53 protein-coding genes and 1 pseudogene (2 of these 54 only partly in view) are annotated in these 57,377 nt (G+C 69.6%); 26 read left to right on the top strand and 28 right to left on the bottom strand.

Translation table 11 applies throughout. The annotated features are described in order from the left end of the window. The 3 genes in view from IPM43_03335 to IPM43_03325 are tightly spaced (at most 9 nt apart) and all read left to right on the top strand, a layout consistent with a single transcriptional unit that may run on beyond the window. Nucleotides 1–1,858 carry the 3' portion of a penicillin acylase family protein gene (locus tag IPM43_03335; GenBank protein ID QQS25425.1) on the top strand. Its footprint begins 707 nt before the window's first position, so the window shows 1,858 of its 2,565 coding nt (coding positions 708–2,565); its start codon lies beyond the left edge, outside the window; the stop codon is at nt 1,856–1,858. After that, nucleotides 1,855–2,826, top strand: coding sequence for an LLM class F420-dependent oxidoreductase (locus tag IPM43_03330; GenBank protein ID QQS25424.1), 972 nt, complete (start codon nt 1,855–1,857; stop codon nt 2,824–2,826). The genes IPM43_03335 and IPM43_03330 overlap by 4 nt, the downstream gene beginning before the upstream one ends. Before the next feature lie 9 nt (nt 2,827–2,835). Continuing rightward, nucleotides 2,836–3,981: an acyl-CoA dehydrogenase family protein gene (locus IPM43_03325; GenBank protein QQS25423.1), complete on the top strand. Its 1,146-nt coding sequence runs from the start codon at nt 2,836–2,838 to the stop codon at nt 3,979–3,981. 95 nt (nt 3,982–4,076) lie between these two features. On the opposite strand, the gene mraY is transcribed toward IPM43_03325, so the two are convergent. From mraY to IPM43_03310, 3 genes are read right to left on the bottom strand one after another with little or no spacing between them, the layout of a single operon-like run. Further along, nucleotides 4,077–5,135 carry a phospho-N-acetylmuramoyl-pentapeptide-transferase gene (gene mraY, locus IPM43_03320; GenBank protein QQS25422.1) on the bottom strand — a complete coding sequence of 353 codons (1,059 nt, stop codon included), beginning with the start codon at nt 5,133–5,135 and terminating at the stop codon, nt 4,077–4,079. Further along, nucleotides 5,132–5,992 (bottom strand): TauD/TfdA family dioxygenase, encoded by an 861-nt coding sequence (locus tag IPM43_03315; protein ID QQS25421.1) that lies wholly within the window; start codon nt 5,990–5,992, stop codon nt 5,132–5,134. Before IPM43_03315 ends, mraY begins: the two co-directional genes overlap by 4 nt. 2 nt (nt 5,993–5,994) lie before the next feature. After that, entirely contained in the window at nt 5,995–8,817 is a 2,823-nt protein-coding gene (locus tag IPM43_03310) for a cation-translocating P-type ATPase (protein QQS26314.1), read from the bottom strand. 54 nt (nt 8,818–8,871) lie between these two features. On the opposite strand from IPM43_03310, the gene IPM43_03305 reads away from it, so the two are divergent. Further along, the gene (locus tag IPM43_03305) at nt 8,872–9,999 is read left to right on the top strand and encodes a nitronate monooxygenase (protein ID QQS25420.1); all 1,128 of its coding nucleotides are present in this window, start codon (nt 8,872–8,874) and stop codon (nt 9,997–9,999) included. On the opposite strand, the gene IPM43_03300 is transcribed toward IPM43_03305, so the two are convergent. From IPM43_03300 to IPM43_03280, 5 genes are read right to left on the bottom strand one after another with little or no spacing between them, the layout of a single operon-like run. After that, nucleotides 9,956–11,671 (bottom strand): NAD(P)/FAD-dependent oxidoreductase, encoded by a 1,716-nt coding sequence (locus IPM43_03300; protein ID QQS25419.1) that lies wholly within the window; start codon nt 11,669–11,671, stop codon nt 9,956–9,958. The two genes, IPM43_03305 and IPM43_03300, sit on opposite strands and share 44 nt — an antisense overlap. 14 nt (nt 11,672–11,685) lie before the next feature. After that, nucleotides 11,686–12,894, bottom strand: a complete 1,209-nt coding sequence (locus IPM43_03295; GenBank protein ID QQS25418.1) for a tyrosine-protein phosphatase — start codon at nt 12,892–12,894, stop codon at nt 11,686–11,688. Between the two features lie 17 nt (nt 12,895–12,911). Then, nucleotides 12,912–14,783 carry an ABC transporter ATP-binding protein gene (locus IPM43_03290; protein ID QQS25417.1) on the bottom strand — a complete coding sequence of 624 codons (1,872 nt, stop codon included), beginning with the start codon at nt 14,781–14,783 and terminating at the stop codon, nt 12,912–12,914. Beyond that, nucleotides 14,780–16,516, bottom strand: a complete 1,737-nt coding sequence (locus tag IPM43_03285; protein QQS25416.1) for an ABC transporter ATP-binding protein — start codon at nt 16,514–16,516, stop codon at nt 14,780–14,782. Before IPM43_03285 ends, IPM43_03290 begins: the two co-directional genes overlap by 4 nt. After that, the gene (locus IPM43_03280; protein QQS25415.1) at nt 16,513–17,079 is read right to left on the bottom strand and encodes a helix-turn-helix transcriptional regulator; all 567 of its coding nucleotides are present in this window, start codon (nt 17,077–17,079) and stop codon (nt 16,513–16,515) included. Before IPM43_03280 ends, IPM43_03285 begins: the two co-directional genes overlap by 4 nt. Nucleotides 17,080–17,142: 63 nt before the next feature. Between IPM43_03280 and IPM43_03275 the strand changes: the two genes are divergently transcribed. Next, a complete protein-coding gene (locus IPM43_03275; GenBank protein ID QQS25414.1) occupies nt 17,143–17,727 on the top strand; it encodes a GNAT family N-acetyltransferase in 585 nt (194 codons plus the stop codon). On the opposite strand, the gene IPM43_03270 is transcribed toward IPM43_03275, so the two are convergent. From IPM43_03270 to IPM43_03240, 7 genes and pseudogenes are all read right to left on the bottom strand, one after another. After that, nucleotides 17,669–19,015: a saccharopine dehydrogenase family protein gene (locus tag IPM43_03270; protein QQS26313.1), complete on the bottom strand. Its 1,347-nt coding sequence runs from the start codon at nt 19,013–19,015 to the stop codon at nt 17,669–17,671. The two genes, IPM43_03275 and IPM43_03270, sit on opposite strands and share 59 nt — an antisense overlap. Nucleotides 19,016–19,076: 61 nt before the next feature. Beyond that, nucleotides 19,077–20,192 (bottom strand): annotated as a pseudogene (locus IPM43_03265) (carboxynorspermidine decarboxylase). 52 nt (nt 20,193–20,244) lie between these two features. Then, complete coding sequence (ygiD, locus tag IPM43_03260; GenBank protein ID QQS26312.1) at nt 20,245–21,027, bottom strand: 4,5-DOPA dioxygenase extradiol; 783 nt, start codon at nt 21,025–21,027, stop codon at nt 20,245–20,247. Between the two features lie 42 nt (nt 21,028–21,069). Further along, the gene (locus IPM43_03255; protein ID QQS25413.1) at nt 21,070–21,639 is read right to left on the bottom strand and encodes a YceI family protein; all 570 of its coding nucleotides are present in this window, start codon (nt 21,637–21,639) and stop codon (nt 21,070–21,072) included. A gap of 86 nt (nt 21,640–21,725) precedes the next feature. Then, nucleotides 21,726–23,534 (bottom strand): ABC transporter ATP-binding protein, encoded by a 1,809-nt coding sequence (locus IPM43_03250; GenBank protein ID QQS25412.1) that lies wholly within the window; start codon nt 23,532–23,534, stop codon nt 21,726–21,728. Continuing rightward, nucleotides 23,521–25,341 (bottom strand): ABC transporter ATP-binding protein, encoded by a 1,821-nt coding sequence (locus IPM43_03245; protein QQS25411.1) that lies wholly within the window; start codon nt 25,339–25,341, stop codon nt 23,521–23,523. The genes IPM43_03250 and IPM43_03245 overlap by 14 nt, the downstream gene beginning before the upstream one ends. Nucleotides 25,342–25,393: 52 nt before the next feature. Continuing rightward, complete coding sequence (locus tag IPM43_03240; protein ID QQS25410.1) at nt 25,394–26,389, bottom strand: hypothetical protein; 996 nt, start codon at nt 26,387–26,389, stop codon at nt 25,394–25,396. 142 nt (nt 26,390–26,531) lie between these two features. Between IPM43_03240 and modA the strand changes: the two genes are divergently transcribed. From modA to IPM43_03220, 4 genes are read left to right on the top strand one after another with little or no spacing between them, the layout of a single operon-like run. After that, entirely contained in the window at nt 26,532–27,320 is a 789-nt protein-coding gene (modA, locus tag IPM43_03235) for a molybdate ABC transporter substrate-binding protein (GenBank protein ID QQS25409.1), read from the top strand. Continuing rightward, complete coding sequence (gene modB / locus IPM43_03230) at nt 27,317–28,147, top strand: molybdate ABC transporter permease subunit (GenBank protein QQS25408.1); 831 nt, start codon at nt 27,317–27,319, stop codon at nt 28,145–28,147. Before modA ends, modB begins: the two co-directional genes overlap by 4 nt. After that, the gene (locus IPM43_03225; protein QQS25407.1) at nt 28,105–29,199 is read left to right on the top strand and encodes an ABC transporter ATP-binding protein; all 1,095 of its coding nucleotides are present in this window, start codon (nt 28,105–28,107) and stop codon (nt 29,197–29,199) included. The genes modB and IPM43_03225 overlap by 43 nt, the downstream gene beginning before the upstream one ends. 28 nt (nt 29,200–29,227) lie before the next feature. After that, the gene (locus IPM43_03220; protein QQS25406.1) at nt 29,228–29,776 is read left to right on the top strand and encodes a PadR family transcriptional regulator; all 549 of its coding nucleotides are present in this window, start codon (nt 29,228–29,230) and stop codon (nt 29,774–29,776) included. A gap of 33 nt (nt 29,777–29,809) precedes the next feature. Here the strand turns inward: IPM43_03220 and IPM43_03215 are convergent, their stop codons facing one another. Next, nucleotides 29,810–30,226 carry a VOC family protein gene (locus IPM43_03215; GenBank protein ID QQS25405.1) on the bottom strand — a complete coding sequence of 139 codons (417 nt, stop codon included), beginning with the start codon at nt 30,224–30,226 and terminating at the stop codon, nt 29,810–29,812. Nucleotides 30,227–30,283: 57 nt separating this feature from the next. Here IPM43_03215 and IPM43_03210 point away from each other — a divergent pair, with 57 nt between their 5' ends. Both IPM43_03210 and IPM43_03205 read left to right on the top strand, forming a co-directional pair. Next, complete coding sequence (locus IPM43_03210; protein ID QQS25404.1) at nt 30,284–30,781, top strand: SRPBCC family protein; 498 nt, start codon at nt 30,284–30,286, stop codon at nt 30,779–30,781. After that, the gene (locus IPM43_03205; GenBank protein ID QQS25403.1) at nt 30,782–31,852 is read left to right on the top strand and encodes an LLM class flavin-dependent oxidoreductase; all 1,071 of its coding nucleotides are present in this window, start codon (nt 30,782–30,784) and stop codon (nt 31,850–31,852) included. On the opposite strand, the gene IPM43_03200 is transcribed toward IPM43_03205, so the two are convergent. Further along, a complete protein-coding gene (locus IPM43_03200; protein ID QQS25402.1) occupies nt 31,833–33,260 on the bottom strand; it encodes an aldehyde dehydrogenase family protein in 1,428 nt (475 codons plus the stop codon). The genes IPM43_03205 and IPM43_03200 overlap by 20 nt on opposite strands. Nucleotides 33,261–33,323: 63 nt before the next feature. Then, a complete protein-coding gene (locus IPM43_03195; GenBank protein ID QQS25401.1) occupies nt 33,324–33,917 on the bottom strand; it encodes a DUF2231 domain-containing protein in 594 nt (197 codons plus the stop codon). An 81-nt stretch (nt 33,918–33,998) separates the two neighbouring features. Between IPM43_03195 and IPM43_03190 the strand changes: the two genes are divergently transcribed. The 5 genes from IPM43_03190 to IPM43_03170 all read left to right on the top strand — a co-directional run bounded on the left by IPM43_03190 (nt 33,999) and on the right by IPM43_03170 (nt 38,511). Then, entirely contained in the window at nt 33,999–34,484 is a 486-nt protein-coding gene (locus tag IPM43_03190; protein ID QQS25400.1) for a hypothetical protein, read from the top strand. Between the two features lie 74 nt (nt 34,485–34,558). After that, nucleotides 34,559–35,812, top strand: a complete 1,254-nt coding sequence (locus IPM43_03185) for a 3-methyl-2-oxobutanoate dehydrogenase (2-methylpropanoyl-transferring) subunit alpha (protein ID QQS25399.1) — start codon at nt 34,559–34,561, stop codon at nt 35,810–35,812. Continuing rightward, nucleotides 35,809–36,822 carry an alpha-ketoacid dehydrogenase subunit beta gene (locus tag IPM43_03180; protein ID QQS25398.1) on the top strand — a complete coding sequence of 338 codons (1,014 nt, stop codon included), beginning with the start codon at nt 35,809–35,811 and terminating at the stop codon, nt 36,820–36,822. Before IPM43_03185 ends, IPM43_03180 begins: the two co-directional genes overlap by 4 nt. After that, complete coding sequence (locus IPM43_03175) at nt 36,819–38,060, top strand: 2-oxo acid dehydrogenase subunit E2 (protein QQS25397.1); 1,242 nt, start codon at nt 36,819–36,821, stop codon at nt 38,058–38,060. Before IPM43_03180 ends, IPM43_03175 begins: the two co-directional genes overlap by 4 nt. A 10-nt stretch (nt 38,061–38,070) precedes the next feature. Continuing rightward, nucleotides 38,071–38,511 (top strand): SRPBCC domain-containing protein, encoded by a 441-nt coding sequence (locus IPM43_03170; GenBank protein QQS25396.1) that lies wholly within the window; start codon nt 38,071–38,073, stop codon nt 38,509–38,511. Between the two features lie 32 nt (nt 38,512–38,543). Here IPM43_03170 and IPM43_03165 read toward each other — a convergent pair whose 3' ends face one another. Together IPM43_03165 and IPM43_03160 are read right to left on the bottom strand one after the other, a co-directional pair. Next, the gene (locus tag IPM43_03165; protein ID QQS25395.1) at nt 38,544–38,954 is read right to left on the bottom strand and encodes an ACT domain-containing protein; all 411 of its coding nucleotides are present in this window, start codon (nt 38,952–38,954) and stop codon (nt 38,544–38,546) included. Nucleotides 38,955–39,004: 50 nt separating this feature from the next. Beyond that, nucleotides 39,005–39,343, bottom strand: a complete 339-nt coding sequence (locus tag IPM43_03160; GenBank protein QQS25394.1) for a winged helix-turn-helix transcriptional regulator — start codon at nt 39,341–39,343, stop codon at nt 39,005–39,007. A gap of 116 nt (nt 39,344–39,459) precedes the next feature. Between IPM43_03160 and IPM43_03155 the strand changes: the two genes are divergently transcribed. Beyond that, entirely contained in the window at nt 39,460–41,097 is a 1,638-nt protein-coding gene (locus IPM43_03155) for a YfcC family protein (protein QQS25393.1), read from the top strand. Between the two features lie 39 nt (nt 41,098–41,136). Here IPM43_03155 and IPM43_03150 read toward each other — a convergent pair whose 3' ends face one another. After that, nucleotides 41,137–41,730: a hypothetical protein gene (locus IPM43_03150; protein QQS25392.1), complete on the bottom strand. Its 594-nt coding sequence runs from the start codon at nt 41,728–41,730 to the stop codon at nt 41,137–41,139. A 123-nt stretch (nt 41,731–41,853) separates the two neighbouring features. Between IPM43_03150 and IPM43_03145 the strand changes: the two genes are divergently transcribed. Next, nucleotides 41,854–43,161, top strand: coding sequence for a DUF222 domain-containing protein (locus tag IPM43_03145; protein ID QQS25391.1), 1,308 nt, complete (start codon nt 41,854–41,856; stop codon nt 43,159–43,161). On the opposite strand, the gene IPM43_03140 is transcribed toward IPM43_03145, so the two are convergent. From IPM43_03140 to IPM43_03115, 6 genes are all read right to left on the bottom strand, one after another. After that, complete coding sequence (locus tag IPM43_03140; GenBank protein QQS25390.1) at nt 43,162–43,764, bottom strand: TetR/AcrR family transcriptional regulator; 603 nt, start codon at nt 43,762–43,764, stop codon at nt 43,162–43,164. Continuing rightward, nucleotides 43,761–44,828: a hypothetical protein gene (locus IPM43_03135; protein QQS25389.1), complete on the bottom strand. Its 1,068-nt coding sequence runs from the start codon at nt 44,826–44,828 to the stop codon at nt 43,761–43,763. The genes IPM43_03140 and IPM43_03135 overlap by 4 nt, the downstream gene beginning before the upstream one ends. 83 nt (nt 44,829–44,911) lie before the next feature. After that, complete coding sequence (locus tag IPM43_03130; GenBank protein ID QQS25388.1) at nt 44,912–45,511, bottom strand: TetR family transcriptional regulator; 600 nt, start codon at nt 45,509–45,511, stop codon at nt 44,912–44,914. Beyond that, on the bottom strand, nt 45,508–46,278 hold the full coding sequence (locus IPM43_03125; protein ID QQS25387.1) for an SDR family oxidoreductase: 771 nt from the start codon (nt 46,276–46,278) through the stop codon (nt 45,508–45,510). The genes IPM43_03130 and IPM43_03125 overlap by 4 nt, the downstream gene beginning before the upstream one ends. Then, nucleotides 46,278–46,712, bottom strand: a complete 435-nt coding sequence (locus IPM43_03120) for a nuclear transport factor 2 family protein (protein ID QQS25386.1) — start codon at nt 46,710–46,712, stop codon at nt 46,278–46,280. Before IPM43_03120 ends, IPM43_03125 begins: the two co-directional genes overlap by 1 nt. Nucleotides 46,713–46,824: 112 nt before the next feature. Next, nucleotides 46,825–47,265, bottom strand: coding sequence for a nitroreductase family deazaflavin-dependent oxidoreductase (locus IPM43_03115; protein ID QQS25385.1), 441 nt, complete (start codon nt 47,263–47,265; stop codon nt 46,825–46,827). Between the two features lie 116 nt (nt 47,266–47,381). On the opposite strand from IPM43_03115, the gene IPM43_03110 reads away from it, so the two are divergent. From IPM43_03110 to IPM43_03095, 4 genes are read left to right on the top strand one after another with little or no spacing between them, the layout of a single operon-like run. Further along, the gene (locus IPM43_03110; protein ID QQS25384.1) at nt 47,382–48,413 is read left to right on the top strand and encodes a beta-lactamase family protein; all 1,032 of its coding nucleotides are present in this window, start codon (nt 47,382–47,384) and stop codon (nt 48,411–48,413) included. Between the two features lie 32 nt (nt 48,414–48,445). Beyond that, entirely contained in the window at nt 48,446–51,013 is a 2,568-nt protein-coding gene (locus IPM43_03105; GenBank protein QQS25383.1) for a cation-transporting P-type ATPase, read from the top strand. A 54-nt stretch (nt 51,014–51,067) separates the two neighbouring features. Then, a complete protein-coding gene (locus tag IPM43_03100) occupies nt 51,068–51,466 on the top strand; it encodes a DUF302 domain-containing protein (GenBank protein QQS25382.1) in 399 nt (132 codons plus the stop codon). Nucleotides 51,467–51,478: 12 nt separating this feature from the next. Next, the gene (locus IPM43_03095; protein ID QQS25381.1) at nt 51,479–52,249 is read left to right on the top strand and encodes an SDR family oxidoreductase; all 771 of its coding nucleotides are present in this window, start codon (nt 51,479–51,481) and stop codon (nt 52,247–52,249) included. On the opposite strand, the gene IPM43_03090 is transcribed toward IPM43_03095, so the two are convergent. After that, complete coding sequence (locus IPM43_03090) at nt 52,236–53,219, bottom strand: phosphotransferase (protein QQS25380.1); 984 nt, start codon at nt 53,217–53,219, stop codon at nt 52,236–52,238. The two genes, IPM43_03095 and IPM43_03090, sit on opposite strands and share 14 nt — an antisense overlap. Before the next feature lie 212 nt (nt 53,220–53,431). Here IPM43_03090 and IPM43_03085 point away from each other — a divergent pair, with 212 nt between their 5' ends. The 4 genes from IPM43_03085 to IPM43_03070 all read left to right on the top strand — a co-directional run. Beyond that, on the top strand, nt 53,432–55,111 hold the full coding sequence (locus IPM43_03085) for an N-6 DNA methylase (GenBank protein ID QQS25379.1): 1,680 nt from the start codon (nt 53,432–53,434) through the stop codon (nt 55,109–55,111). Between the two features lie 179 nt (nt 55,112–55,290). After that, nucleotides 55,291–56,001, top strand: a complete 711-nt coding sequence (locus IPM43_03080; protein QQS25378.1) for a hypothetical protein — start codon at nt 55,291–55,293, stop codon at nt 55,999–56,001. A 4-nt stretch (nt 56,002–56,005) separates the two neighbouring features. Further along, complete coding sequence (locus tag IPM43_03075; protein QQS25377.1) at nt 56,006–56,431, top strand: DUF1801 domain-containing protein; 426 nt, start codon at nt 56,006–56,008, stop codon at nt 56,429–56,431. Between the two features lie 137 nt (nt 56,432–56,568). Beyond that, nucleotides 56,569–57,377 carry the 5' portion of a DUF542 domain-containing protein gene (locus IPM43_03070; protein QQS25376.1) on the top strand. It continues 154 nt past the right edge of the window, so the window shows 809 of its 963 coding nt (coding positions 1–809); it begins with the start codon at nt 56,569–56,571; the stop codon falls past the right edge of the window.

Raw genomic sequence — 57,377 nt, 5'->3', positions numbered from 1 at the left:
CGACGGTGCAGCCGGCCCGGTGCTCGACGAGGCTGCGCCGCTCGCCAGCAACGCGTGGGCGATCGGCTCCGAGCGCAGCGCGGGCGGTGGCGGCATGTTGGTGGCCAACCCCCACTTCCCGTGGGAGGGCGAGCTGCGCTTCTGGGAGAACCACCTCACCGTGCCCGGCGAGATCGATGCCTACGGCGTGAACCTCACCGGGCTGCCGGGCCTCGGCATCGGCTTCACCGAGGGCGTGGCGTGGACGCACACGGTGAGTGCCGGCAAGCGCCTCACCGCCTACACGCTCACGTTGGCCCCCGGCGATCCGACCAGCTACGTCGTCGACGGCGAGGTGGTGCCGATGACCTCGGAGGAGTTCACCATCGACGTGCTCGGTGACGACGGGACGCTCGCCGAGGAGACCCGCACGATGTGGCGCAGCGAGTACGGCCCGATCGTCAACTTCCCCGGACTCGGCTGGACGGACTCGATCGTGCTGACGTTCCGTGACGCGAACCTCGACAACGACGAGTTCATGGAGCAGTACTCGCAGATGTTCCAGGCGAAGTCGCTCGACGACCTGATCGCCCTCCACGAGGAGTACCAGGCGGTCCCGCTGTTCAACACCATCGCGGTCGGCGCCGACGGCCGGGCGTGGTACGCCGACGTGTCGGCGACGCCGAACCTCACCGCCGAGGCCGAGGCCGCGTACGTGGCGGCCCTCGAGACCGATGCTCTCGCGCAGGTGGCGCGCGACAACGGCTTCGTCCTGCTCGACGGCTCGTTGGGGATCAACCGGTGGGAGGAGCAAGAGGGCGCCCGCGACCCCGGCCTGGTGCCGTGGTCCGAGCTGCCGATGTTGACCCGTGACGACTTCGTGTTCAACGCGAACGACAGCTTCTGGCTGGCCAACCCCGACGAGCTCGTCGAGGGCTCGTATTCGCTGCTGCACGGAGCCCAGCGCACCGAGCGCAGCTGGCGAACCAGGGAGAACGCGACGATCCTGTCCGACACCTCGGCCGAGGGGCCCTCCGGCGCGGACGGCAAGTTCACCCTCGACGAGCTCGCCGCGGCGGCGGTGCAGAACACCGGCTTCACCTCGCGGGTGCTGCTCGACGAGGTGCTCGCCAGGTGCGAGGGCAACACCGCCGCGGTCGCCGTCCCCGCGTCGGAGGACACCGAGACCGGCATCACCACGCCGGCCGCCACGGTCGACGTCTCGGAAGCATGCACGGTGCTCGGCGCGTGGGACCGCCGCTACGACGTCGACAGCAGGGGCGCGGCGCTGTGGCGCGAGGTGATGTACGCGTTCCAAGACGACGAGGGCCTGCTGTGGGTGAACCCGTTCGATCCCTCCGACCCCGTCGGCACCCCGAGCGGGATCGCACCCTTGCCCGCGGACGCTCCTGATCCCGTGCTCGTCAACCTCGGCGTCGCCGTCCAGCGTTTCACGAGCCAGGGCGTGGCCCTCGACACGCCGCTCGGCGACATGCAGTTCACCGTTCGCAGCGGTGAGCGCATCCCGATTCACGGTGGTGGCGGCATCGACGGCGTCACCAACATCGTCACCGAGAACGAGTTCTCCAGCAGCACCGAACCGCTGCCGGACATGACCGGCGAAGACGAGTCCGACTGGTTCCCGATCACCTACGGCACGAGCTTCCTGATGGTCGTCGACTTCTCCGGCGGCGAGCCGAACACGCAGGTCTTCTTGACCTACGGCAACACCGAGGACCGCGACTCGCCGCTGCTCGACGAGGCGACGACCGCCTTCTCGGAGAAGGAGTGGCGGACGGTGGCGTTCACCGAGGAGGAGATCGAGTCCGACCCCGACGTCGTGGTGACCGAGGTGTCCGGCAACGCGGGCGGTTCGTGAGCGGGAGCGACGACGGCGTAGCTCCGGCTGGTGTCTCGCTCGGCTTCTGGCAGGACTGCGACCCGCTCGAAGCGCTCGTCACCGCTCGGCTCGCCGACGAGCTCGGCTACGGCCAGATCTGGATCGGCGAGATGGCCACGTTCGACGCGTTCGCGTTGGCGGTGGCGGTGGGTTCCGGTGCGGGCCGAGCCGAGCTCGTCGTCGGGCCGCTCGCGCCGGCAGTGCGTGACCCCGCCGGGATCGCGATGGGCGTGGCCAGCGTCGCGGCGACGACCGGGCGCGCCGTGCACGTGGCGCTCGGGGCGTCGAGCCCGGTGGTGGTCGAGCACTGGCACGGCCGCGCTTACGGACGCCCGGCGGACACGCTGCGCCAGGCGGCGCGGGCGCTGCGTCCGCTGCTCGCCGGCGAACGCACTGACGGCGGCGGCTACCGACTGCGCCTGCCCTCGGTTCCGGCGGAGATCACGATCGCCGCGTTCGGACCCGCGAGCGTGCGCGTCGCCGCCGAGGAGGCTGACCGGATGGTGATCAACCTCTGCTCGGCGACCCAGGCCGCCGGATTGCGGGAGCGCCTCGAAACGTGTGCCCGGCGCGCCGGGCGGCAGCGGCCGCGCCTCGCCGCGTGGGTGCCGGCCGCCGTCGACCCGACCGCCGAGGCCATCGCCCAGCTCCGCCGGGGTGTCGTCGGCTACCTCGCCGCGCCCGGTTACGCCGACATGTTCGCCCGGGAGGGCTTCGCCGCGCTCGTCGACCGAGCCCGCCGCGGTGCGCACCCGCGTGACCTTCTCGCCGAGGTGCCCGTCGAGCTGCTCGACACGGTGTGCCTCGTCGGCGACCGGGCGGCCTGCTTGCGGCGGATGGCCGCCTACGCCGAGGCCGGTGTCGACGAGGTGGTGGTGGTGCCGGCGACGGCGGGTGACGACGGCGGCGCGCGCACGCTGGGGAACCTGCGACCCGGTCAGGGTTAGGTTGCCGGAGTGCTGATCGACGCAGTTGCCGGGGTCGGCCGCGAGGCATCGCGCCGGGCGGGAGAGATCGAGGCGCTGCGCCGCCTGCCCGACGATCTCGCCGAGGCGCTGATCGACACAGACGTGTTCAAGGCGTGCGTGCCGGCCTGCTACGGCGGCGGCGAGGTCGCGATGACCGAGCTGCTCACCGCGCTGGAGGAGCTGGCCTACCACGACGGCTCGACGGCGTGGTGCGCGATGATCGGCGCGACGACCGGGCTGACGGCGGCCTTCTTGCCCGCTGACCACGCGGCTCGCATCTACGGCGATCCCCGGGCGGCCACCGCCGGCTACGCGTTGCCTGCGGCGAAGGGGCGAGTCGTCGACGGGGGCCTCGTCGTATCCGGCCGCTGGTCGTGGGGGTCGGCCACCCAGCACTGCACGTGGATCGGCGGCGGGTGCTTCGTCGTCGACGACGCCGGCGAGCGCGTCGCGCTGGCCGACGGCACGAGGGCGCCGTTCGTCTTCTTCGAGCGTGATCAGGTCGAGCTGCTCGACACCTGGCGCGTGGCCGGGCTGCGCGGGACGGGCAGCACCGACTACGCGGTCACCGAGCAGTTCGTTCCCGAGGGGAGATGGGTGCAGCCCGGGCAGACGGCCGCGGTGGTCGACGTGCCCGCAGCGCGCTTCCCCTTTCTCGGGGCGCTCGCGCTCGGGGTGTGCTCGGTCGGGGTGGGCCTCGCCAGGCGGGCTCTCGACGAGCTGGTCGGGCTCGCGGCGAGCAAGCGTCCGGTGCAGAGCGAGAGGACGCTCGCGGAGCGTCCGGTGGTGCAGATGCAGGTCGCGCAAGCCGAAGCTGCCTGGCGCTCCGCGCGGGCCTTCGTGCGCGAGGTCGTCGACGAGGCATGGCACGAGGCCGCGGCCGGCAGGTCGCTCTCGACCGAGCACAAGCGTGCCCTGCGCCTGGCCGCCACGAACGCCGCGTGGAGATCGGCCGACGCCGTCGATCTCGCCTACCACGCGGCGGGTGGCTCCTCGATCCACGAGTCGAGCCCCCTCCAGCGCATCTTCCGCGACGTCCACGTGCTCACCCAGCACGGCATGATCGCCGAGCGCACGTTCGAGCCGCTCGGGCGCCTCGCTCTCGGCCTGCCCACCGACGCATCACAGCTCTGACCCAGCGCGGCTTGCGCGCCAATCTGTCACTGAACCTGCGGCTGGAGTCGATTCGTTGACAGATTGGCGCGCAAGCTGCGGTTTTTTTCCTGAAGTCAGGGGGTGGAGACCTGGTGGGTGAAGTCGGCGATGTAGATGCCTAAGGCACCCGAGACGAACAGGCCTGCGATCAACCAGAAGCGGATGATGACCGTCGTCTCCGGCCAGCCGATCTGTTCGAAGTGGTGGTGCAGGGGCGACAGGCGGAACAGGCGCCGAGTGCGCCCCGAAACCCGGAACACGCTCATCTGCAGCGCCACCGACCCGGCTTCGATCACGTTCAGCCCACAGATCAGCAACAGCAGCAGGTGGGTGTTGGTGGTGAGGGCGAGCAGCGCCAGCGCGGCGCCGATGCCGAGCGCGCCCACGTCCCCCATGAAGATCCGGGCGGGGGCAGCGTTCCACCACAGGAACCCCGCGCACCCGCCGGCGAACGCGATGGCGAGGACGGCGAGGTCGTACGGGTTCACGATCGCGCCGTAGATCCCCGGGTTGCGGAAGCCCCAGTAGGCGATGCCGGCGAAGGCGACGAAGCCGAACAGCGCGGTCCCGCTGGCCAGGCCGTCGAGGCCGTCGGTGACGTTCACCGCGTTCGTGGTGGCGAAGATGATCACGCCGGCCCAGATCGTCCAGCCGATCGGACCGAGCTCCCACCCCGGCAGGTCGGCCCGGGTGAGCGACACACGGGTGTCGATGTCGGTCAGGGCCACGAGCAGCCCCGCGATCGCGAACGAGAGCGCGAGTGTGACCAGCCCCTTTGCCTTCCAGAACACGCCCCGGTTGCGCCGGGCACGGACCTTGATCGAGTCGTCGAGGAAGCCGATCCCGGCCATGACGGCGATCCCGAACAGCACGACGAGCGTCTGGTCGGAGAAGACGACGCCCTGGCGGACATGGCTGACGATGTAGCCCGTTGCCGCGGCGACCAGGATCGCGAGGCCGCCCATCGTCGGCGTGCCTGCCTTGTGGTGGTGCTCGGGCACGGCGATGTTCGCCGCGTCGAGCTCGAGGATCGGCTGGCTCTGGCCCCGGGTGCGCAGCACCCGCGCCAGCCAGCCGGTGCCGAAGAGGGAGATGACGAGCGCGAGCCCGCCGCTCAGGAGGAGTGCGATCACGACGGTGCCGCGAAGGCGGCGGGGACGCTGCCCAACACGCTCGTGCGGAACATCTCCCGGCGCTGACCTCCGTAGTCGTTGATCGCGAAGTGCTGCGTGCAGCGGTTGTCCCAGATCGCGAGCATTCCCGGCTGCCAGCGGATGCGGCAGGTGAAGTTGGGGTGCACGGCGTGCTGGTAGAGGCGAGCGAGCAGGCTCGCCGACTCGGCCGCCTCCAGCCCGACGATGTGGGTGGTGTACACGGGGTTGACGAACAGCGAGGGACGCCCGGTGCGCGGGTGGCGGGTGACGACGGGGTGGGCCTGCTCGGCGAACGCCTCGTCGGATGGTTCGACGGACATCGACGACTTCGTGGCGACCTGCGCCAAGTAGCCGCCGGTCCCGTAGGCGAGGCCGGCGGAGTGCATCGCAGTGAGCGCGCCCAAGCGCTCGCGCAGGTCGCCCGGGAGCGTCTCGTAGGCGAGGTGTTGGCTGGCCCACAGCGTGTCCCCGCCGAAGGCCGGCACCTCCCACGCGTGGAGCACGGTGTACGCGGGCGGCGCCTCCAGGTACGAGAGGTCGGTGTGCCAGGCGTTCGCGAAGTTCAGCTCGTCGTCGCGCTCTTTCACCACGCGGATCACGTACGGGCGCCCGGCGACGGGGGTGACGAAGGGGGTGACGTCACGTCCGCCGAGCTCGTCGGTGAACCGCTCCAGCTGGTCGAGGTCCAGCGCCTGGTCGGGCAGGAACACGACGAGGTGCTCGTCGAGCAGCTCCTTCAATGCCTCGATGCGCTCGGCCGCCTGGGTGTGGCGCAGGTCGAAGCCCCGCACGATCGCCCCGCACGAGCCGGCGATGCGTTCCACTTCGGTTTTCACCGTCAAAGGATGCCAGACCGCGCGGCGCCGATTGCAGAGCGGCGGACGAGGAGGCGGCTGAGCACCTTGCGCGCCTCGCTGGCCCACAGCACCACGCTCGCCAAGCCGACGCACGCCGCCCATTCGTCGATCCCGAGGCGGGTGGTGTCGAACGCGTCGTTCAGGAACGGGAGCTGGACGACGGCGACCTGCAGGACGAGCGAGAGGCCGATCGCTCCCCAGAGGAGTGGGTTCGTGAACAGCCGGCGGAACGCGCTGATCGTGTCCGACCGCGCGTTGAAGGCGTTGAACAGCTGGGCGATCACGAGGGTGGTGAACGCCATCGTGCGCGCTTGCACGATGTCGCCGGAATCGCCGACGAAACCGCCCGGTAGGCCGAGGTCGAGCGCGAGCAGCGTGACGGCGGCCATCACCAGGCCGATCCACACGATGCCGCGCCACATCGGCGCGTCGATCAGGCGATCCGACACCTTGCGCGGCGGGCGCTGCATGATGTCCGGAGGCGCTGGATCGACACCCATCGCGAGCGCTGGGGCGGCGTCGGTGAGCAAGTTGATCCAGAGGATCTGCGTCGCGAGCAGCGGAACGGCCACTGTCCCGCCGGCCTCGTCCAAACCGATCGCCGAGGCGAGCACGACACCGAGGAACATCGTCAGCACCTCGCCGATGTTCGAGGAGAGCAGGAACCGCAAGAACTTGCGGATGTCGTCGAGGATCGCCCGACCTTCCTTGACGGCGACGACGATGGTCGCGAAGTTGTCGTCGGCGAGCACCACGTCGGCGGCTTCCTTGGCCACGTCCGTGCCGGTGATCCCCATCGCCAACCCGATGTCGGCAGCCTTCAGGGCGGGAGCGTCGTTGACGCCGTCGCCGGTCATCGCGACGATGTTCCCCTCCGCCCGGAGCGCATCGATGACGCGCAGCTTGTGCTCCGGCGCGACGCGTGAGTACACGTGCGTCGTGCGCGCTGCCGCCACCATCTCGTCGTCGTCCAGCGCGTCGAGCTCGACGCCGGTCAGGGTGTGGGTGGTGGCGTTGCCGATGCCCAGGTCGGCCGCGATCCGAGTCGCGGTACGGGGATGGTCGCCGGTGATCATCACCACCCGGATGCCGGCGCTGCGGGCCTCGGCGATCGACGCCGCCGCTTCGAGGCGCGGCGGATCGATGATGCCGACCATGCCGAGGTAGACGAGCTCCCGCTCGATCGTCGCCTCGTCCCCCGGCGGAACGGCTTCGACGAGCGGCCGGTACGCGACGGCCAGGGTGCGGTACGCACCACCGGCCAGCTCCTCGACCGCGCTCAGCACGTCGGCGCGTCGTTCCTCGGCGAGCGGCCGGACGCGGCCGGCGACGCGTTCGTGCGTGCAGCGGGTCAGCAGCACGTCGGGGGCACCCTTGGTGACCACGGAGATCCGACCCTCGCGCTGGACGTCGGCCTCGAGCGTCGACATCAACTTGCGCTCGGAGGTGAACGGGATCTCGCCCACCCGGTCGAAGCGGGCCTTGCGCTGCTCGGTCATGCCGACCTTGGCCTCGGCGACGAGAAACGCGGCGTCCGTCGGGTCGCCCTTCACGCTCCAGCCGCCGCCGTCGGGATGCAGCTCGGCGTTGTTGGCCAGGCTTCCGCCGACGAGGACGAAGCGGACCTCGTCGAGCAGCACCGGGTCGTCGAGGTCGTGCCCGTCCACCATCAGCGCTCCCTCGGGGTTGAACCCCGAGCCGGTGACGTCGACCGCGCCCGATGGGGTGACCACCCGCGCGATGGTCATCTCGTTGCGGGTCAGCGTGCCCGTCTTGTCCGAGCACACCACGGATGCAGACCCGAGGGTCTCCACCGACGAGAGCCGGCGCACGATCGCGTTGCGCTCCGCCATGCGCTGCACCCCGAGGGCGAGCACCACCGACAGGATCGCGGGGAGTCCCTCCGGTACCGCGGCCACTGCCAGGGAGACACCGATGAGCAGCACGTCGACGGCTTCGGAGCCGTGCTCGATGTCCGTCGTCAGGAAGATCGACGTGACGACGACGGCGGCGATGGCGACGACGGCCAGCCCGAGCACACGTCCGATGGCGGCCACCTCTCGCTGCAGCGGCGTGTGGACCGCTGCCGTGCGGCTGAGCAGGCGGGCGACGTGGCCCATCTCGGTGTCCATCCCGGTGGCGACGACCACCGCCCTTCCCCGCCCGCGGGCGACGGCGGTGCCGTTGAACACCATGTTCAGCCGATCGCCGAGGCCGACGTGGGCCGCGATCGTCGCCGCGTCCTTGAGGACCGGCTCGCTCTCCCCGGTCAACGACGCCTCGGCGACGACCAGCGACGCGACCTCCACCAGGCGGGCGTCGGCAGCGACGGCGTCGCCCTCGGCGAGCAACAAGACGTCCCCGGGCACGATCTCGGCGGCCGGGACACGCTCGGTGCGCCCGCCGCGCACGACGCTCGCGGTGGCGGCGGCCATGCGCTGCAGGGCGGCGACGGCGCGTTCGGCACGTGCCTCTTGCACATAGCCGAGCACCGCGTTGACCACGAGGATCGCGACGATCACGATCACCTCGAACGGCGTGCCCTCTGCACCTTCCAGCACCCACGCGACGAACGAGACGGCGACCGCGGCCAGCAGTAGGTAGACGAGCGGATCGGCGAACTGGGCGAGCACCTTCTTCCAGGTGGGAACCGCCTGCTCGGGGTCGAGCTGGTTGGGGCCGTGCTCGGCCAGCCGGCGGGCGGCCTCCTCGGGGGAGAGCCCCGTGCGCACGTCCGTGCCCAGCGCGGCGACGATCTCTCCGCCGTCTCGCTGCCATGCCTGCACCGGCTCTTCGGAGGGCACCTCAGCTGGCGGCACGGTGGCATCTAACTACACCGGTCGCGGTACCGTCGTGCGATGCGCACCCCCGTGAGCGACCTGCTCGGCGTCGAGTTCCCGATCCTCGCCTTCAGCCATTGCCGAGACGTGGTGGCCGCCGTCACGAACGCCGGTGGGTTCGGCGTGCTCGGCGGCGTCGCCCACACCCCCGAACAGCTCGACATCGACCTGACCTGGATCGAGGAGCAGACGAAGGGCAAGCCCTACGGGGTCGACCTGCTGCTGCCGCAGAAGTACGAGGGCTCCGATGCCGGCGGCCTCGACCGCTCGACGCTCGCGAGCCTGCTTCCACCCGAGCAGCAGGCGTTCGTCGACGACATCCTCGCCCGCTACGACGTGCCTGCGCTGCCCGACGACGACGAGCGTCGCGGCGTCGGCGGGATGCAAGTCGACCCGAAGGGCTACGAGCCGCTGCTCGACGTCGCGTTCGCCCACCGCATCGGGCTGTTCGCGAGCGCCCTCGGCGCGCCGCCCGCGCCCGTGGTGGAGCGCTGCCGGGCGGCCGGGGTGCCGGTGGCCGCGCTCGCCGGAACCGTCGTCCATGCCGTGCGCCACCAGGCGGCGGGTGCCGACATCGTCATCGCCCAGGGGACAGAGGCCGGGGGGCACACCGGCGAGATCGCGACCATGGTGCTGGTGCCCGAGGTGGTCGACGCCGTCGCGCCGACCCCCGTTCTCGCCGCCGGGGGCATCGCGCGCGGACGCCAGGTGGCGGCGGCACTCGCGCTCGGTGCAGCCGGTGTGTGGTGCGGCTCGGTGTGGCTCACCACCGACGAGGCCGAGACGCACCCGGTGGTGAAGCAGAAGTACGTCGCGGCCACCTCCCGTGACACCATCCGCTCGCGCTCGCTCACCGGCAAGCCGGCCCGCATGCTGCGCACCGCGTGGACCGACGAGTGGGACAAGCCGGGCGCCCCGCCGCCCCTGCCGATGCCGCTGCAGAGCATGCTCGTCGCCGAGGCCCAGAGCCGCATCGCCCGTGCTGCCTCCCGTCCGGGGAGCGGGGCCGAACAGCTGGCCGTGTACTTCGTCGGCCAGGTCGTCGGTCAGATGAACAAGGTGCAGCCGGCCCGGCAGGTGGTGCTCGACATGGTCGACGAGTTCATCGACGCGGTGCAGCGCCTCGACGGTCTCCTCGAGGACTGACGCCGTCCGAGGCCCCCGACGCGCGGCGCTCGCGCAGCGCGGCGCCGCGGCAGACGTCCACCGGGTCGGTGGCGGGGTCGAACGGTGGCAAGCGGTCGGTGTCGATCATCCGCGTGCCGAGGAAGACCTCGGCGAGGAGCGGCCTGCCGAGCACCTCACCAGCGCACGCCACCCCGCCGACCATCACCCCGGCGATCCCGTGCAGGGCGATCGTGCTCGCCCCGACCAGGAACAGCCCGTCGATCTCGGTGCGGAACCCGGGCCGCCGGCGGGCCGACTGGGCCGGAGTGTGCGCGAGCCCGTACGAGGTGCCCGCGGTGGACAGCGTGTAGCGCTCCTGGGTCACCGGCGTCGCGCACTCCACGTGCACGATGTGCTCGCGCAGCGGGCCGAGCACCTGTTCGGCGTTGTCGAGCAGGCGCTCGGTGTACCACTGCTTGCTCGCCCGGTACGCCTCGCCCCGCCGGTAGCGGGCTCCGTGCGCGGGTCCCTCGCCCACTCCGAACGCGCCGTAGCCGCGCGGGGCGAGCGTCATGATCTGGAAGTTCGTGTGCCCCGGCGGGCAGAGGTTGGGGTTCCCGGGATCCTTCAGGCTGGCGAACGACAGGTAGGTGAACGGGATGTCCGCCGGCTGGTGGCCCGACTCCAGCTCGGCGTACCAGCCGTCCATGTCGTCGCCTCGGAACAGGAGGTAGTTCGTGTTCGGGATGCGGTCGGCGAGATCCACGTCGACGACCACGTACACGCACACCAGGCCGAGGCTCATCTCCGCGCGCTCGGCCTGTCCGGCGGTGTCGCCGGACAGGTGGCGCGCGCCGACGAGCTCGAGCAGCGTGCGGCGCATGTCGGCGTTCGATACGACCACCGGCGCCGCGATCACCTGCTCGGTGTCGCTGTGCACCCCGCTCGTGCGCACGCCGACCACGCGGCCGTCCTCGACGAGGATCTGCTCCACCCGGGTCAAGGTGCGCACCTCGCCGCCGAGGCCCTCGATCACCTCGACCAGTCGGGCGGCAAGCACCTGGCCGCCGCCTTCTGGGTAGTACGCACCGGCGACGTAGTGGGTGATGAGCAGCGCGTGGATGACCACCGAGGCCTGTGACGGTCCTGCGCCGTACGTGCCCGACAGATGGCCGAGCACCGCGCGGGCGGCGGTGCTGAACCCGCACTCGTCGAACATGTCGGCGAGTGTCATGTCGGCGTGGGCGTCGATCGTCGGCGTCGGCCCGCCGATGAGCAGGGAGGCGAACTCCGCCCCGATCCGGCGCATGACGTCGCCGTAGCGGTCGAAGCCGGCGACCTCTTCCGGGAAGCGCTCCGCGAACGCCGCGCGGTATGCGTCCCAACCCTTCGGCACCTTGAACGTGAAGGTGGGGAAGACGAGCGTGTCGAACCCGGCCGGGTCGAGCTCGCGGAACGTCACCCGGTCGGCGATGCCGAGACCGGCGAGGACCGTCGGGATCGTGCCCGACGGAGTGCAGTCGCCCAGATAGTGGAGCCCGACGTCGAACTCGTACCCGCGGCGGCGGAACACCTGGCTGTTGCCCCCGGCGAGGTCGTGCTGTTCGAGGACGACGACTCGCTTGCCCGCGGCGGCCAGGTAGGCGGCCGTGGTCAGTCCTCCGAGGCCCGAGCCGATGACTACGACGTCGGCGTGCTGTGTGTCGGCCACTTGTGAATCCCTCGCTACTCGAGCATCAGCTGCTGGAACTCGGCCCGCGCCTCGGGCGTGATCCCCAAGCCCTCTTCGAGGTAGGCGTCGATGGAGCCGAACGTGTCCTTCATCGCGTCGAACGAGGCCTGCAGGTACTCCGGGCGCACCTCGATCAGCGACTGGACCACCTCCAGCCCGCTCGGATCGAGGATCGCGGCGAGCGACTCCATCGTCTCGGCGTTCTTCGCCGCGAGGAACTCGTTCGAGAGCAGGTAGTCCTTCATCACCGTCTCCTCGGGTACGCCGAGCGTGAGCAGCACCAGTGCCGAGCCGAGTCCGGCGCGGTCCTTGCCCGCTGTGCAGTGGAGGTTCGTCGGATGGTTGGCGGGGTCCATCAACCGTTGCATCAGTTGGGTGTACTCGGGCGCCTTGTCGGTGACGAAGCCGCGACCTGCCTCGGTGAGCAGCTCGCCCGGGGCGCCGAGCATCGACACGTCACCGGCGATCACGGCCTCGCGAATGACGACCGCGTCGGTGCCCTCGCTGAAGATGCTGATCGTGGCCACCTCGGCGCCGGTAGGAACACGGTCGACGTCCTCGGCGATCTCGGCCGGCGAGCGCAGGTCGCACACCAACCTGATCCCCAGCAGGTCGACCATCGCGGCATCGGCGTCGGTCAGCTCGGACAGCTCGCCGGAGCGGAAGATCTGCCCCCAGCGCACGGTTCGCCCGTCTTCGGTGACGTAGCCGCCGAGGTCGCGAAAGTTCGGCGCTCCGACGAGGGGGACGCGCCGTTCGGCGACCGTGCGCGCCGGGCCTTCGCTGCTGGCGAGCGAGAAGTACACGCGCTGGCCAGGAGCGGGGTCGTCGACGACGACCTCGGTGGTGTCGGGCGTCAGCTCGACGTCGAGCGGATCGGCGATGTCGTCGGGGTCGGTGCCCCACGTGATCTCGTCGACCGAGCTCCCCGGTGCAGCGCTCCACTGCAGCACCAGCCGGCCCGATTCGTCACGCGTCACCGACGGGTCGACGACGAGCTCTGCCGCGAGCGCAGCCGCGGGTGCTTCGGTGCTGGGTGCTTCGGTGCTCGGTGCAGCGGTGTCCGGCGGTTTCGTGGCGTCGGTGGACGAGGGGGCGTCGGTGTCGGGCGCGCCTTCGTCGTCGCCGCCGCAGCCTCCGGCGGCAAGCACGACGGCGAGCGAGACGGCCAGCATGCGCGTGCGGGCGACCCTCCGGCTCATGCGCGGAACGTACAGGCTCAGGTGCTCTGCCCGGCGAACTGAGCGTGGTAGAGGTGGGCATAGGCGCCGTCGGCGGCGATCAGCTCGTCGTGGGAGCCCTGCTCGACGATGCGGCCGTTGTCCATCACGAGGATCACGTCGGCGCCGCGGATCGTGGACAACCGGTGGGCGATCACGAAGCTCGTGCGGCGCGCTCGCAACGCGGCCATCGCTCGCTGGATCAACACCTCGGTGCGGGTGTCGACCGAGCTCGTCGCCTCGTCGAGGATGAGGATCGACGGATCGGCCAAGAACGCGCGGGCGATGGTGATCAGCTGCTTCTGGCCGGCAGAGATGTTGTCGCCCTCCTCGTTGATCACCGTGTCGTAGCCGTCGGGCAGCGAGTGGACGAAGCGGTCGACGTAGGCCACCCGGGCGGCGGCACGGATCTCTTCCTCGGAGGCCGACGGCTTGCCGTAGGCGAGGTTGTCGCGGATCGTGCCGCCGAACAACCACGTGTCCTGCAGCACCATGCCGATCTCGGAGCGCAGCTCGTCGCGGCGCATCGTGGCGATGTCGCGCCCGTCGAGGCTGATCGTGCCCGCGTCGAGCTCGTAGAAGCGCATCAACAGGTTGACGAGGGTGGTCTTACCGGCGCCCGTCGGACCGACGATGGCGATCGTCTGGCCGGGCTCGGCGACCACGTCGAGGCCGGTGATCAGCGGCTTGTCGGGCGTGTACGAGAAGTGGACGTCGTCGAACACCACCTGCCCGCGCACCGGTGGCGACACCGGCGTGACCGCCGGCTCCGGCGACTGCTCCTGCGCGTCGAGCAGTTCGAGCACGCGCTCCAGGGAGGCGATGCCGGACTGGAACGTGGCTGCCATCGTGGCGATGTGGGCGAGGGGCTGGGAGAACTGGCGGGTGTACTGGATCATCGCCTGCATGTCGCCGACGCTCAGCGCGCCCGCCGAGATGCGCAGGCCGCCGACGACGGCGATCAGCACGAACTGGATGTTCCCGACGAAGATCATCGCCGGCTGGATGAGCCCGGACATGAACTGGGCGGAGAAGCTCGACTTGTGGAGCGCGTCGTTCTCCGCCCCGAACGCGGCCTCCATCTCGTGCTGGCGCCCGAAGCTCTTCACCACGGCATGGCCGGTGAAGACCTCCTCCGCTTGGGCATTGACGTTGCCGGTGTACCTCCACTGCGACAAGAAGTGGGGACGCGCCCTCGTTCCGATCGCCTTCATCAGCCACACCGCGAGTGGCGCCGTGATCAGCGCGACGACGGCCAGCAGGGGGGAGATCGTGAACATCATCACCGACACCCCGACGAGCGTGAGCAACGAGGTGAGGATCTGGCTCACCGTCTGCTGGAGGCTCTGGGCGAGGTTGTCGATGTCGTTCGTGACCCGGCTGAGCAGGTCGCCGCGCGCCAGGCGGTCGATGTACGCGAGGGGCAGCCGGTTGATCTTCGCCTCGACCGCCTCGCGCAGCGCGTACATCGACCGTTGGACCACCCCGGCCAGGATGTACGCCTGCGACGCGGCGAGCGCCCAGGCCCCCAGGTACAGCGCGCCGATGAGCACCAGCCGGCGGTGCAGGGCGCCGAAGTCGATCCCTCCGCCGATCACACCGCGCACGATGATGTCGGTCGCCTGGCCGAGCAGGCGCGGCCCGAACACGGCGAGCGTGACGCTGCCGACGGTCAGCACGAGCACGACGACGAGTCGGCGGGTCTCGGTGCCGAGGATCTCCCCGAGCCGCTTCACCGTGGTGAGGAAGTTGTCGCTGCGCTCCACGGGCATGCCGACGCCACCGGCGGGGCCGAACGACGCCCGGCGAGCCTCGGTGCCCTTCGTGGCGAGCAGTTCGCGGTCGCCGTCGGGTGCGGACGTGTCGCTCATGCCGCCGACCCCTCGCCGTACTGCGATTCGACGATCTCGGCGTAGGTCGGGCACGTACGCACCAGGTCGTCGTGGGTACCGATGCCGATCACCTCGCCGTCCTCCAGCACCACGATCTGGTCGGCGTCGCGGATCGTGGACACCCGCTGCGCGACGACGACCACCGCGGCTTCGGCGGTGTGCGGCGCAAGAGCGGCGCGTAGCCGGGCGTCGGTGGCCAGGTCGAGCGCCGAGAACGAGTCGTCGAACACGTAGATGTCGGGTCGCACCACCAGCGCGCGCGCGATCGACAGGCGTTGGCGCTGCCCGCCCGACACGTTGCCGCCGCCCTGGGTGATCTCGCTGTCGAGGCCGTCGGGCATTGCGCGCACGAACCCCGACGCCTGGGCGATGTCGAGCGCCTCCCACAACTGGGCATCGGTGGCGTCGGGTCGCCCGAAGCGCAGGTTGGTGGCGACCGTCCCCGAGAACAGGTAGGCCTTCTGGGGCACGTAGCCGACGTTGCCCCAGAGCAGCGTCGGGTCGAGCTCACGCACGTCGACGCCGTTCACCAGTACGGCGCCTTCGGTGGCGTCGAACAGGCGCACGATCAGGTTCGCGATCGTCGTCTTCCCGGCGCCTGTGCTGCCGATGATCGCCGTCGTCTGGCCGGTGTGGACGCGGAACGAGACATGGCTGAGCACGGGGTGCTCGGCGCCGGGGTACGAGAACCCGACGTCGCGGAACTCGACGGTGCCCCGCTCGGCCACGGCGGTGACCGGGTTCGCGGGGGCACGCACCGACGACTCGGTGTCGAGCACCTCGACGATCCGCTCGGCGGCGACGCCGGCGCGGGGGATCCACGACACCATCAGCGTCACCATCACGACCGCCATCAGGATCTGCACGACGTAGGTGAGGTAGGCGACCAGGGATCCGATCTGCATGCTGCCGTTGCCGATGCGGTCGGCGCCGACCCAGATCACGGCCAGGCTGGACATGTTCATCACCAGCCCGACGGTGGGGAACATGAGCGACATCAGCCGCCCGGCGCGCAGCGACACCTCGGTGAGCTCGGCGTTGGCGCCGGCGAAGCGCTTCGCCTCTTCCGGTTCACGCACGAACGCCCGCACCACCCTGATGCCGGTGATCTGCTCGCGCAGCACCGCGTTCACCCGGTCGATGCGCACCTGCATCAGCCGGAACGCCGGCACCATCTGCACGATGACGATGCCGAGGATGAGCACCGCGGCGGGTATGGCGATGGCCAGCACCACGGAGAGGCCGGCGTCCTCACGGATGGCCAGCACCATGCCGATGACCATCGTCAGCGGTGCGGCGATCATCATCGTCGTCGCCATCACCACGAGTGTCTGCACCTGTTGCACGTCGTTCGTGATGCGCGTGATCAACGAGGGTGCGCCGAAGGTGCCCACCTCGCGGGCGGAGTAGCTGGTCACCTGGTGGAAGAGGTCACGCCTCACGTCGCGGCCGAACCCCATCGCCGCACGCGCGCCGTACCAGACGGCCCACGCCGCGAAGACGACCTGCACCAGCGAGATCGCGAGCATGACTCCGCCCACCCGCCAGATGTAGCCGTTGTCCCCGGTGAGCACGCCCTTGTCGATGATGTCGGCGTTGAGCGACGGCAGGATCAGCGTGGCGGTGGTCTGGATCGCCTGCAGCACGACCACCGCGAGCAGCACGGCGCGGTACGGGCCGAGGTGGCTCCGCAGCAGCTGGCGCAGGCTCATCTCCGCCTCCCCACGCCGTGGAGGAACACGTCGACGATCCGTGCCGCCGGAGCCGGCGAGGCGGCGAGCATCGGATGGGTCAGCGACAGGGTCAGGGCCCGCAGCAGCCGGGCAGCTTCGCCGGGTTCGACGCTGAGGTGCCGGCGGACCGAGACGAACAGCTCGGTGAGAGCGGGGCTGTCGGGGAGGGGGCCTTCGATCTGCTCTCGTCTCCCGATGCTCGAAACCAGGCGCCAGATGTCGACGATGCGGTGTTGGAGCAGCAGCGTCGCCTCTGTCAGACGCTGCTCGAACGGGGCCGAGGTGGAGATGGCGCCGATGGCGAGCTCGAACGGCTCGGGGTCGAGCGCTTTGGCCACCGCTGCGGCGAGCAGCTCGTCCTTGTCGGCGAAGACGTTGAAGATGGTGCCCTCGGCGATGCCGGCCGCCTGGGCGAGCTGGCGGGTGGTGACGGACTCGCCGTGCGTGACGAGCAGCGGCAAGACGGCGTCGATGATCGCCGCCCGCCTCGCCTCCGGAGGCAGCGGCGCGGCCCGGCGGTGGGGTGGGGCGATCGACGGCATCGGCCGGAAGGATAACTGAGTGAGCACTCACTCACTCGATCGGAGGACAAGTACTGTGAGGTGATGACGCTGCTGCCAGAGGTGGTGGAGACGGAGCGGTTGGTGCTGCGCCTCTGGCGTGACGACGACGTCGACGCGCTGGCGGTCGCGATCACCGAGAGCCTCGACCACCTCCGACCCTGGATGCCCTGGGCGGGCGACGAACCGCTCGACCGTGACCGCCGGCTGGCGCTGTTCGCCGGCTGGCGGGTGTCCCGTGAGGCCGGCGGCGACGCCGTGTACGGCATCTTCCGCGACGGCGACGTGGTCGGCGGCACGGGCCTGCACCACCGCCGCGGGCCGGGCGTGCTCGAGATCGGCTACTGGGTGCACGCCGACCACGTCAGGCGTGGCTACGCCACCGAGGTCTCCGGTGCGCTCACCTCCGTCGCGCTGGCGCTGGCGGAGATCGAGGCGGTCGAGATCCACCACGACCGCGCGAACGTGGCCAGTGGGGGAGTGCCCCGCTCGCTCGGCTACACGCTCGTGGCGGAGACGCCTAAACCCGTCGACGCTCCCGGCGAGATGGGCATCGACTGCGCGTGGCGGATCACCCCTTCTCACGTGGGCGGCGAACGGCGATCATCGGATCGGCCGCAGAGACCGTGACGGTCGCGGTCGACAGCTCGAGCTCGTCCGCGAGGTCGCGCACCGTGCCGTCGAACGAGGCCGCGCTGTCGGGCTCGATCTCCAGCACCTCGGTCGGCAAGCCGATGCGGTCGAGCAGGTCGATGAACGGCTCGGGGTCGAGCTCTTCGACGTTGACCATCGTCTTCGCATCCCACGTGCCCTGCGCGACCAGGATGGCCGCGGCCACCGGAGGGACGCCGGCGGTGTAGCTGATGCCCTGCGACTCGACCTCTGCGTACGCCTGCGCGTGGTCGGAGACCTGGTATACGAAGACCTCCCGCGGCGCGCCGTCCTTCTCGCCCTTGACCACGTTGCCGATGCACGTCTTGCCGGTGTAGCCGGGGGCGAGCGTCTGCGGGTCGGGGAGCAACGCCTTCACCACCTTGAGCGGCACCACCTCTTGGCCGGTGCTGAGCGTCACCGGCAGGTGTGACAGCAGCCCCAGCGTGCGCAGCACGGTGAAGACGTTGATGTAGTGGTCGCCGAAGCCCATCCAGAACCTGATGCTGTTCGCGTCGACGTTCTTGTACAGCGAGTGCAGCTCGTCGTGGCCGTTCAGGTAGACGGGCTGCTCGCCGACCACCGGAAAGTCCCACACCCGCTTGACGGCGTGCGTCGGGTACTCCACCCAGTCACGGTCGATCCACGTCCACACCTTCACGAACTCACGGAAGTTGATCTCCGGGTCGAAGTTCGTCGCGAAGTACCTGCCGTGGCTGCCGGCGTTGACGTCGAGGATGTCGATGGTGTCGATCGTGTCGAAGTAGCGCTTGGCCGCGAGGGCGCAGTAGGCGTTGACGACGCCGGGGTCGAAGCCCGCCCCGAGGATCGCCGTGATGCCCCGCTCCGCGCAGCGGTCCTTGCGCTTCCACTCGTAGTTCGCGTACCAGGGCGGGTCTTCGCAGACCTTGTCGGGGTCCTCGTGGATCGCGGTGTCGATGTAGGCCGCGCCGGTCTCGATGCACGCCTCGAGCACGGCCATGTTGACGAATGCCGATCCGAGGTTGACCACGATCTCCGACCGCGTCTCGCGAATGAGCGCCGCCGTCGCGGCGACGTCGAGCGCGTCGAGTCGGCGGCTGTGCAGCCGCTTGCTCTCGTCACGGACGTGGCCGAGGCGCCGGACGCTCTCGATGATGTCGTCGCACTTGGCCAGGGTGCGTGACGCGATGCAGATGTCTCCGAGGACGTCGTTGGCCATCGCTGCCTTGTGGGCCGCGACGTGCGCGACGCCGCCGGCACCGACGATCAGCACGTTCTGTCGCATTGCGTCCACCTTCCCTTCACGGTTCCGTTCGAGATCACGTCCACGATTCCCGTCACGAGCTTCACGAGAGGCTGCGCTTGAAGTCCTCGTAGCCGAACCGGCGCACCACGTCGATCGTGCCGTCGAGGCGGCGGACGGCGATGCTCGGCATCGGCAACCCGTTGAACCAGGTGGTCTTCACCATCGTGTATCCGGCCGCGTCGGCGACGCGCACCTCGTCACCCACGCTGAGGCGCCTGGCCAGGCGGTGCTCGCCGAACACGTCACCGGCGAGGCACGTGCGCCCGGCGATGATCGTGGCGTAAGGCCCCGCGGCCGGGGCCGCGATCCGTGGCGTCGTGCGGTAGATGAGGTGGTCGAGCATGTGCGCCTCGAGCGAGGCGTCGACGACGGCGATGTCGAGCTCGTTGTGCACCACGTCGAGCACGGTGGTCACCAGTTCGGCGGTCGACGTCACCACCGCCTCGCCGGGCTCCAGGTACACCTGCACGCCGAAGCGCTCGCCGAACGACTTCAACGCCGTGCACAGCTGCTCCAACGGGTAGCCCGGATTCGTGAACGCGATGCCACCGCCGAGGCTCACCCACTGCACCGCTTCGAGCACTTCGGCGAATCGCTCCCCGATCGACTCGATCGAGCTGCACACGCTCGCGGCGTCGTCGTTCTCGCAGTTGAAGTGGAACATCAGGCCGTTCACCAGCGGTGCCACGCGGGCCAGCTCGGCCGCGTCGCAGACTCCGAGGCGGGAGTACCGCCGCGCCGGATCGGCGAGGTCGAAGTGCGAGTGGCTGATGCCGGGGTTCACGCGGATGCCGACGTCGAGGTGCTCGACGAGGTCGCGGTGCGCGTCGAGCTGTGACGCCGAGTTGAAGATCACCTTGTCGGCGAACTCGGCGACCGCGGCCACCTCGTCGCGAGAGAAGGCCACGCAGTAGGCGTGCACCTCCTTGCCCAGCTCCTCGTTGCCGAGTCTCGCCTCGTAGAGCGAGCTGCTCGTGCTGCCGTCGAGGTGCTCACGCAAGAGGCCGAACACGGACCACGTGGAGAAGCACTTCAACGCGAGTACCGACTTGGCCCCACAGAGCTCGCGGACGCGGTCGACGACGAGCAGGTTGTCGAGGAGGCGGGCCTCGTCGACGAGGTATTAGGGGGTGGCCGGCAAATCCACGGCCGACATCGTGGCACCGCCCGGCGCGATTCCCCACGTGTCCGCCGTTGGCGGACAGGGGTCACACGGCGTGCGGCGGTCCGTTCAGCACGTGGCTGGTCATCGACAGCGAGCCCATCTGGTAGCCGCCGATCATCACCTCGGTGGTCTCGCCGGCAGCGGCGGCCATCCCGGCGACGTAATAGAGGGGGAGCAGGTGGTCGGGCGTCGGTGCGGCGAGGGCGTAGCTCGGGTGGTCGGTGAGCGAGGCGATGTCACCGGGACGATCGGCCATCAGCGTGCTGGCCAGCTCGTCGAACGACCGCGCCCAGTCGAACGCCGCGTCCGGCTGGTCCCAGCGGATCATGCGCAAGTTGTGCACGACGTTGCCGCTCGCCATCACGAGCACGCCGCGCTCGCGCAGGGGGGCGAGAGCAGCGCCGAGGCGGACGTGGTACTCCGCGTCCTTGCTCGCGTCGACGGAGAGCTGCACCACCGGCACGTCGGCTCCGGGGAACATGTGAGCGAGCACGGACCACGTGCCGTGGTCGAGACCCCAGCTGTCGTGGTCCTCGCCCACCCAGTTGGGCTTGACGAGCTCGACGATCTCGCCGGCCAGCTCCGGATCACCCGGAGCGGGGTACTGGAAGGCGAACAGCTCGTCGGGGAACCCGTAGAAGTCGTGGATCGTCCGCGGCCGGGTCATCGCGGTGACCGCCGTGGAGTTGACGTACCAGTGCGCCGACACCGCGAGGATCGCTCGCGGGGCGGGCACGGAGCGCCCGAAGTCGTGCCAGCTCTGCGTGTAGCGGTTGTGCTCCAGGGTGTTCGTCGGGCTGCCGTGCCCGACGAACACCGCTGGCATGACGACGGCGGGGGAGGTGTCGCTCAAGTCGGCTCCCGCGCGTCAGGCGTCGGAGGTCTTGATCGCCGAGACCTCGAACTCGAGCGTGACCTTGTCGCCGATGAGCACGCCGCCGGCGTCGAGCGCGGCGTTCCAGGTGAGCCCCCACTCCTTGCGGCTGACCACCGTGGCGCCCTCGAGGCCGAGGCGCGTGTTGCCCCACGGGTCGACGGCGGTGCCGGTCAGCTCGAGCTCGAACGTCACCGGCTTGGTGGTGGCCTTGATCGTCAGGTCGCCGGTCACCCGGAACGTGGCGGCGTCGACGGCCTCGACCGCGGTGCTCGCGAACCGGATCGTCGGGTAGTTGGCCATGTCGAAGAAGTCGTTGCCGCGCAGGTGCTCGTCACGGTCGGCGTTGCGGGTGTCGATGCTGGTGGTCTGGATCGTGACGGCGAGCGACGAGTTGGACGGCTGCTCGGCGTCGAAATGCCCGGCGCCCTCGAACTCGTCGAACGAGCCGCGCACCTTGGAGACCATGGCGTGGCGGGCGACGAAGCCGATCCGGCTGTGGGTCGGGTCGATCGCATAGGTGCCGGTGGCGACGGCGGTGCTGACATCGGTGGTGCTCATCATCTGACTCCTGGGTGTTCCTCGTGTGGTGGTGGTTGATCTGTCAACATCATAGCAGAGATCATTGACATATCAACCACATCGTTCGATCAGCGGTAGGCAGCCGCCTGGATCTCGTAGAGCTCGGCGTACTGGCCGCGTCGCGCCATCAGCTCGTCGTGGGAGCCGACCTCGACCACGCGCGCTCCGTCGAGGAGCACGATCAGGTCGGCCATCCTCACCGTCGAGAAGCGGTGTGACACGAGGATCGTGATCCCGCCGGCGCCGGTGTCTTGACGTGCACCTGCCGCGTACCGCTCGAACAGCGCGTGTTCGGTCTCGGCGTCGAGCGACGCCGTCGGCTCGTCGAGCACCAGCACCAGCGGCTCCTCCCGCATGAAGCCGCGTCCGAGGGCGAGCTTCTGCCACTGTCCGAAGCTGACGTCGACCCCGCCGGGCCAGGTGGGCCCGAGTTGGGTGTCGAGCCCCTGACCCAAGCCCGCGACGACGTCCTCGGCGCCCGCGCGCCGAACGGCTGCGCCGACGGCGTCGCGGTCCTCGATGCGCGCCACGTCGCCGAGACCGACCGTCTGCATCGCCTGTAGCTCGAAGCGGAAGAAGTCCTGGAACGCGCCGGCGAGCCGGGCCCGCCAGGCATCAGCGGGGAGCCGGGAGAGCGCGATGCCGTCGACGGTGATCCGTCCCGAGGTCGGTTCGTAGAGCTTGGCGAGCAACTTGACCATCGTCGTCTTGCCGGCACCGTTCTCGCCGACGAGGGCCACCACCGCGCCTGCCGGCAAGGTGAGCGACACGTCGTCGAGCACCAGTCGGTCCGTGCCCGGATACGCGAACGAGACGTGCTCGAACGAGATGCCGTCCACGATCCGGTCCGGCACCTCGGCGTCGGCGCCGAGTCGCCGGCCGGCGGCGTAGTCCTCCAGCCAGGCCAAGCGGCGCGAGCCGTCCATCCAGATCCCGCGCAGGAAGCCGATCTCACCGACGGTGGCGCCGATGTAGGACGACAGCCGGAACCCGGCACCGAGCAGCAGCAGCACCGCACCCGGGCCGGCGTCGATACCGGCGGCGACGAACACCACCGCGCCGACGTACCCGGCGCCGAACACCGCCCAGGCGAGGGTGTGCCACACCGCGGACGTGTTGCGGGCCGAGGCCACCGGGCCGTACCAGCGCTCCCACGCCGACCGCCGCTCGCCGGCCAGACGCCCGCCGATGCCGGTGACGCGCACCTCCTTGCCGGGCGGGGCGGTGGTGGCGGTGGTGAAGAGGTGGGTGGCCAGCCGCTTGGCCGGCGCGCCGCGCTCCTCGACGGCGCGTTCCACCGCCGGCCGCCAGCTCGACGTCCCCACCGTGGGCAGGGCGAACGCGACGAGCAGCACGAGCGCCGGGTGGATCGACGCGAGCAGCACCACGGTCACCGCCAGCCGCAGCATCCAGCCGAGCGTCGCGAAGACGCTCATGTACATGTGGTCGAGGACGAAGACCTGATCGCGCAGCACCGACAACCGGTCGAGCAGCTCGGGGCGCTCCTGGTGCTCGATCGTGACCACGGTCGCCTGAAGACCCGCGACGTGCGCTTCGAGCGCGATGGTCACCCGGTCGCGGAAGCGCCGCTGCACGCGGGTGGCGACGACGCTCAGGAACCAGGTGGCGGCGGCGGAGAGCCCGATCGCCACGGCCGCAATGCGCACCTTCGTGCGGTCACCGTCGATCACGCCGTCGCCGAGCCATTGCAGCCACAGCGCGATCAGCGCGTCGGGCAGCGCCGAGGCCAACGCGAGGGCGAGCGCCACTCCCATCAGCCGCGGCTCATGGCGGTAGCCGAGCTTGCACACGCGCCACATCGACGAGAGTGCCGGCGGGAGGTCGTCGGCGTCGCTCGGGGTGTCACGAGAGGACATCGAGCTGCACCCCCTCGTCGTCGTCCGACACGGGCCTGCCCACGGCGAAGCGCTCCGCCTGGAGATCGAACATCGTGCGGTAGCGACCACCTGCGGCGATCAGCTCGTCGTGGGTGCCGAGCTCCGCGACGGCGCCGTGCTCGACGACGCAGATGCGATCGGCCTGGCGGACCGTGGAGAACCGGTGCGACACCAGGATCGTGGTCCGGCCGCGGGTGGCGGCCAGGATGCGGCCGAAGATCTCGGCCTCGCCGCGCACGTCGAGGTGGGCGGTGGGCTCGTCGAGCAGCACCAGCCCGGCTCCCTGGCGCACGGCGCAGAGCGCCCGGGCGAGCGCGACCCGCTGCCACTGCCCACCCGACAGGTCGGTGCCTCCCGGGTAGCCCTTGGCGAGGGGCGTGTCGAGGCTGCCGGCCAGCTCGCCCGCGCCGGCGTCGGCGAGTGCGGCCAGGATCACCTCGTCGGGGGCGCCGCCGGGTGCGACGTTGTCGCGCAGGGGCAGCTCGAAGCGGATGAAGTCCTGGAAGACCGCGGTGATCCTGCTCCGCCAGTCTTCGAGGTCGAGCTCACGCAGGTCGGTCCCGTCGACCTCGATCACGCCCGCCTGCGGGTCGTACAGGCGGCAGAGCAGCTTGGCGATGGTGGTCTTCCCGGCGCCGTTCACGCCGACGATGGCGAGCGACGAGCCCGCTGGAATGGCGAGGTCGAAGTCGGCGAGCACGGGGATGTCGGCGGCCGCCGGGTAGGCGAACGACACCCCGCGCAAGGTGACCGCAGGTGCCGGCGCGCCGGCAGTGCGCCGGGTACCGGGGGAGATCGCGCCCACCGCGGCCATCGCCGGAGCCAGCCGGGCGACGGCGGCCACGGGCGCGGCGGCGCCGTCGAGTGCCCAGTTGAGCCCGCCGAAAGCGATCGCCGACGCGCCGACCGCCGCCTGGGCGAACGTGACCGTGCGCCCGAGATCGATGCGCCCGTCGGCGGCGGCCTCGGCGATCGACCACAGCACGAACCCGTTGGCGGCGACGACGATCAGCACGCTCCACCCGACGGACCGCTCGCGCAGGCGGGTGGCCTCGTACTGCAGATCGTGCAGCCGGCGGCGGCGGGCGACGAAGCGATCGAGGGTCCAGGTGGCCAGACCGAAGAGGCGCAGCTCCTTCGCGCCGGGAGGGTCGACGGCGAGGCGGTACGCGTACTCGGCGTCGCGCTGGGCGCCGCGCACCTCGTCCGTGTTGCGGTCACGCCAGATGGCGCTCTCCCGCAACAGCCAGTGGGTGCAGCCCCAGGCGAGGACGAGCACCGGCGGCGCCCACCACGCATAGCCGAACAGCACCATCGCCGATGCCATGCCGGCGACCAGCTGGACGAGCCCGCCGGCGACGAAGTCCATCGAGATGGAGAGCGGCGGGCCGGTCATGCCCAGGTCGAACTCACGGGCGACGGTGAGGTCGCCCTGCAGCGCGGGGTCCTCCAGGTGGCCGATCCCGGGAGGTTCGACGCACGCCGTCGTCAGCTCGTCGTACAGCCACGCGGCGGTTCGGTCGCCGAGGTTGTAGCCGAGCGCGAGGTGGATCGGGTTCAGCACCTGGAGCGCGACGAACACCACCCCGACCACGGCGAGGGGGACGGCGAGGGAGCCACCGTCGGCGACGGCCCCGACAAGAGAGCCGGTGGCGACGGCGAACACCGCTGGTAGCAGGCCACGCAAGGCGAGCACGGACCACCATGCCGAGGCGAGCCTGCGGTCGGCGCGGCCGAGCGCGGCGAAGAACTCCCACTCCTGCCGAGCTCGCAAGCGCTTCAGCACTGCGCCGCACCCCCTTCGTCCGGCTGGCTCCGCCGACGATACTCAACCCGGTTCAGCGGCCGCGCAGCTCGTATCGGGTGAGGGTGAGGGCCTCGTCCCCCTCGGTGTTCACCTGGACGAGCAGCTGGATCATGCCAGGGGAGGTCTGCCGGCCGCTGTCGTCGATCATCACCGCCAGCAACCCGTTGACGTAGATCGCCATCGTGCCCTGCGCGGTCAGGAGGGTGATCTCGTTCGAACCCGCCTGGGCGAGCTCGGGCACGACGGTCCAGGGAAGGATCGTCTCCTCACCTGCGGGAGCGACGTGGGCAACCCGCATCAGCTGCAGACCGGGGTTGATCCGGAGGGCGTAGTGGTTCTGGAAGTCCTCGAAGCGGAACAGCAGAGCCATCTCGCTGTCCACGGAGTCGCGCAGCGCCAGATCTGCGGTGAGCAAGAAGTCGAAGGCCACCTTGTCCAGCCCGTTGCTGCACCACGAGTTCGGGGTGGGGGCGGCGACCGAGCCCTGGTATGCGCCGGGCAGCAGCGTCCACGAGCACTCGATGCCGCCGTTGAACGTCTGCGTGCCCTGCGGCCACGCATAGTCGTTGTCGGCGAACGCGTCGTCGACGATCAGCGGCATCCGCCTGGCGAGGACGAGAATTGCGTCGGCCGCCGCCAGGGCGAGGTCGCGCTCGTCGGGGATCAGTTGAGACACCACGCGGACCACCGGCTCGAGCGGTGCCGTCGTCGTGGTCGCCTCAGCCGTCGTGGTCGCCTCGGCGGAGGAGGTGCTCGTCGGGCTGGACGTGCTCGGCGAGGCGGTCGTCGGCGCGGCCCCCGTCGTGCCGGTGGTCGGCTCCGTCGAGACGGCGCCCAGCCCGGCCGCGGGGGTGACGACGTTCTCCGAGTCGCCGCGGAACACGACCGTCACCACGGTTCCGACCAGCGCCAGCGCCGCCGCGACAAGCGTCGCCCAGCCCGGGTCGAGACGCTTCCCGAGAACTCGCGGCCCCGTCGCGCCTGCACCGCCGGCCTCGGCCGACTGGTGTCCATCGCCCCCCGTCACCGCCGCCGGGTGCGTTCGCTGCTACGGACCGCTCGCACCGCATCCTCCCTGGCGCGCGAGCGTAACCCAGGACCGCGCGACGGGTTGCTCAACGGGTCGCTCCGTGCCAGCGATTAGTCACGTAGTGACTAAATTGGGACGGATGACCTCCACTTCACGGCTCCTGTACGTCGGCATCGCCGTGCTCGGCCTCACGCTCGGCGCCTGCGGTGGCGACGACGACTCGTCCTCCACCGACCCTCCCGGCGCCGCCGTCTCGGGGGACCTCACCGTCTTCGCCGCGGCTTCGCTGACCGACTCGTTCACCGAGATCGGCGAGGCGTTCACCGCGGCGAACCCCGACGCGAAGGCCGAGTTCAGCTTCGCGGCATCCTCGGAGCTCGCGGCCCAGATCGGCGAGGGTGCACCAGCCGACGTGTTCGCGTCGGCAGACTTGAACAACATGGACAAGGTGACCGAGGCCGGCGACAACGCGTCGGATCCGGTGGTCTTCGCCACGAACCGGGCGCAGATCATCGTCGCGCCCGGGAATCCCAAGGGCATCACCAGCGTCGCCGACCTGGCCAACCCCGATCTGATCGTGATCAGCTGCGCGCCAGAGGTGCCCTGCGGCAGGTACGCGCAGCAGGTCATCGACCTCGCCGGCGTGACGGTGACGCCGAAGTCGCTGGAGGAGAACGTTCGCGCCGTGGTGTCGAAGGTGACCCTCGGCGAGGCCGACGCCGGCATCGTCTACGTCACCGACGTGCTGAACGCCGGTGACGAGGCCGATGGCGTCGAGATCCCCGAGGAGCACAACGTCGTCGCCGAGTATCCGATCGTCGTGACGGCGGCCTCCGCCAACCAGGAGGCGGCCCAGGCGTTCGTCGACTTCGTCATGTCCGACACGGGTCAGGAGATCCTCGCTTCCTACGGGTTCCTCTCGCCGTGACGTCGCGACGGCGCCGGGGCAGGCTGAACGGTTTGCCTGCTCCGGTAGTCGTCGTCGCCACGGTGGCGGTCGCGTTCTTCGCGCTCCCGCTGGCAGGTCTGTTGTGGCGGGCTCCGTGGTCGCGCGCCTGGGACTACCTCACCGACGACACCGCGCTCACGGCTCTGCGGCTGTCGCTCGTGTGCTCGCTGTGGTCGACCGGCTTGTCGGTGGTGTTCGGCGTGCCGCTCGCCTGGGTGCTCGCCCGGTCGCGGCTGCCCGGGCGCCGCGCGATCCGCGCCCTCTGCACGCTGTCAATGGTGCTGCCGCCGGTGGTCGGGGGTGTGGCGCTGTTCTTCGCGCTCGGCCGACGGGGCCTCGTCGGGCAATACCTCGACCGGTGGTTCGGCGTCAGCCTGCCGTTCACCACGGCCGCGGTGGTGATCGCCCAGACGTTCGTGGCGATGCCGTTCCTCGTGATCACCGTCGAGTCCGCGCTGCACCAGCTCGACCATCGGTTCGAAGACGCGTCGCGCACGCTCGGCGCGTCCGGCTGGTACACGTTCAGGCGGGTGACCTTGCCGGCGATCCGCCCCGCGCTGGTCGCGGGGGCCGTGCTGTCGTGGGCGCGGGCGCTCGGCGAGTTCGGGGCGACGATCACGTTCGCCGGGAACTTCCCGGGCACCACCCAGACGATGCCGCTCGCCGTCTACCTCTCGCTGGAGGCGAACCCGGAGCAGGCGATCGTGCTGGCGCTCGTGCTGATCGCGGTCTCCTTCGCGGTGCTCGTCGGTCTGCGGGACCGGTGGTTCGGGCACCGTGCCCCGCTGCAACCGGTGGCCACGTGAGCGTCGACGCCGACGTCGACGTACAGCTCGGGTCGCTGCACCTTCAGGCGGAGCTCTCGGTAGCGCCGGGCGAGTTGCTCGCCCTGCTCGGTCCGAACGGTGCCGGCAAGAGCACCATGCTGCGCGCTATCGCGGGCCTGGTCCCGGTGGACGCCGGCCGGATCACGATCGACGAGCTGGTCGTCGACGACCCCGCCGCAGCCGTGTTCGTAGAGCCGGAGCACCGGCCGATCGGCGTGGTGTTCCAGGACTACCTGCTGTTCGAGCACATGAGCGTGCTGGAGAACGTCGCCTACGGGTTGCGCGCCAGGCGCACCCCGAAGCTCGAGGCAAGGCGTGTGGCGGGGGAGTGGATCGAACGGGTCGGCCTCGGCGAATACGCGAGCGAGCGGCCGCGCGCGCTGTCGGGCGGGCAGGCGCAGCGGGCGGCGCTCGCCCGCGCCCTCGCCACCTCGCCGCGGGTGCTGCTGCTCGACGAACCGCTCGCCGCACTCGACGTCGGGGCGCGGGCCGAGGTCCGCCGGGACCTGCGCCGGCACCTCGCGTCGTTCGACGGCATTCGCCTGCTCGTCACCCACGATCCCGTCGATGCTTATGCCCTCGCCGATCGGGTGGCGATCCTCGAAGGCGGTCGAGTGGTGCAGGCCGGCACCTTGGCCGAGGTCACCGCCCACCCGCGGTCGCGCTACGTAGCCGATCTCGTCGGCGTCAACCTCGTCGCCGGCGAGGTCCGCGACCGTGCTTTGCGCACCGCCTCGGGCGCCACGGTGGTCCTGGCCGACGCCGGATCCGGCCCGTCGTACGCCGTGATCCGCCCGCAATCGGTGGTCCTGACCCGTGACCGTCCGCTTGAATCGAGCGCTCGCAACGTCTGGCCGGTCACCATCGTCGACGTCGACCGGCTGGGCGAGCGGGTGCGCGTCGACCTCCGCGGCGCCGTGCCGCTGATCGCGGAGATCACCGACGCCGCGCTCGAGGCACTGGTGCTGCGCGCCGGTGACGACGTGTACGCCGCCGTCAAGGCCACGGAGATCGACGTCTACCCGGCCTGAGGCTGCGGTGTCCTGCAACGATGGTGCTGTGGGACGACAAGACGTCGACGGGCTGTTGCTCGGGGAGTGGGCGTGTCTCGGCATCCTCTGCACGGGCGCGTCCCATGGCTTCGCGATCGCCGCGCGGCTGCGGCCCGAAGGCGACGTGGGCAGGGTGTGGTCGCTCTCCCGAGCGCTCACCTACCGTGCGCTCGACCAGCTCATCGCCCGCGGGCTGGTCCGAGCCGTAGGCGAGGAACGCGGCATCGCCGGCGGCAACCGCACGATCCTCGCGCCGACGGGCGCCGGTAAGGCGCAGCTGCGTCGATGGCTGGCCACACCCGTCGCCCACCTGCGCGACCTGCGCAGCCAGCTGTTGCTGAAACTCGTCATCGCCGACCTGTGCCAGGTCGACGTCACCACGATGCTCGAACGGCAGCGGGCGCTGATCGAAGACCTTGCCGCCGCCCTGACGAGTCGCGTCGAGGGAGACGCCGGCGCCGATGCGGCGAGCGCCGCAGATGTCGTCGACCTGTGGCGCAGTGAGTCGTCGCTTGCCGCGCTGCGCTTCCTCGACCGGCTGCTCGTGCAGGAGTAGCTCGAACGATGCTCCCGCCGAAGCGGGCAGGCGTCAGGCCGGCGGTGCTCCGGCGATGTTCACCATCCAGCTCACGCCGAAGCGGTCCTTGCACATGCCGAACGTGTCGCCCCACGGTGCCTGCTCGAGCGGCATGATCATCTCGCTGCCTGCGGACAGCTTGTCCCAGTAGCCGCGCAACTCGGCCTCGTCCTCGCCGCTCAACGAAACGGCCCAGTTGTCGCCCGGCGTGAGCTCCATGCTGTTCGGCGTGTCGGCGGCCATCAGCGTCAGCCCATTCGGGCTGACGAGTTGGGAGTGCATCACCTTGTCCTGTTCGGTGGGATCCTCACTGGCGTGGTAGTCGGCGTACGTGGCGAATGTCAGCTCGCCGCCGAAGACGGAGTGGTAGAAGTCCATCGCCTCCCTGGCGCTGTCGCGGAACGAGAGATACGGGTTCAGGCGTGTCATCGAATGAGTCTCGCGCCGCCAGAAGGGCACCGGTGCCGGCCCGGTTACGCTCGGCCGATGCTTTACGCAGACGGCCCTTCGGTAGCGGTCGAGACCCTCGTGCACGCGCCGATCGGGCGGGTGTGGGCGCTCGTCACCGACATCGACCTGCCGGCGCGGTTCTCCGAGGAGCTGCAGGGAGTGGAGTGGCTCGACCACCCGCACAGGGCGCCGGGCGTGGGGTCGAGGTTCACGGGCCGCAACGCCCATCGTTACGCGGGGGAGTGGGAGACGATCTCGGTCGTGACGCGCTGGGACGTGGAAGCTGCGTTCGAGTGGGCGGTCGGTGACGCCGACTTCCCGTCCGCGCGGTGGCGGTTCTCGCTCGATCGTGTCGGCGACGACGTCGTCCTGCGCCAGTGGGCGCAGCTCGGTCCTGCCCCGTCGGGCTTGACGCCGGCGATCGAAGCCATGCCCGACAAGGAGGAGCAGATCGTCGCTCGGCGTCTCGGCGAACACCGGGCCAACATGCAACGCACGGTCGAGGGGATCAAGCAGCTCGCCGAGGAGGGGTGAATGGCGCTCTCGGTCGGGGTGAGTGTCGGATCGGTCGACCAGACGACGGTCGACTTCGTGCGCCAGGCCGAAGCCATCGGCGCCGACTCGGTCTGGGTGCCCGAGTTCTGGGGCTACGACGCCCTCACCCCGCTCGGCTACCTGGCCGCGTCGACCACCCGCATCAGGCTGGCTACCGGAATCGTGCAACTCGGCGCGCGCACACCGGCGATGCTCGCCATGTCCGCGCTGTCGCTGCAGACGCTCTCCGGAGGGCGATTCGTGCTCGGGATCGGCACCAGCGGTCCGCAGGTGATGGAGGGCTGGCACGGGGTGCGCTTCGATCGGCCCGTCACCCGCACCCGCGAGACGATCGAGATCCTGCGGCTGATCAGTGCCGGCGAGAAGCTGGCCTATGCCGGTTCCACGTACACCCTGCCGCTGCCCGATGGCGAGGGCCGCAGCCTGCGCGTGCTCGCCCCGCCGATGCACGTCCCTGTCTTCGTCGCGTCGCTCGGCCCGGCCAACCTGCGCCTCACCGGTGAGATCGCCGACGGATGGATCGGCAACTCCTTCCTGCCGGAGACGGCCGAGGTGTTCCTCGCGCCGATCCGCGCAGGCGCCGCGAGCGTGGGCCGCTCGCTCGCCGATGTCGAGCTCACCGTGGCCGTTGGGCTGGAGTTCACCGACGACGTCGAGGCCGCCGGCCGCCGCCATGCCGCCGGCTACGCGTTCACCTTCGGCGCGATGGGTTCGGCGAAGACGAACTTCTACAACGACGCCTTCGCGCGCCAGGGGTTCGGCGACGACGTCGCCGAGGTGCAGCGGCTGTGGCTCGCCGGCGATCGGCAGGCCGCGCAGGACCGCGTCCCGATCGAGATCGGGCTCGGCACCAATCTGATCGGCGACGACGCAGGCATCGCGCAGCGCCTCCGCCTGTACCGCGACGCGGGCATCGATACGTTGCGCGTCGGGCTCGCGGGAAACGGCAACACCGAACGGATCGATCAGCTCGCGCGCCTGCTCGAGCTGGTCGCAACCGTCAACGCCGAGCGCCCGGTGGGCGGGGCGACTACTGCTGGATGCTCTTGATCTCCAGGAACTCTTCCAGCCCGTACTTGCCGTACTCGCGCCCGATGCCGGACTGCTTGTAGCCGCCGAACGGCGCGTTGGGGTTGAACGCCCCGCCGTTCACCTCTACCTGGCCGGTGCGCAGCCGGCGGGCCACCGCGCGTGCCCGGTCGGCGTCGGCAGACCACACACCGCCGGCAAGCCCGTAGACGACCCCGTTCGCGATCTCGACGGCGTCGTCGACGTCGTCGTAGCCGATGATCGACAGCACCGGCCCGAAGATCTCCTCCTGGGCGATGGTCGAGTCCGGACGCACGTTCGCGAACACCGTCGGGCGGACGTAGAAGCCCTTGCCCAGCCCTTCCGGTGAGCCGAGGCCGCCGGCGACGAGCTCGGCACCTTCGTCGATGCCCTTCTGGATGTACCCCTGCACGCGGTCGCGCTGCGCGGCGGACGCGAGCGGGCCGAGATGCACGCCGTCGGCGAACGGGTCACCGACGACGACCGCCTCGGCGGTCGCGGCAGCGATCTGCGCGGCCTCGGCCAGGCGCTCGCGCGGCACCAACATGCGGGTGAGCGCAGAGCACGTCTGGCCAGAGTTGAGGAAGGCCTTGCCCACACCGTCGGCCACCGCCTTCGCGAAGCCCTCCTGGTCGAGGTCGTCGAGCAGCACGTTGGCCGACTTGCCGCCGAGCTCCAGGGCGATCTTCTTGACCGTCTCGGCGCCCAACTGGGCGACGCGCCGCCCGGCCCGGGTGGAGCCGGTGAACGAGACCATGTCGACGTCGGGGTGAGAGGCGATCGCCTCGCCCACCACCGGGCCGGTGCCGGAGACGAGGTTGAACACGCCGGCCGGCAGCCCGACCTCGTGGATCACCTCGGCCAGGATGAACGCGTCGACGGGCGCGACCTCGCTCGGCTTCAGCACCACCGTGCACCCGGCGGCCATGGCGAAGGCGACCTTCGCCGCGATCTGGTGCAGCGGGTAGTTCCACGGCGTGATGCAGCCGACGACGCCCACCGGCTCGCGCACGATCAGCGAGTTGCCCTCGGTCTGCTCGAACGGATACGAATCGGCGAGCGCGGCGGCCTGGTTGAAGCTGTTGATCGGCAGTCCGACCTGGACGAGCTGCGAAAGCCATTTCGCCATGCCCGTCTCCTTCGTGATCGCCGTCGCGATCTCGTCCATGCGGGCACCCAGGGCTTCACCGATGCGGGTCATGTACTTGGCCCGCTCCTCGGCCGGGGTGGTGGCCCACGCCTCGAACGCGGCCTTCGCGGCGGCGACCGCGGCGTCGACGTCGGCGGCGGTGGCGGAGGGCACGCTGGCCATCACCTCTTCGGTGACCGAGTCGACGACGTCGATCGTCTCCGTAGAGCCAGGAGCCACCCAGGTACCGTTGATGTACAGCTTCTCGAATGCGGTCATCGCTCGATCGTACCGACTGCCCCCGCCGTCGCTTTCACCGAAGCACTCCGACCCCGGCCGCTGTCATCGAGGACGGCGATCTCCCTGGCCGATGCCGTGCACGAACGACAGATGGCCGCCGAGGTAGCCGGCGACCGACGCGGCCGCGGCGCCGCCGAAGCCGAGCAGCACTCCCCGTGCATGGTGGCCCTTGTGCCGGGCGCGCCAGGAGCAGAAGTACAGCGCGAGGGCCGCGGTGTTGGCCCCGGCGTGGGCGATGCCAACACGGCGGGGGCGGTCGTCGCGGACGTCGCTCCACTCGGCGGCGCCGGATGCCGCCGCCGGGATCGCGCTGGCCAGCCCCAGGCCGAGCAGGCGTGTCGACGCCTTGCGGCTCGAATGACCACCGACCAGGTCGAGCACGAACGACGAGGTCCAGAACCCGATCGGCAGGTCGGTGAGCATGGGGTGAACGGCGTGACCGAGCCACTCGCCGCGCAGCAGCCTGCCGGTGGGCCCGCTCGCCAGGCGCCTGGTCAGTGGCTGAACGGCGTCCGCCACCGCGTCCAGGCGGCTCGCTTGCTCGATGCGGCGGGCTGTGGCGGCGGCACCCTCGTCGTCGGGGAGCGCCGGGGCCGGATCGTCGAATGCGGCCCATACGGAGGTCGGCGTGGTCATGGTCGAAGCACTACCCACCGCCGTGGAAGCGCACACCTCGGCGGCGCCTGGTCTGCCTGCTCCGTGGCAGGATCGGGGCCCATGGATGCCGATCTGTCGCCGCCGCTCGGGGCCAGCTCTTGGGAGCACGACCTCTACATCCACCTCACAGAGCACGTCCGCCGGGAATCGGAGATCCTCGAGCAGTACCGGGCTGCTGCCTCGGCCACGGGCTCGAAGGCCCTCGCGTACGTCGTCGACCTGCTCGCCCAGGACGAACGCCGACACCACGCGATCATGGCGAACCTCGCGCGCTCGCTGAAGTCCGAGGTCGAGATGACGGGGGAGGAACCGGAGGTGCCCCGCCTCGACCTGCACTCCGTCGACACCGAGAAGGTGCGCGCGCTGTCCCGTGACCTGCTCGAGAACGAGAGGCTGGACAAGGTCGAGCTGAAGCGGCTGCGCAAGGAGCTCGACCAAGCCGCGGACACGACTCTTTGGGCGCTGCTCGTCGACACGATGCGCATCGACACCGACAAGCACATCGCGATCCTGCGCTTCGTCGAAAAGCACGCCAAGCGGCGCTGACCGAGCGGTTCGGGGGAACCGCGTCCGCGGGCGGCCGTTGACATCGGGGTCCGGGGTCGGCACAGTCCTCGGTCATGACCGACGTCGAGGGGCCCGATTCGAGGGCGCGGCTCAGCTTGCGCATCCCCGAGCCGGCCATTCGCCGTGGCAAGCCGTTGACCTCCGCGGATCTGCATATGAGCCGGGCGGGGGAGGCCCGCCGGCCGGCGGTCGACGAGAGCTTCGCCGCGATGGCGTCGATGCCCGAGCAGATGATCCGCGTGCTGGCCGCCGACGGCAGGGCACTCGGGCCGTGGGCGGGCACGCTCTCCGCCGACGACCTCGTCGTCGGCCTGCGCGACATGATGCTCGTGCGCAGCTTCGACAGCCGGATGCTGCGGGCTCACCGCCAGGGCAAGATCTCGTTCTACATGCAGTGCCTCGGCGAGGAGGCCATCGCGTGCGCGCAGCGGCGGGCGCTGAGTCCGAAAGACATGGCCTTCCCCACGTACCGCCAGCAGGGCCTGCTGATCGCCGGCGGTTACCCGCTCGTCGACATGATGCACCAGGTGCTCTCGAACGAGCACGACCCGTTGAAGGGGCGCCAGCTCCCCGTGCTCTATTCGTCCAAGGACTACGGCTTCTTCTCCATCTCCGGGAACCTGGCCACGCAGTACGTCCAGGCGGTGGGTTGGGCGATGGCGTCGGCTCTGGCCGGTGACGACGCGATCGCCGCCGCGTGGATCGGCGACGGTGCCACCGCCGAGCCGGACTTCCACTCCGCGCTCGTCTTCGCTTCCACCTATCAAGCACCGGTGATCCTGAACATCGTCAACAACCAGTGGGCGATCTCGACTCCGGAAGACTTCGCCCGCGGCGAATCGCCGACGTTTGCCAGCCGCGGCCTCGGCTACGGCATCCCTTCGGTGCGCGCCGACGGCAACGACTACCTGGCTGTGCACGCGGTGTCGCAGTGGGCTGCCGAGCGGGCCCGCGGCAACCACGGGCCCACGCTCGTCGAGTGGATCACGTACCGGGCCGGAGCCCACTCCACCTCCGACGATCCGACCGCCTACCGGGCGGAAGACGCGGCCAGCCACTTCCCCCTCGGCGACCCGATCGAGCGCCTGAAGCACCACCTGGTCGTCGCCGGCGTCTGGGACGAAGAGCGCCACGCGCGCTTGAGCGAGGAGGTCGACGCGACGGTGTCGGCGGCATTCGAAGAGGCGGACTCGTACGGGTCGGCCAAGACCGGGCACCTCACCCACCCGTCCACGATGTTCGACGACGTCTACGCCACCTTGCCCCGCCATCTGCGGGAGCAACGTGAGCAGGCTGGTCTGGCATGACGGTGATGACGATGATCGAGGCCATCCGCGACGCACACGCGGTGGCGATGGAGCGTGACGAGCGGGTGATCGCCTTCGGCGAGGACGTCGGGTACTTCGGCGGGGTGTTCCGCTGCACGCAGGGGCTGCAGGAGCGCTTCGGCACTCATCGCTGCTTCGACACCCCGATCAGCGAGGGCGGCATCGTCGGCGTCGCGGTTGGCATGGCTGCGTACGGGCTGCGCCCATGCGTCGAGGTGCAGTTCGCCGACTACGTGTACCCGGCTTATGACCAGATCGTGTCCGAGGCCGCTCGCCTGCGCCACCGCTCGGCAGGCGACTTCACTGCCCCGCTGACGATCCGCATGCCGACCGGCGGCGGCATCTACGGCGGCCAGACCCACTCGCAGAGCCCGGAGGCGCTGTTCACCCACGTCGCCGGGCTGAAGACCGTCGTCGTCTCCAATCCGTACGACGCGAAGGGCCTGCTGCTCGCGGCGATCGAGGACGACGACCCGGTGATCTTCCTCGAGCCGAAGAGGGTCTACAACGGCCCCTTCGACGGTCATCACGACCGCCCCATCGTGCCCTGGTCCAAGCATCCCCTGAGCGAGGTGCCCGACGGTCACTACACGATCCCGCTCGGTTCGGCGAGGGTGCACCGACCGGGCTCCGCAGTGACGGTGCTGACGTACGGCACCCTGGTGCACGTCGCGGAGGCGGCGGCCGAGGAGAACGGCGTCGACGCCGAGGTGATCGACCTGCGCACGCTGCTGCCCCTCGACGTCGACACGATCGTCGAGTCGGTCGAGAAGACGGGCCGTTGCGTAATCGTGCACGAGGCCACCTTGACGTCGGGGTTCGGGGCCGAGCTGAGCGCGACCGTGCAGGAACGGGCGTTCCACCACCTCGAGGCACCGATCCTGCGGGTGTGCGGGTGGGACACCCCGTACCCGCACGCTCACGAGTGGTCGTACTTCCCCGGGCCCGACCGCGTCGGCCGCGCGATGCGCGAGGTGCTCGCGCAATGACGGTCTACGCGGTGCGCCTGCCCGACGTCGGCGAGGGTGTCGCGGAGGCCGAGCTCGTCGAGTGGCACGTGAGCGTCGGCGATCACGTCACCACTGCGTCGACTCTCGCGGAGGTGCTCACCGACAAAGCGACGGTCGAGATCTCCTCGCCCGTCGAGGGCACCGTCGTCACCCTCCACGGTGAGCCCGGCGACCGGCTCGCCGTCGGCGCCGACTTCGTCGGGATCGAACTGGCCGGCTCGGCCCCGGCCGGCGAATCCACCGAGCAGCCCGCAGTTGCCGAGCAGCCGCCGGCCGACACCGAGCAGCCGGCGGACACCGCTCCGGCACCGGTTGCCGAGCCGGCACCGGTTGCCGAGCCGTCGCCGGCCGCGGCGTCACCGCGCGCGACGGCGTCTCCGGCAGTGCGCCACCGCGCGCGGGAGCTGCAGATCGACCTGGCCGAGGTGCAGGGCACAGGGCCCGGCGGCCGCGTGGTCCACGCCGATCTCGACCGCCACCTTGCGGTCGGCCGTGCGCCGCGCGTGGTCGGCGCCGACACGGAGCGGACCGAGCCCGTGCGCGGCCTGCGCCGGCGGATCGCCGAGCGGTTGACGCAGGCATGGTCGGAGATTCCGCACATCACCTACGTCGAAGAGGTCGACGCGACCGAGCTCGAGGCGCTGCGCGCCGAGCTCAACCGCCGTCAGCCGCAGCGGCGCGTGACGATGCTGCCGTTCGTCGTGCGCGCGATCGTCGTCGCCTGCCGCGAGCAGCCCCGCCTGAACGCCCGGTACGACGCCGCGAACGGAACGCTCTCGGTCTTCGACGCGGTGCACGTCGGGATCGCGACGCAGACGCCAGACGGGCTCGTCGTCCCCGTCGTGCGCCATGCCGAGACGCTCGACGTATGGCAGATCGGGGCAGAGATCGAGCGCCTCGCCGTAGCGGCACGTGCCGGTACCGCCACGCGCGAGGAGCTCGGTGGCTCGACGATCACCATCACCTCGCTCGGGGCGCTCGGCGGGTTGGTGACGACGCCCCTCGTCAACCAGCCCGAGGTCGCGATCATCGGGGTCAACAAGCTGCAGATCCGCCCCGTGTGGCAGGGCGGCGCGTTCGTGCCCCGCTCGCTGTTCAACCTGTCGTCGAGCTTCGACCACCGCATCGTCGACGGCTGGGACGCGGCCACCTTCGTCCAGCGGCTGAAGGCGGGGCTCGAGATGCCGGCGCTCCTCTTCCTCGACGCGCCCGGGTGAGGCCGTCGCCGTGGAGGTCACCTCCGATCGCCGCTACCGCTTCGCCGCGCCACCGCAGGCGGTGTGGGAGGGGTTGTCGGCAACGTCGAGCTTTCGCGACTGGTGGCCGTGGCTGCGCGAGCTCGATGCCGCGGGGCTGGTCGAGGGCGACACGTGGCGCTGTGTGGTGAGGCCTCCGCTGCCGTACGTGCTGCGGTTCACGATCCGCATCGAAGAGCTGGTGCTGCACCGTGAGGTCTCCGCCACCGTGGAGGGCGACATCGCGGGTCCGGCGAGGCTCGATCTGTCACCACTCGGAGACGGCACCGAGCTGCGGCTGCGCTCGGCGATGTCGGCGACGAGCCGCGCGTTCTCGGTGGTCGCCAGGCTGGCGACTCCCCTCGTGCGGCGCGGTCACGATTGGGTGCTCGACACCGGGGCGGCGCAGTTCGCGGACCGCGCCCTCGTTTGAGGCCGCGTCTCGGCTGACGCCCGGTCGGCGGCTCAGGTGTCGGTGAGGACGGCCTTCAGCCCGGCGAGGTCGGGAGAGCCGAAGACGACGCGGTTCTTCGTGGCGACGTAGACGAGGTCGAGGTCGACGCCGGCCTCGGCGATCTGGCGGGTCAGGTCGGCCAGCACACCGGGGCGGTCGACCACCTCGACCACCACCACCTCGCGCTGGCGGGTCACCGCCTGGTTGGAGATGGCGAGCGCGTGACGGGCGGCCTCGGCATGGGGCACGAGGATGTGCACCTCGGCGCGATCGCCGGCGCCGATGCAGGTGGCCGCAGCCAGGTTCACCCCCGCGTCACTGCACGCGGCCGCCACCTTCGCCAGCGCGCCGGGCTCATTCTCCACCTCGATGACCAGGTCCATCGGCATTCGCCACCCCCAGTTCGCCGCCCTCGGATCCACCCATTTGACCATGTCCCGGCGAGGCCCCGTGCCGGTCCCGCCGGCCGGGCTCAGGCGAGGACGGCGCGGAGGGCGTCGAGGCGACCCGGCACGGCTCGGTACCACACCCACAGCCCGCGCTTCTCCCGCGTCACGAGGCCTGCGTCGACGAGGATCTTCATGTGATGGCTCACCGTGGGCTGGGACCGACCCGAGGGCTCGACAAGGTCGCATGCGCAGATCTCGCCCTCGGCGGAGGTGACGAACGACAGCAGCCGGAGCCGGACGGGGTCGGCCAGCGCGGCGAACGACATGGCGAGGACCGTCGCCTCGCTCTCGTCGAGCGCGTCTCTGCGCACGGGAGTGCAGCAGGCGACGGGGTCGACCTCGAGGGAGCGGCGAGCAGCCATTGCCGAAACTGTATAGAGGATCGTCGAAGAATGCAGCTGTCCGCGCGCAGCACATCCGCATGGCCGGTAGGGGGCCGGGTTACATTCGCCATCGAAGCCGACCAGCTGGAGGGGTGATGACCGAGGATGCGTCCGCGGTGGAGCGTGCCGGAGACCCGGCGCCGCCGAGGGAAGACATGACCGTCGCCGAGCAGGTCGCCGACCCGATCCCGCCGGCGGAGGACGCCGGCGATGCCGCCGCGGGGAAGCGCAAGCGGGGCTTCCCGTCGCCGCTGACGATCCTCGTCGCTGTCACCGTCGGCGTCTGGCTGCTGGCGCTCGCCATTCCCTCGGGCCAGTATCAGATCGACGACGGTGGAAGGCCGATCCCCGGTTCGTACCAGGAGATCGACTCGCCCCTCGACTTCGGCGAGAGCGTGCAAGACCTCGTGTACGCGCCGATCAACGGCCTCTACGGCATCCAAGACCTCGACACAGGCCAGGTCGGGCCGTTCAACCGCGGCGCTCTGTTCGGCTCGGCGCAGGTGTTCTTGTTCATCCTCGCCATCGGCGGGTTCATGACGGTGGTCTTCAAGACCGGCGCACTCGACCTCGGGATCGCCCATCTCGCGCACAAGTACAAGACCAGGGGCACCGTGCTGATCGTCACGCTCAGCGTGCTGTTCGGCATCCTCGGGTCGGTCATGTCGTGGAGCGACGAGACGCTCGGCTTCTACGCCCTGATCATCCCGTTGATGCTGTCTCTCGGCTACGACCGAATAGTCACCGTTTCGGTCGTCACGATCGCACCGTTCGTCGGTTCGATCGGGTCCACCGTCAACCCGTTCCGGATCGGAGTGGGCTCCGACGCAGCCGGGGTCGAGATCGGCGACGGCATCGTGCTTCGCCTGCTGCTGTTCGTGCTCACCCTCGGCGCCACCATCGCGTACACGGTCCGCTACGCCAATCGCGTCAAGGCGAACCCGGAGTTGTCGATCGTGCCCCACGACCCCGAGGACGCCGAGCTCGTCAAGCAGGCTGAGCGCAACGACCTGGCTCCGTTGTCGGTAACCGACAAGGCGGTGATCGGCATCGTCGCCTTCACCTTCTTGCTGCTCGTCTTCTCGATCATCCCTTGGGGCTCGATCCTGAACAACACCATCGTCGACCCGCTCACGCACGAGACGATCACCCAAGCCTTCTCCTGGGAGCTCGGCTGGTGGCTACCCGAGCTGACGGCGATGTTCGTCGTGATGGCGATCGTCATCGGCCTGGTCGCTCGGCTCGGTGAGGCGGGCACTTCCAAGGCCTTCCTGCAGGGAGTCATCGACTTCACCGGCCCGGCGATCCTCGTCGCCGTCGCTCGCGGCGTCTCGGTGATCCTCACCAACACGAAGACGATCGACACAGTGCTCAACTCGATGGAGGGGATCGTCGACGGCCGTTCGAACGTCGTCTTCATCCTGCTGCTCTCGTTGATCTCGCTACCGCTCGGCTTCCTCGTCGGGTCGGGTTCGGCGGGCATGGCGCTGGTGATGCCGATCCTGGCCCCGCTCGGCGACTTCGCGGGTGTCGAACGCTCGCTGATCGTCACCACCTACAACGCGATGGGCGGACTGCTGCTGTTGGTGATCCCCACCAACGCGCTGCTCATCGCCGGTCTCGGCTTGGCTCGCGTCGGGTTCGACAAGTACTTCAAGTTCCTGTTGCCGCTGGTCGGGATCCTCACCGCGATCGTTCTCGGGGTGCTCGTGCTCGGCGCCGTAGCGTCGTGATTCGCGCCCAGCCGGCCCGCAGGCCGGCTGGGGCGATCGCTACCTCATCTCGCTGCGTGCGTTCTTCGCGCGTGCCGCGCCGATGGCTGTGGTCACGTGCTTACGCTCCTCGGGCGGGGGCAAGACGGCCCTCATGCCGAGCGACTGCAGCCACAGCTCACGTGTCCAGCCGGTCGAGTGGTAGAGGTGCTCGTCCTCTTGGTCTTCCACCGCCGAGCACGCGTCGGCCAGAACCTTCGCGGTCTCCTTGTCGGCCTTCTCGGCGGCCATCCCGATCAGCTCCCAGTTGAGATGGTCCTTGGTCTCGGCGAGCACGACGCACTCGCCGGCGACGAGTTCGGCGGCCTCCTTGGGGCCGCTCGCGAGTGCCATCTCCATCGCCCCGACCAGTGACTCGCCGATGTGGCGCACCACCTGGCGACCTGGCGTCTCGGTGTTCGGGTTGAGGCCGAGATCCTTGATCACCTTCTTCATCACCTTCTCGTGCCTGGTGGTCTGCTCCAGGTACTCCTCCCACTCCTTGCGCAGGTCGTCGTTGACGACGCACTTCAGCGCCGTCTTGTAGATCTTCACGCCCCCACTCTCGGTCTCGAGCCCCTGGTAGAGCAGTTCGTGGAGATGGCTGGTCTTCATCTTCTTGGCTCCCTCTTCGGTCGTTGGTTCGCGGTGGGTTGCCCACGCGACGACACCGCCAAACGAGGAGGGATCTTGCGCTACCGGGTTGACGATACAAACATATGTTCGTATACTAGGTCTATGGAACCCTCAGTCGGGGTTGTAGGGGTCGAGGACGAGGCGCTGGCGGCTTTGAACGCCGGGGTCGATGCCCTCTCTCGGCTCGATCTCGTCGAGCTGTCTGACGACAGGCTGCACGCGTTGACGATCGCCGTGCAGCGCTGCACCGCCCGGTTGGGGGTCGCCCGCGCCGCGGTAGTCCGCCGCTGGGATACACGCGGGGTGTGGGCCGCAGACGGGTCGCGCAGCCCCGCCCACCGCCTGGCGCGAGAGACGAACACCTCTACGCACTCGGCGCGGGTGGAGCTCGCCCGGGCGCGGGACCTTGCCGTGATGACGAAGACCGCAGCGGCGATCACCGCCGGTCGGTTGTCGTTGGATCACGTCTACCTGTTCGCCAAGGCGCGCAAGGAACCCTGCCAGGCCGCGTTCGCCGACAGCGAGGAATGGCTGGTCGATCAATGCGCCCGGTTGCCGTTCCAGGATGCCGAACGGCTCGTCCGCTACTGGCGCCAACGCGCCGACGCCGCCGCCGCGGAGGACGAGGCCGAGCGCAACGAGAGCGCCAACGCGTTGCACGCGTCCGCGACGTTGGATGGCACGGTGGTGATCAACGGGCAGCTCGACGCGATATCGGGGGCGGTGTTCACCAACGAGCTACAGCGTTTGGAACGCCAACTACTGCTCGCCGACAAGGCTTCGTTGACGGTGCGCACCGCCACCCAGCGGCGGGCGGCGGCGTTGGTGGAGATGGCCAAACGATCAGCCGCGTCCAAGACCGGCCGCCAACGACCACTGATCACCGTGCTCGTCGGCGACGAAACGTTGCGGCACATGTGTGAGTTGTCCAACGGCACGGTGATCACCCCCGGTCAAGCGGCCGGGCTGGTCAACGACGCGTTGGTGGAATCGGTGATCTTCGACAACAAGACCACCGTCATCGGGGTCACCCACAAACGACGCTTCACCGGCGCCCTGCGCCGCGCGATCGAAGTCCGTGACCGCCGCTGCCAACACTCCTCCGGCTGCTATGAGACCGTGGAGCGTTGCGACGTCGACCACATCACGCCCTGGCGCGACGGCGGGCAGACCAGCCAGTTCAACGGACGGCTGCTGTGCAGCTTCCACAACCGCCACCCCGACGTCAGCGACCACCACCAAGTCCAACCCCAGCAGCCCAGGACGATCGACGACCTCGACCGCCTCCGCGCCCTCATCCGCTGGCGCAACCAACAAGCACAAGCCGCCGAAGACGCAGCCAACAACGACAACGAAGAAGACGACGACGACAGCGACGACAAGGGTGACGGTGAGCCGCCAGCGGGGTGATCAGGAGTCGATGCTCGACAGGCAGGAGAGCAGGTGTTCGACGAGGACGGCACAGTGGTCGCCGGTCGGCGTGCGCACGCCCAGCTCACCGAGCACGGCCATGCCGAGGTCGGCACTGACCAGCAGCAGCACCAGGGCGCGCATGTCGAGCGAAGGATCGACGCGCTGGTCGCGCTGCCAGGCCTCGTGGGCCGCTGTCCAGGTTCCGATCCGCTCCCGCAGCATGTCGCCGAGCCGTTCGCGCACCTCGGGGTCTGTACGCGCGGCGGCCGCCGCCTGTAGCAGCAGCAGGCGTAGGCGGCGCCGCCCGGGGTCGTCGAGGTGCGCGTACTGCTGGCCGACGACATGGGCGAACGGCTGTGCCAAGACGTCTGGCCCGATGTCTTCTAGGTCGTTGGCGATGCTCACGCTGACCGCTTCGGCGAGTAGGTCGGCCTTGCCACGGAACGTCGCGTAGATCGCACCGCTGCTGACGCCGCTGCGTTCGGCGATCTCCCGGATCGAGACTGCCGCGTAGCCGTCGGACGAGAAGAGCGCAGTGGCGGTCTCGATGATGCCTGCGCGGGTGGCCTGGCCCTTCGTCGTCAGGCGGCGAGTCGTCACGGCGCGACCCAGTCGGTGGTCGGCGCGATGGTGTAGGTGTGGATCAGCGCCTGGATCCAGTCGACGTCGTGGAGTGGGTCACTCGGCTCGCTGACCTTCACGCCCTTCGAGCGGAGGTCGGCGAGCAGGACGTCGACGACACGCTGGTGGGTGAGGTCGTCGGTGTGGTCCATCGCCTTGCGTAGCTCGTCGAGGTCGGCATAGAGCTCGGCGTTCCAGTGGGCGAGGAAGCGGATCTGGTGCGGCTGGTAGCGGTGCACCCGCTCGCCGTCGGTGGTCACGTCCCAGGCGTCGTCGGCGGGGTCGTACTCGAACAGCGAACGGCACTTGACTCCCTGCACGTTGCGTTCGTCGGGCCGCCCGACGGAGTCGCCGCGGTGGAACATCATCTCGTTCTGCACCACCACGCCGCGGTTCCACAGCGGGTGGTCGAGCTTCTTCGGCGGCTGAAGCGGGCCGTCGGGCCAATAGGTGAAGGTGCCTTCGTCGCCTCGGTACCACCACGTGACGACCTGGCCCATCTTCACCAGGTAGTCGGTGAACAGCCCGGACTTGGCCATCACGTTCTGCATCCACACCGGCGTGTTCTCGATGCGCACGCCGCGGAAGGTGACCGCGTCGAGGTGCGGCGACAGGCCGGCATCGTGGGGACCGCAGATGTTGAACAACATCAGGGTCGGCTTCGCGTACTCGCACCCCCAGTAGCCCTTCACCAGGTCGAGGAACTTCGCGTTGTAGAACGTGTCGTGCAGCTCGGGGTACAGACACACCGAGTCCTTCGCGAAGAACCCGCGAAAGTGCGGGCCGGAGAGGTCGTCGAGCGTGAGCCCGTGGTTCTCGGGCACCACGCCGGTCACCGTCGCGATCAGCTCGTCGGCCGACTGAAAGTGGTGGGACACGATGGTCGGCCACGGCCCGCGCGTCTTCACGATGTCGAACATCGCGCCGAACTGCTGGTCGGTGTACACGTCGTCGACGACGACCGGCGGCGCGCACGGTGTGAGGATGCGCGCCAGCTGCTCGTGGTAGGTGCTCGTGGCTTCGGTGCTCTCGGTGGTGGTCATTGGCGGTTTCCCCTCTTGCCGCGTGGCCGGCGATCGACGTCGGTCAGAAGATCATAACGTTGTTCGGTTTTGTCGTCGACCCGCTACGGCCGTGGGCCGAGCAGTAGGCGAGCCGTCTGTTCGAGGATGCGGCGCACGTCTCTCGCCGTGTACCGCCCGGACAGCCAGTTGACGATCGCGCTGTCGATGACATGGCCGATCGTCGCGATGACGACTCGCCGATCGGCGACCGTGTCGTCGCCGATCGCGGCGTCGATCATCTGCTCGTAGGCGCGCGCGGCGTCGTCGCGGGCTTCCGACACACCGGCGGCGCTCGAGTAGATCGCACGCATCAGTGCCCGGGTGCGCGCCTCGTCCACCTCGAGCGCGCCGGCGATTCGGCGGAGCACCGCGGTGACGCGAGCGAGCGGGGTGGCGCCGCGCGGAGGGTTCTTCGCGAACTGAGCGCGCATGTCGGCCATCGCCCGTGCATGAGCCTCGGCGATCAGCTGGTCCTTCGACGAGCAGAACCGGTAGACCGACGCCAACGACATCTGGGTGTCGCGCGCGATGTCGCGCATCGACACGGCCTCGTAGCCGCCCGCGGCCGCTTTGGCCGTCGCGCGGAGCAGCCGTTCGTATCGAGGGTCGTCCCGCTGCGGCACTCCCGCGGCACTCGCCGCAGCGGCGGCGGCCGGCTTCACTTCTGCATGCCACCGGAGACGGAGATGTCGTCGCCGGTGACGTATGAAGACGCATCGCTCGCCAGGTAGAGCACGGGCCCGACGATCTCCGCGGGATCCGCGACTCTCTTCTGCAGCGTGCCGTTCGCGATCAGCTCGATGAAGCCGGGCGCGTGCTTCGCCGCACCTTCGGTCATCTCGCTCAAGAAGGGGCCGGGCGAGAGGACGTTGACGCGCACCTTCCACGGTGCCCACTCCTGCGCCATGCTCTTCGTGAGGTTCACGAGCGCGGCCTTCGACGCGCCGTACGCGCAGACGCCCGGCCCGCCCGAGTAGGCGGCCATCGACGCGATGTTGACGATGCTGCCGCCGCCGTTGTCGCGCATAATCGGCGCGATGCACTGTGCCATCCGCAGCGGGCCTTCGAGGTTGACGGCGAAGATCTTGCGCCACAGGTCGAGCTCCATGTCGGAGACGGTCAACCTGGTGGGCGAGATGCCGGCGTTGTTCACCAACACGTCGATCCGCCCGAAACGCGCGACCACCCGGTCGACCACTGCGGGGATGGCCGCCCAGTCGCCTACGTGGCAGGCGATGCCGAACGTCTCGGCGCCGGTCTCGGCCGCGATCTCGGTGGCCACCTGGTCGCACAAGTCCTGCTTACGGCTGCTCACCACCACGCGCGCTCCGGCGAGCGCGAAGCCCTCGGCCATCGCCCGGCCGATGCCCTTGGTGGAGCCGGTCACGAGCGCGACCCGGCCGGTGAGGTCGAAGAGCGCGGCGGACATCACCACACCTTCGTCGCGGCGTAGTCGAGGACGACGTTCATCCGGCTGACGCGTAGGCCGTCGGGGGTTTCGCGGATCGTGAACTCGGCTGTGCCCGAGGACAGGTTGTGCGGAACGCCGTCGACGATGTCGGTCACGAACAGGTACGAATGGACGTCGACTTCCTCGCCCCGGTCGGCGGAGACGAACACGTTCGTGCAGTTGTGCCGCAACGGGTACGGGCTCTGCTGGCGGTGTTCGGTCTGGTGGGCAAGGAACTCGGTGCGACCGCGCGACGTCATCGCGATGAAGTGCTCCCAGGGATGGTCGCCGGTATCGGTGCGGCTTTCGACGCCGATGTCGTCGGCCGCCAGCTGACCGAGTACGTCCATCTCTCCCTCGTCGTAGCACGACCACCAACGAGCGATCAGCTCGTGTACTGCCATCCGGTCCATTGCCGCTCCTCTCGCATCGGCGACGTCACATCGTCGACGGAGGGGACAGTAACACGTTACTGAGGAGTCCTCGGGCGGAGGAGGCGAATCGGGAGCTGAACGAGGCCGAGGCTCAGCGGGGCTCGCAGATGACCACGGGGATGTCGCGCTCCGTGCGCTTCTGGTAGGAGCCGTAACCCTTGTAGGCGGCGACGATGGCGGGCCACATCGCCGCCTTCTCGGTTGCGCTTGCGGTGCGGGCCCGCATCGGCCGTGTGACGCCGTCGGTGGTCAGCTCGACGTTCGGATCGGCCACGAGGTTGGTGTACCAGTCGGGGTGGCGGTCGTCGCCGCCCTTCGACGCGATCAGCACGACCCGGCGCTCTTCGTAGATCGGGGAGGTGAGCATCACGGTGCGCCGCTTGCCCGAGCGGCGCCCGGTCGTGTGCAGCTCGACGGCCTGCATGCCGAGCAGGTGATAGCCGAAGCGTCCACCCGAGAGCTTCAGCACGCCCTTGTGGACGAGGTTCATGCACTTGGTGAGGCCGTCCGTGACGGTGTGGGCGATGGGCATGGCAGCTCCTCGGTGCGCGTGGGGCCGGGCGGGGCCGCATCGGCGCCGGCACCAGCATGGCAGCGCCCCGTTCTAATCCCTCCAGCGCCGAGCTTCGAGTGCGAGAGCATGGCGAGATGGAACGAGCTGCCGACGCGCACGACCTCGACGCGATGATCGAGAAGGTCGCCGGTGAGTCCGGGTTTGCCGGGGTGGTCCGCGTGGACGGGGTGGGCCCGGACACGATCGTGCATGCGTTCGGTTTCGCCGACCGAGGCCTCGCGGTTCCGGTTGCCCCGACCACACGGTTCAACCTGGCCAGTGGCACCAAAGGCTTCACCGCCCTCACGGTCGTCCGCCTCGTCGTGGACGGCGAGTTGTCGCTCGACACCACGGCGCGTTCGGTGCTCGGCACCGACCTACCGCTGGTCGACGACTCGGTGACCGTCGAGCATCTGCTCGCGCACCGCTCGGGGATCGGCGACTACTTCAACGAGTCCGCCGGGGGTGCTATCACCGACTACGTGATGGGGGTGCCGGTCCACGAGCTCGACGGCACGGAGGCCTATCTACGGGTTCTCGCCGGACACACCCAGGTGTTTCGTCCCGGCGAGCGGTTCGCCTACAACAACTCCGGGTTCGTGTTGCTCGCCCTGATCGCCGAGCGGGTCAGCGGTATCCGCTTCGAAGATCTCGTCTCGCGGTCGGTGTGCGTCCCGGCCGGTCTCGGTGCCACGGGTTTCGTGCGCAGCGACGAGCCGACCGGAGACATCGCGCATGGCTACCTCGACTCGGACGGGCTGCGCACGAACGTGCTGCACCTGCCGGTCATCGGCAGCGGGGACGGCGGCATCGTCAGCAGCGCCGAGGACGTCCACCGGTTGTGGGTCTCGCTCTTCGCCGGCCGCATCGTGCCGCTCGAGTGGGTGCAGCGCATGGTCGAACCCCGCAGCGTCCATCCGACGGGGTCGGCGCGCTACGGCCTCGGGTTCTGGCTGGCTCCGAATGGCCCGGCGGTGCAGCTCGAGGGCTACGACGCGGGCGCCTCGTTCCGCTCGACGCACGATCCGGCGCGCGGGCTGACGATGACCGTCATCTCGAACACGTCAGAGGCCGCCTGGCCGATGTGCATCCCGCTCGAGGTTGCGCTCGGTCTGCGCGACAGTTGACGATGCCTCGGATGGCTCCATGATTGGCCCGTATGGCTGACGCGATCGAGGCCCGGGCAACGGGACTGTCTTCGACAGAGGCTCGGGCGCGGCTGGATCGGGACGGGCCGAACGAGCTTCCGGCCCCACGGCGTCCGTCCGCCGCAGGCAGGTTCGCCCGGCAACTCGTGCACTTCTTCGCCGCCATGCTGTGGGTGGCCGGCGTGCTGGCCTTCGCCGCCGGCCTGCCCCAGCTCGGCGTGGCGATCTTCCTCGTCGTGTTGTTGAACGCGGTCTTCGCGTTCGTGCAGGAGAACCGCGCCGACCGGGCGGCGGAGCGTCTGCAGGCGCTGCTGCCGCGGCAGGTGACGGTGCGTCGTGACGGCCGCCGCGTGCGGGTCGAGGCGGCCGAGGTGGTGGTCGGCGATCTCCTGGTGTTCGAGTCCGGTGACCGCATCCCCGCCGACGCGACGGTGGGTGTCGGCCACAGCCTGCTCGTCGACACCTCGCTGCTGACCGGTGAGAGCGAGGCGACCGCAGTCGCGGCGGGCGAGAAGGTGTTCGCCGGCACGTTCGTGGTGGAGGGCGAAGGCGACGCCGTGGTCACGGGCACAGCTGCTTCGACGCGGCTCGCCGGCATCGCCCGCCTCACCACCATGGCCTCTTCCCGGAAGAGCCCGCTCAACCTCGAGCTCGACCGGGTGGTGCGGATGGTGGCGGTCATCGCCGTCGGAGTGGGCGGCCTGTTCTTCACCCTCGCCGTGCTTCTCGGCAATCCGGTCTCCGATGGGTTCGTGTTCGCCATCGGGGTCACCGTCGCCCTCGTGCCCGAAGCATTGCTGCCGACGGTCACGCTGTCGCTCGCCTGGGGCGCCGAGCAGATGGCCAAGCGGCAGGTGCTCGTGCGTCACCTCGACGCGGTCCAGACGCTCGGGTCGACCACGTTCATCTGCACCGACAAGACCGGGACGCTGACCTGCAACCAGATGACCGTCGTCCATGCGTGGACGCCGGCCGGTACCGCTGTCGCCAGCGAGCCGGGCTACGACCCGCGGAGTCCGGTTGACGTGTCCGATCCCGCTGCTCGTGCCGACGTCGAGCGCCTCGCCAGCGCGGCGGCGCGCTGCTCCGCGGGCTACGCGTACGAGGTGGACGGCGTCTGGTCGGCCCACGGCGACCCGATGGAGGCCGCGCTCGACGTGTTCGCCCGCCGCCTCGGCGTCGACACCGAGCACGACCGGGCGTCCGCTGTCACCGCGGCTCGCTTCCCGTTCGACCCGCGGCGCCGGCGCATGTCGGTGGTGTTCGACGGTGAGCTGCTCGTGAAGGGCGCGCCCGACGCCGTGCTGCCCTGCTGCGAAAACGGCGACGTCGCCGAGTCCGTGCTCGAGCAGCTCGCCGACCGGGGGCTGCGCGTGCTCGCGGTGGCCGGTCGACAGCTCGCCGGCCCGCTCCCGCGCTCGGCCGACGAAGCGGAACGGAACCTGCAGCTCTTCGGGCTGTCGGCAATGGAGGACCCGCCTCGCCCCGACGTCGGCAAGTCGATCGCCGCGTGCCGGCGGGCAGGCATCAAGGTGGCGATGATCACCGGCGACCACCCCGCGACCGCGGCCGCGATCGCGCGAGAAGTCGGGCTGCGCGAACCGACCGGCAGCGTCTTCGTCGGCGCCGATCTGCCGGCCGACGAGGCGGTGCTCGGCGCCCTCCTCGACCGCGACGGCGTCGTCGTGGCCAGGGTGTCGCCCGAGGACAAGCTGCGCATCGCTCGCGCCCTGCGTGCCCGTGGACACGTCGTGGCGATGACCGGCGACGGTGTCAACGACGGGCCCGCGCTGCACGAGGCCGACATCGGCATCGCCATGGGAGCCTCGGGCACGGACGTCGCCCGAGAGGCTGCCGATCTCGTGTTGCTCGACGACCGCTTCGCCTCGATCGTCGCCGGTGTCGAGCAGGGTCGCGGGGCGTTTCACAACATCCGCCGGTTCTTGACCTATCACCTGACCGACAACGTCGCCGAGCTCACGCCGTTCGTCGTGTGGGCGTTGTCCGGCGGGCGCTTCCCACTGGCCCTCGGCGTGCTGCAGATCCTTGCGCTCGACCTCGGAACCGACACCCTCTCCGCCGTTGCGCTCGGCGCCGAGCCCCCGCCGCAGAACACGCTCGATCGCCCCCCGGTCACCGGACGGCTGCTCAACCGCACCGTCGCCCGGCGAGCCTTCGCCAGGCTCGGACCGACAGAAGCGCTGGTGTCGATGACCGCGTTCGTCCTGTCGTTCGTCGCGGCCGGGTGGCGTCCCGGAGACCCGTTCCCGGAAGGAGACGTCGCCGCTGCCGCGTCAGGGGCGGCGTTCATGGCCGTCGTGTTCGGCCAGGCGGCCAACGCGTTCGCCTGCCGCAGCTCCACCCGGTGGCCGGGCGCGCTCGGGTGGACGTCGAACCGGCTGCTGATCCCGGCCGTCGGGGTGGGGGTGGCCGTTTCCCTCGCGGTGCTGCTGATCGACCCGATCGCCACCGAGCTCGAGCACGCCAACCCGTCACTCGTGGGGTGGGCGGTGGCCGCCGCGGCGATCCCAGCCGTGCTGGCGGTGGACGCGCTCGACAAGCACCGGCGACGGCGGTGAGGTCGTCGCGTCCGGCTGGTCGTAGTCATACCCCCGGGGGTATATAGTCGGTACATGAACTCGATCAGCACCGTCACCGCACTGTCGCCCGAGAACGCCGAGGCCGCTGTCCGCTCGGCTTTGGCCAACCAGGGCTTCGGTGTCCTCACCGAGATCGACGTCGCCGCCGTCTTCAAGGCCAAGCTCGGTGTCGAGCGGCCCTTCCTCAAGATCCTCGGTGCGTGCAATCCCGGGTTCGCGCAGCGCGCGCTGGAGCTCGACCCGTCGGTGAGCCTGCTCTTGCCGTGCAACGTCGTCGTCGAAGCCGTGGCCGGGGGAGTGATGGTCTCCGCCGTCGACCCGCTCGAGCTGATGGACGATCCGGCCTTCGCCGAGCTCGGCGGTGAGGTTTCGGCGCGGCTACGTCAGGCGATCGACGAGGTCGCCGACGCCGCGCCGGCTCAGCCGGTGTGACAGGGTTCCGGCATGCGACTTGAGGGGAAGACGGCCCTGATCACCGGGGGTGCGGGAGTCATCGGTCTTGCCGCTGCCCGACGGTTCCTCGCGGAAGGCGCTCGCGGGATCAGCCTGGTCGACGTCGATCGTGGACGACTCGACGAGGCGGTCGCCGAGCTCGATGCCGGCGACAGAGTGATCGGCGTGACCGCCGACGTGACCGACCCGGAGTCAGTTCGTGCGTACGCCGAGGCGACGGCGGCGGCCTTCGGCAAGGTCGACGTCTTCCTGAACAACGCCGGGATCGAAGGCGGGTTCGCCCCGGTGACCGACTTCCCCGACGAGATGTTCACGAAGGTGATGGAGGTCAACGTCACCGGTGTCTACCTCGGGGCGAAGTACGTCCTGCCGACGATGAACGACGGTGGCAGCATCGTGATCACGTCGTCGGTGGCGGGCCTTGCCGGCAGCCCGAACATGATCGCCTACGTCACCAGCAAGCATGCGGTGATCGGCACCATGCGCACCCTTGCCGTCGAATGCGCAGCCCGCGGGATCCGAGTGAACACGATCCACCCGGGCATGGTGAAGAGCGAGATGATGGATCGCCTCGCCGGGATGATGGGCGGCGGCGGCATCGATCCCCAAGCGGTGGCCGACCTGCTGAACACGAACGTCCCCTTCGGCCGCTTCGTGACCCCCGAAGAGGTCGTCGACGGCATGGTGTACCTGGCGAGCGACGACTCCCGGATGGTCACCGGTACCCAACTGGTAATCGACGGCGGGCTCACCGTCGCGTAGCCAACTTCGCCTCGAACAGGGGCCGCATCGTGAACCACGGATGCCCACGGTGCGAGGCGAGGTCGTCGTTGGCTTCCCAGGTCGCGAGGTCGACGAGGGCACGCAGCGCATGGGCGCGGTGTCCCCAGTCGAGCCGGGCGGCGTCGACGCGTAGGCCGCTGCGGTGTTGGTAGGTGCGCAGGAACCGCCTCGCAATCCGTCTGCCGATCACGCGAGTGCCGGCGCGCATCGGTGCAGAACCGCCGAGCGGAGGGTTCGCCAGCAGGAGATCGGTGAACGCCAGGTCGTAGTGCGGGTCGGCCAGCACCGACGAGGGCCAGTCGATCAGCGTCCACCGGTCACCGTCGACGAGCAGGTTGAGGGGGTGGAGGTCGCCGTGGCAGATGACTCGTGTCTCGTGCGCAGTGGCCGCCAGGCGTTCCGCCGCGGTCTGCAAGTCGGGACGCCCGACGGCCTCGGCGGCCGTAGCGAGTCGCCCCAAGAAGGCGACGATGTCGGCCTGGCGGACGTTGCCGGTGAGCTCGCGGCGCAACTCCTCCGGCGGGCACCGGTGGAGCGTGGCGGCGGCCTCGGCCAGCAGGTCGGGCAGCCTGCGCAGCAGACTGGCGGGCTGCGCGACGCGAAGTCCGGCGAACAGTGGCTGCCCAGGGGCGAAGTCCATCAAGCTCCACCCGCGATCGAGCTCGCTGCTCGGCGCCCCGGCACAGCGGATCGATGCCACCGGGAAGCCGCATCGCATCAGGTGGCGCTGCACGGCTGTCTCGTACGCAGCGGTGGCCGGTTCCGGCATGATCCGGGCGACGAGGCGTCCCTGCAGCTCGGCCGGCGGGTCGGCGAGCTCGACGACGTACATCTCCGCCCAGAAGCCACCGGTGAGCGGTTCGGGTCGGACGGCCCACGACAGCTCGGGTCGATTCGTCTGGCGACGCAGCGCGGCGAGCAAGGCGTCGGTCGTCGCGCCGTCGGGCATGCGCCAGGCTCGCGCGTCGCGCGGGCGACCGGCTCCAAGCCTCGACGGCCGCGTGATCGACGGTCTAGCCACGACACCCGCTTGGCCCGTCGCGCCCCGCCTCACGAGCGAGCTTCGCTCCCACCTTGGCTTCCTCCGATTCGCCGCGACACCCCACGTCTACGGTCGTCCCAGTCGGAATGACGCCCATGTAGTTTACGGAGGACCGGCCTATGCCCGGAGGAGAGCAATTGTCACTGTTAGCTGCCGACCAGTTCTCGGACGGCCCTCGAAGTAACCACGGCGAGGTCTTCACCCGCCGCTGGGTTGCCGAGTTGATCCTTGATCTGGCCGGCTACGAAGTCGGCGAATCGCTGGCCTCGAAGGTCGTGATCGAACCTTCGTGCGGAACCGGCGGCTTTCTCGTCCCGATCGTGGAGCGGCTGCTTCAGTCAGTGGGCGTCGAGCACATTGGCGACTGCCGCAGCCAAATCGCTGCCTTCGACCTTCTGCCAGCCAATGCCGAGCGCGCCCGCAAGGAGGTCGAGTCGCTGCTCGTTGACGCTGGCGTCCCAGTCGATGTGGCCACAGAGCTTGCGTCGACATGGGTGCGCGCCGGCGACTTCTTGCTCGACGAGCTGCCGGCGGGAGCCGACTTTGTGGTCGGCAATCCGCCCTACGTCCGTCTCGAGCAGGTCGATGTGGCGACGATGCAGGCATATCGCGCCGCGTGCACGACGATGCGCGGGCGCAGTGACCTCTACGTCGGGTTTTTCGAGCGTGGTCTATCGTTGCTAAGGCCAGGTGGAGCTCTCGCGTTCATCTGCGCCGACCGCTGGATGCACAACCAGTACGGGGCGGACCTCCGTGAGCTCATTACTCGCGACTACGCGGTCGACACTGTGGTGAAGATGCACGACGTCGACGCCTTCGAGCTCTGCGTGTCCGCGTACCCCGCAATCACCGTTCTACGACGCGCGCCGCAGACCCGCGTCGTCATCGCCGACACCACCCCGACGTTCGGTCCGGCGAACGTGGCTACGTTCAAGCGATGGGTCGGCGAGCCCAAGGCGACCAACCGCTCCACGAAGGACTTCGCCGCCGCGAAGCTCACGAGCTGGTCCTCAGGACGAGATCACTGGCCCGCCGGCTCACCCGAAGCTCTCGCCCTAGTAGCTCAGCTCGAGCGCGAGTTTCCCACCCTCGAGGACCCGCAGACCGGCACCAAGGTGGGAATCGGCATCGCCACGGGTGCTGACGATGTGTTCATCACAACGGACACGGAGCTAGTGGAACAGCAGCGACTGCTTCCGCTGCTACGGGCGCGCGACATCGTCACAGGAGCTGTCCGCTGGTCGGGCGAATACCTCATCAACCCGTGGGACGAGGGGGGACTTGTCGACCTGGCTGCGCACCCTCGACTCGCCGCCCATCTCGACCGTCATAGCCTGGCTGTACGAAGCCGCCATGTCGCTCGACGGCGGCCCGACGAGTGGTTTCGGACCATCGATCGCGTGACGCCGGGCCTCCAACATCAGCGCAAGCTCCTGCTCCCGGATATCAAGGCCGCCTCGCACCCCGTCCTCGATGATGGGAGCTACTACCCGCACCACAACCTGTACGTCGTCACGTCCGCCAGATGGGATCTTGAAGTGCTCGGCGGGCTCCTGTTATCCGACGTTACGAACCTCTTCGTCGGCACCTACTGCGTGAAGATGCGCGGCGGCTGCTACCGCTTCCAGGCGCAATACCTCCGCAAGATCCGTGTCCCGCCACCCGGCGATATCGGGCCCGCGGCAGCGGAGGAACTCGCAGCGGCCTTCCGGGCTCGCGATCGCTCGAAAGCGACCGAGGTCGCCGCGGCGCTCTACTGCATCGACCCTATGGCACTTCGCCGTGCGGGTAACCCGTGACCGACCCGGTTTCCCAGGTGACAGCAGCATCTACTCCGGTCGCCGTACCGATCGGGAGGCGCACCAGCACTCTCGTCGCCACGAATCCCCGCTGCAGGCCGCTCTACGACCTGTACCAGCGGGCTAGAGCGGATGGAGCCCAGAGTTGGAACCAGGTCGAGGCTGGATTCCTCGAGGCGATGTCGGCGTTCGACGCTTCCGTTGCCGCGACCGCGGGGCGAACCGACATGGCCGACGCGGAGAAGTCCCAGCTGTCCGCAGATCTGCAGAACGGCAAGGGCGACTTCTTCAACGACTTTCTCGCACTGCTGCTCGAGAACTGCTCCGGCGTGGAGACCCTCTACATCCGCAACCTCGTGCCCGGCCTCATCGTCCGCAAGCACAACCTCGACGGGGTGTACCCGGCGACGGGTCCTGTCGAGTTCCTGCTCGAAGCCAAGATGACGGGCACCCCGCGGCACGTCAACAGCCCCCGGCAAGGTCCAAGCGGCAGGCCCGGCTCCGCCGATCTCGACAAGCGTGTGAAGGAGCTGGCGTTCAAATCGATCGACCTGAAAGGTGAGTACAGCCGACTTCGCACTGCCGAGGGGGTCGGCACGTCTACCGGGCCGGCCGGTGGTGACCTCACGACCTGGCTGAGATCGACCAATCCGAAGATCTACTTCTTCATGGCGGTGCGGGTGATCAGCGAGGCGGACTTCTTGCGGACGGTCCAATGGGCACATACCGCTCAGCAGGTAGTCGATTCCGTAGGCGTCTACTGCTACGAGCCCGATGGCCGCTCGCAGCCCAGCTATCGACGTAGAGGTGGCGTGCCCGCAGATCTCGAGCTCGAACGCATCCTCTACCGTGCATGCACCGATCTGCGCGCAATCGCCCGAAGGGACTAGCTCGATGGAGAACAAGTCCGGCACGTCGCCGAACGACGACGCATCTGCCGCTCAGCTCATCGACGCGAGGATCGACGAGCTCGGCGACTGGCGCGGCGAGATGCTGGCCCGCGTCCGCTCGCTGGTCCAGCAAGCGGTCCCCGACGTGGTCGAGGAGTGGAAGTGGCGAGGTGTACCCGTGTGGTCACGCGGCGGGATCCTCTGCACCGGCGAGACGTACAAGTCGGTGGTGAAGCTGACGTTCGCCAAGGGGGCGTCCCTGGAGGACCCCACCGGCCTCTTCAACTCGAGCCTCGAAGGGAACACCAGGCGAGCGATCGACATCCACGAGGGCGAATCGCTCGACGAGAAGGCCCTTCAGGAGCTGATCCGCGCCGCCGCCACCCTGAACTCATCGCGCAAGCCGCCGCGTTCTCGGTCGGATTTGTGACACATAGCGCGACTCATCCGACCGAGAACTTGAGGGCAGGACGGACTCGGCGGCGCGATAAATACAGCGGACACTAGAAATACCTCTGCTGGGCGGGTAGGCTGGGCGCCAACTCCTCACCTGGAAGAAGGGCGACGATGCAAACCTCGCTTCGCATTGACGGGGCCAACTGCCCGAACTGCTTCAACGAGACGCTCGATGCCCTCGCGCTCGTCGAAGGGGTCCGAGAGGTGCACGGATCGATCGACGGGCCGTGCATCGAGATCGACCACGACGCCGCCGCGCTCGATGTGATCGTCGGGACCGTGCGCAACCGGCTGCATGGCATCGAGATGTTCTCCAACGAGATCCGGATGGTGCCTCTCGACCCGGTCGCGACGTCGACGTGCATCCATCACCGAGACGCCCCGCACTACATCGACCCGGCGATGACGCTCGGCGACATCGTCACGCTCCACCCGTCGCTGGCCGCCGAACTCGAGCGGCTTGGCCTCGACTACTGCTGCCACGGCGCGCGGACACTCGCCGAGTCGGCTGATGACGTGGGCCTCGACCCACAAGTGGTCGCCGACGAGCTGTCGGCCGCCCGTGTCGACGAACCGCCGGCTGCTTGGGCCTCGCTCGGCCCAGCCGACCTGATCGACCACATCGAGACCGTCCACCACGGCTACCTGTGGGCCGAGCTCTCGCGCATCAGCGCGCTGGTCGACAAGATCGTCACGGTCCACGGTGAACGGCACCCCGAACTGGCCGAGGTCCAGCACCTCTACAACCAGTTGCGCGCCGACCTCGAACCGCATCTGGTCCAGGAGGAGCAGGTCCTGTTCCCCGAGATCCGTCGATTCGCGGCCGCATCGCCCGGGCAGCGAGCCGACGTCGCCGAGCTGGCCGAGCAGTTCGACCAGCTCGCGGACGAGCACGAGACGGTCGGTGGCCTGCTCGAGCA

Source organism: Actinomycetota bacterium (genome assembly GCA_016700055.1).
Taxonomy (GTDB): domain Bacteria; phylum Actinomycetota; class Acidimicrobiia; order Acidimicrobiales; family Ilumatobacteraceae; genus Kalu-18.
This window is presented reverse-complemented; position numbering and strand designations above follow the sequence as displayed.

Bases quoted from the DNA above. Each gene is read 5' to 3' on its own strand.
- IPM43_03305 (QQS25420.1), top strand. From the start codon at position 8,872: ATGCGCACCCCCGTGAGCGACCTGCTCGGCGTCGAGTTCCCGATCCTC.
- IPM43_03295 (QQS25418.1), bottom strand. From the start codon at position 12,894: ATGAGCCGGAGGGTCGCCCGCACGCGCATGCTGGCCGTCTCGCTCGCC.
- IPM43_03290 (QQS25417.1), bottom strand. From the start codon at position 14,783: ATGAGCGACACGTCCGCACCCGACGGCGACCGCGAACTGCTCGCCACG.
- IPM43_03285 (QQS25416.1), bottom strand. From the start codon at position 16,516: ATGAGCCTGCGCCAGCTGCTGCGGAGCCACCTCGGCCCGTACCGCGCC.
- IPM43_03280 (QQS25415.1), bottom strand. From the start codon at position 17,079: ATGCCGTCGATCGCCCCACCCCACCGCCGGGCCGCGCCGCTGCCTCCG.
- IPM43_03275 (QQS25414.1), top strand. From the start codon at position 17,143: ATGACGCTGCTGCCAGAGGTGGTGGAGACGGAGCGGTTGGTGCTGCGC.
- IPM43_03270 (QQS26313.1), bottom strand. From the start codon at position 19,015: ATGCGACAGAACGTGCTGATCGTCGGTGCCGGCGGCGTCGCGCACGTC.
- ygiD (QQS26312.1), bottom strand. From the start codon at position 21,027: ATGCCAGCGGTGTTCGTCGGGCACGGCAGCCCGACGAACACCCTGGAG.
- IPM43_03255 (QQS25413.1), bottom strand. From the start codon at position 21,639: ATGATGAGCACCACCGATGTCAGCACCGCCGTCGCCACCGGCACCTAT.
- IPM43_03250 (QQS25412.1), bottom strand. From the start codon at position 23,534: ATGTCCTCTCGTGACACCCCGAGCGACGCCGACGACCTCCCGCCGGCA.
- modA (QQS25409.1), top strand. From the start codon at position 26,532: ATGACCTCCACTTCACGGCTCCTGTACGTCGGCATCGCCGTGCTCGGC.
- IPM43_03215 (QQS25405.1), bottom strand. From the start codon at position 30,226: ATGACACGCCTGAACCCGTATCTCTCGTTCCGCGACAGCGCCAGGGAG.
- IPM43_03210 (QQS25404.1), top strand. From the start codon at position 30,284: ATGCTTTACGCAGACGGCCCTTCGGTAGCGGTCGAGACCCTCGTGCAC.
- IPM43_03205 (QQS25403.1), top strand. From the start codon at position 30,782: ATGGCGCTCTCGGTCGGGGTGAGTGTCGGATCGGTCGACCAGACGACG.
- IPM43_03200 (QQS25402.1), bottom strand. From the start codon at position 33,260: ATGACCGCATTCGAGAAGCTGTACATCAACGGTACCTGGGTGGCTCCT.
- IPM43_03195 (QQS25401.1), bottom strand. From the start codon at position 33,917: ATGACCACGCCGACCTCCGTATGGGCCGCATTCGACGATCCGGCCCCG.
- IPM43_03190 (QQS25400.1), top strand. From the start codon at position 33,999: ATGGATGCCGATCTGTCGCCGCCGCTCGGGGCCAGCTCTTGGGAGCAC.
- IPM43_03185 (QQS25399.1), top strand. From the start codon at position 34,559: ATGACCGACGTCGAGGGGCCCGATTCGAGGGCGCGGCTCAGCTTGCGC.
- IPM43_03180 (QQS25398.1), top strand. From the start codon at position 35,809: ATGACGGTGATGACGATGATCGAGGCCATCCGCGACGCACACGCGGTG.
- IPM43_03175 (QQS25397.1), top strand. From the start codon at position 36,819: ATGACGGTCTACGCGGTGCGCCTGCCCGACGTCGGCGAGGGTGTCGCG.
- IPM43_03160 (QQS25394.1), bottom strand. From the start codon at position 39,343: ATGGCTGCTCGCCGCTCCCTCGAGGTCGACCCCGTCGCCTGCTGCACT.
- IPM43_03155 (QQS25393.1), top strand. From the start codon at position 39,460: ATGACCGAGGATGCGTCCGCGGTGGAGCGTGCCGGAGACCCGGCGCCG.
- IPM43_03150 (QQS25392.1), bottom strand. From the start codon at position 41,730: ATGAAGACCAGCCATCTCCACGAACTGCTCTACCAGGGGCTCGAGACC.
- IPM43_03145 (QQS25391.1), top strand. From the start codon at position 41,854: ATGGAACCCTCAGTCGGGGTTGTAGGGGTCGAGGACGAGGCGCTGGCG.
- IPM43_03135 (QQS25389.1), bottom strand. From the start codon at position 44,828: ATGACCACCACCGAGAGCACCGAAGCCACGAGCACCTACCACGAGCAG.
- IPM43_03125 (QQS25387.1), bottom strand. From the start codon at position 46,278: ATGTCCGCCGCGCTCTTCGACCTCACCGGCCGGGTCGCGCTCGTGACC.
- IPM43_03120 (QQS25386.1), bottom strand. From the start codon at position 46,712: ATGGACCGGATGGCAGTACACGAGCTGATCGCTCGTTGGTGGTCGTGC.
- IPM43_03115 (QQS25385.1), bottom strand. From the start codon at position 47,265: ATGCCCATCGCCCACACCGTCACGGACGGCCTCACCAAGTGCATGAAC.
- IPM43_03110 (QQS25384.1), top strand. From the start codon at position 47,382: ATGGAACGAGCTGCCGACGCGCACGACCTCGACGCGATGATCGAGAAG.
- IPM43_03105 (QQS25383.1), top strand. From the start codon at position 48,446: ATGGCTGACGCGATCGAGGCCCGGGCAACGGGACTGTCTTCGACAGAG.
- IPM43_03100 (QQS25382.1), top strand. From the start codon at position 51,068: ATGAACTCGATCAGCACCGTCACCGCACTGTCGCCCGAGAACGCCGAG.
- IPM43_03095 (QQS25381.1), top strand. From the start codon at position 51,479: ATGCGACTTGAGGGGAAGACGGCCCTGATCACCGGGGGTGCGGGAGTC.
- IPM43_03090 (QQS25380.1), bottom strand. From the start codon at position 53,219: ATGCCCGACGGCGCGACGACCGACGCCTTGCTCGCCGCGCTGCGTCGC.
- IPM43_03085 (QQS25379.1), top strand. From the start codon at position 53,432: ATGCCCGGAGGAGAGCAATTGTCACTGTTAGCTGCCGACCAGTTCTCG.
- IPM43_03080 (QQS25378.1), top strand. From the start codon at position 55,291: ATGTCGGCGTTCGACGCTTCCGTTGCCGCGACCGCGGGGCGAACCGAC.
- IPM43_03075 (QQS25377.1), top strand. From the start codon at position 56,006: ATGGAGAACAAGTCCGGCACGTCGCCGAACGACGACGCATCTGCCGCT.